The 57671-nt window shown below is 63.3% G+C and carries 53 protein-coding genes (1 of these 53 running past the window's edge); 33 read left to right on the forward strand and 20 right to left on the reverse strand.

The features are described 5' to 3' along the window. Positions 1-50 precede the first annotated feature (50 nt). Entirely contained in the window at positions 51-1259 is a 1209-nt protein-coding gene (gene cbiE, locus IH615_RS12260) for a precorrin-6y C5,15-methyltransferase (decarboxylating) subunit CbiE (protein ID WP_291362156.1), read from the forward strand. Beyond that, positions 1256-2014: a precorrin-4 C(11)-methyltransferase gene (gene cobM, locus IH615_RS12265; RefSeq protein ID WP_291362157.1), complete on the forward strand. Its 759-nt coding sequence runs from the start codon at positions 1256-1258 to the stop codon at positions 2012-2014. Before cbiE ends, cobM begins: the two co-directional genes overlap by 4 nt. On the opposite strand, the gene IH615_RS12270 is transcribed toward cobM, so the two are convergent. Further along, the gene (locus IH615_RS12270; RefSeq protein ID WP_291362158.1) at positions 2011-3024 is read right to left on the reverse strand and encodes a LacI family DNA-binding transcriptional regulator; all 1014 of its coding nucleotides are present in this window, start codon (positions 3022-3024) and stop codon (positions 2011-2013) included. The two genes, cobM and IH615_RS12270, sit on opposite strands and share 4 nt — an antisense overlap. A 68-nt stretch (positions 3025-3092) precedes the next feature. On the opposite strand from IH615_RS12270, the gene IH615_RS12275 reads away from it, so the two are divergent. Further along, complete coding sequence (locus IH615_RS12275; protein ID WP_291362159.1) at positions 3093-3866, forward strand: SDR family NAD(P)-dependent oxidoreductase; 774 nt, start codon at positions 3093-3095, stop codon at positions 3864-3866. An 8-nt stretch (positions 3867-3874) separates the two neighbouring features. On the opposite strand, the gene IH615_RS12280 is transcribed toward IH615_RS12275, so the two are convergent. The 7 genes from IH615_RS12280 to phnG form a co-directional block, all read right to left on the reverse strand. Next, positions 3875-4486 (reverse strand): DapH/DapD/GlmU-related protein, encoded by a 612-nt coding sequence (locus IH615_RS12280; RefSeq protein WP_291362160.1) that lies wholly within the window; start codon positions 4484-4486, stop codon positions 3875-3877. Continuing rightward, the gene (gene phnL, locus IH615_RS12285) at positions 4483-5184 is read right to left on the reverse strand and encodes a phosphonate C-P lyase system protein PhnL (protein ID WP_291362161.1); all 702 of its coding nucleotides are present in this window, start codon (positions 5182-5184) and stop codon (positions 4483-4485) included. Before phnL ends, IH615_RS12280 begins: the two co-directional genes overlap by 4 nt. A gap of 2 nt (positions 5185-5186) precedes the next feature. Continuing rightward, positions 5187-5960 carry a phosphonate C-P lyase system protein PhnK gene (gene phnK / locus IH615_RS12290; protein ID WP_291362162.1) on the reverse strand — a complete coding sequence of 258 codons (774 nt, stop codon included), beginning with the start codon at positions 5958-5960 and terminating at the stop codon, positions 5187-5189. 162 nt (positions 5961-6122) lie between these two features. Beyond that, on the reverse strand, positions 6123-6998 hold the full coding sequence (locus IH615_RS12295) for an alpha-D-ribose 1-methylphosphonate 5-phosphate C-P-lyase PhnJ (protein ID WP_291362163.1): 876 nt from the start codon (positions 6996-6998) through the stop codon (positions 6123-6125). A gap of 97 nt (positions 6999-7095) precedes the next feature. After that, complete coding sequence (locus IH615_RS12300; protein ID WP_291362164.1) at positions 7096-8184, reverse strand: carbon-phosphorus lyase complex subunit PhnI; 1089 nt, start codon at positions 8182-8184, stop codon at positions 7096-7098. 1 nt (position 8185) lies between these two features. Then, positions 8186-8785 carry a phosphonate C-P lyase system protein PhnH gene (gene phnH, locus IH615_RS12305; RefSeq protein ID WP_291362165.1) on the reverse strand — a complete coding sequence of 200 codons (600 nt, stop codon included), beginning with the start codon at positions 8783-8785 and terminating at the stop codon, positions 8186-8188. A 1-nt stretch (position 8786) separates the two neighbouring features. Beyond that, positions 8787-9242: a phosphonate C-P lyase system protein PhnG gene (gene phnG / locus IH615_RS12310; protein WP_291362166.1), complete on the reverse strand. Its 456-nt coding sequence runs from the start codon at positions 9240-9242 to the stop codon at positions 8787-8789. 76 nt (positions 9243-9318) lie between these two features. On the opposite strand from phnG, the gene phnF reads away from it, so the two are divergent. Then, on the forward strand, positions 9319-10044 hold the full coding sequence (gene phnF, locus IH615_RS12315) for a phosphonate metabolism transcriptional regulator PhnF (RefSeq protein ID WP_291362167.1): 726 nt from the start codon (positions 9319-9321) through the stop codon (positions 10042-10044). Here phnF and phnN read toward each other — a convergent pair. The 5 genes from phnN to IH615_RS12335 form a co-directional block, all read right to left on the reverse strand. Further along, positions 10041-10604, reverse strand: a complete 564-nt coding sequence (gene phnN, locus IH615_RS12320) for a phosphonate metabolism protein/1,5-bisphosphokinase (PRPP-forming) PhnN (protein WP_291362168.1) — start codon at positions 10602-10604, stop codon at positions 10041-10043. The genes phnF and phnN overlap by 4 nt on opposite strands. Further along, the gene (locus IH615_RS12325) at positions 10601-11749 is read right to left on the reverse strand and encodes an alpha-D-ribose 1-methylphosphonate 5-triphosphate diphosphatase (RefSeq protein ID WP_291362169.1); all 1149 of its coding nucleotides are present in this window, start codon (positions 11747-11749) and stop codon (positions 10601-10603) included. The genes phnN and IH615_RS12325 overlap by 4 nt, the downstream gene beginning before the upstream one ends. A 182-nt stretch (positions 11750-11931) precedes the next feature. After that, positions 11932-12678, reverse strand: a complete 747-nt coding sequence (locus tag IH615_RS12330; protein ID WP_291362170.1) for an SDR family NAD(P)-dependent oxidoreductase — start codon at positions 12676-12678, stop codon at positions 11932-11934. A gap of 142 nt (positions 12679-12820) precedes the next feature. Beyond that, positions 12821-13045 (reverse strand): hypothetical protein, encoded by a 225-nt coding sequence (locus IH615_RS22260; protein ID WP_316359348.1) that lies wholly within the window; start codon positions 13043-13045, stop codon positions 12821-12823. 91 nt (positions 13046-13136) lie between these two features. Next, the gene (locus IH615_RS12335; protein ID WP_366485058.1) at positions 13137-15122 is read right to left on the reverse strand and encodes a M10 family metallopeptidase; all 1986 of its coding nucleotides are present in this window, start codon (positions 15120-15122) and stop codon (positions 13137-13139) included. Positions 15123-15431: 309 nt separating this feature from the next. On the opposite strand from IH615_RS12335, the gene IH615_RS12340 reads away from it, so the two are divergent. The 15 genes from IH615_RS12340 to IH615_RS12410 all read left to right on the forward strand — a co-directional run bounded on the left by IH615_RS12340 (position 15432) and on the right by IH615_RS12410 (position 33534). Next, a complete protein-coding gene (locus IH615_RS12340; RefSeq protein ID WP_291362172.1) occupies positions 15432-16493 on the forward strand; it encodes a Gfo/Idh/MocA family oxidoreductase in 1062 nt (353 codons plus the stop codon). Further along, positions 16493-16957 carry an acyltransferase gene (locus IH615_RS12345; protein WP_291362173.1) on the forward strand — a complete coding sequence of 155 codons (465 nt, stop codon included), beginning with the start codon at positions 16493-16495 and terminating at the stop codon, positions 16955-16957. Before IH615_RS12340 ends, IH615_RS12345 begins: the two co-directional genes overlap by 1 nt. After that, the gene (locus IH615_RS12350; protein WP_291362174.1) at positions 16954-18054 is read left to right on the forward strand and encodes a DegT/DnrJ/EryC1/StrS family aminotransferase; all 1101 of its coding nucleotides are present in this window, start codon (positions 16954-16956) and stop codon (positions 18052-18054) included. Before IH615_RS12345 ends, IH615_RS12350 begins: the two co-directional genes overlap by 4 nt. Further along, on the forward strand, positions 18051-19322 hold the full coding sequence (locus IH615_RS12355) for a lipopolysaccharide biosynthesis protein (protein WP_291362175.1): 1272 nt from the start codon (positions 18051-18053) through the stop codon (positions 19320-19322). Before IH615_RS12350 ends, IH615_RS12355 begins: the two co-directional genes overlap by 4 nt. Before the next feature lie 93 nt (positions 19323-19415). Continuing rightward, entirely contained in the window at positions 19416-20366 is a 951-nt protein-coding gene (locus IH615_RS12360) for a Gfo/Idh/MocA family oxidoreductase (RefSeq protein WP_291362176.1), read from the forward strand. Beyond that, the gene (locus IH615_RS12365; RefSeq protein ID WP_291362177.1) at positions 20363-21802 is read left to right on the forward strand and encodes a hypothetical protein; all 1440 of its coding nucleotides are present in this window, start codon (positions 20363-20365) and stop codon (positions 21800-21802) included. The genes IH615_RS12360 and IH615_RS12365 overlap by 4 nt, the downstream gene beginning before the upstream one ends. Continuing rightward, on the forward strand, positions 21799-22416 hold the full coding sequence (hisH, locus tag IH615_RS12370) for an imidazole glycerol phosphate synthase subunit HisH (protein WP_291362178.1): 618 nt from the start codon (positions 21799-21801) through the stop codon (positions 22414-22416). The genes IH615_RS12365 and hisH (IH615_RS12370) overlap by 4 nt, the downstream gene beginning before the upstream one ends. Next, positions 22416-23171 (forward strand): AglZ/HisF2 family acetamidino modification protein, encoded by a 756-nt coding sequence (locus IH615_RS12375; RefSeq protein WP_291362179.1) that lies wholly within the window; start codon positions 22416-22418, stop codon positions 23169-23171. The genes hisH (IH615_RS12370) and IH615_RS12375 overlap by 1 nt, the downstream gene beginning before the upstream one ends. Then, positions 23171-24406, forward strand: coding sequence for a hypothetical protein (locus IH615_RS12380; RefSeq protein WP_291362180.1), 1236 nt, complete (start codon positions 23171-23173; stop codon positions 24404-24406). The genes IH615_RS12375 and IH615_RS12380 overlap by 1 nt, the downstream gene beginning before the upstream one ends. Further along, on the forward strand, positions 24396-25508 hold the full coding sequence (locus IH615_RS12385; protein ID WP_291362181.1) for an N-acetyl sugar amidotransferase: 1113 nt from the start codon (positions 24396-24398) through the stop codon (positions 25506-25508). Before IH615_RS12380 ends, IH615_RS12385 begins: the two co-directional genes overlap by 11 nt. A 6-nt stretch (positions 25509-25514) precedes the next feature. Next, a complete protein-coding gene (locus IH615_RS12390) occupies positions 25515-27506 on the forward strand; it encodes an acyltransferase family protein (protein WP_291362182.1) in 1992 nt (663 codons plus the stop codon). Then, positions 27503-28723, forward strand: a complete 1221-nt coding sequence (locus IH615_RS12395; protein ID WP_291362183.1) for a glycosyltransferase family 4 protein — start codon at positions 27503-27505, stop codon at positions 28721-28723. Before IH615_RS12390 ends, IH615_RS12395 begins: the two co-directional genes overlap by 4 nt. Before the next feature lie 51 nt (positions 28724-28774). Continuing rightward, complete coding sequence (locus IH615_RS12400) at positions 28775-29869, forward strand: Gfo/Idh/MocA family oxidoreductase (RefSeq protein ID WP_291362184.1); 1095 nt, start codon at positions 28775-28777, stop codon at positions 29867-29869. Between the two features lie 19 nt (positions 29870-29888). Continuing rightward, positions 29889-31733: an ABC transporter ATP-binding protein gene (locus tag IH615_RS12405; protein ID WP_291362185.1), complete on the forward strand. Its 1845-nt coding sequence runs from the start codon at positions 29889-29891 to the stop codon at positions 31731-31733. A gap of 22 nt (positions 31734-31755) precedes the next feature. After that, positions 31756-33534: a hypothetical protein gene (locus IH615_RS12410; RefSeq protein ID WP_291362186.1), complete on the forward strand. Its 1779-nt coding sequence runs from the start codon at positions 31756-31758 to the stop codon at positions 33532-33534. An 8-nt stretch (positions 33535-33542) separates the two neighbouring features. On the opposite strand, the gene IH615_RS12415 is transcribed toward IH615_RS12410, so the two are convergent. Continuing rightward, positions 33543-34370, reverse strand: coding sequence for a hypothetical protein (locus IH615_RS12415; RefSeq protein WP_291362187.1), 828 nt, complete (start codon positions 34368-34370; stop codon positions 33543-33545). A 216-nt stretch (positions 34371-34586) separates the two neighbouring features. Between IH615_RS12415 and IH615_RS12420 the strand changes: the two genes are divergently transcribed. The 12 genes from IH615_RS12420 to IH615_RS12475 all read left to right on the forward strand — a co-directional run bounded on the left by IH615_RS12420 (position 34587) and on the right by IH615_RS12475 (position 47016). Next, positions 34587-35615, forward strand: a complete 1029-nt coding sequence (locus tag IH615_RS12420; protein ID WP_291362237.1) for a polysaccharide biosynthesis protein — start codon at positions 34587-34589, stop codon at positions 35613-35615. Next, positions 35612-36727: an NAD-dependent epimerase/dehydratase family protein gene (locus IH615_RS12425; protein ID WP_291362188.1), complete on the forward strand. Its 1116-nt coding sequence runs from the start codon at positions 35612-35614 to the stop codon at positions 36725-36727. Before IH615_RS12420 ends, IH615_RS12425 begins: the two co-directional genes overlap by 4 nt. After that, a complete protein-coding gene (wecB, locus tag IH615_RS12430; RefSeq protein WP_291362189.1) occupies positions 36724-37857 on the forward strand; it encodes a UDP-N-acetylglucosamine 2-epimerase (non-hydrolyzing) in 1134 nt (377 codons plus the stop codon). The genes IH615_RS12425 and wecB overlap by 4 nt, the downstream gene beginning before the upstream one ends. Before the next feature lie 3 nt (positions 37858-37860). After that, positions 37861-39108 carry a glycosyltransferase family 4 protein gene (locus tag IH615_RS12435; RefSeq protein ID WP_291362190.1) on the forward strand — a complete coding sequence of 416 codons (1248 nt, stop codon included), beginning with the start codon at positions 37861-37863 and terminating at the stop codon, positions 39106-39108. A 170-nt stretch (positions 39109-39278) separates the two neighbouring features. Then, positions 39279-40595, forward strand: coding sequence for an N-acetyl sugar amidotransferase (locus IH615_RS12440; RefSeq protein ID WP_291362191.1), 1317 nt, complete (start codon positions 39279-39281; stop codon positions 40593-40595). Positions 40596-40653: 58 nt separating this feature from the next. Beyond that, positions 40654-41415 (forward strand): imidazole glycerol phosphate synthase subunit HisF, encoded by a 762-nt coding sequence (gene hisF / locus IH615_RS12445; protein WP_291362192.1) that lies wholly within the window; start codon positions 40654-40656, stop codon positions 41413-41415. Beyond that, entirely contained in the window at positions 41412-42065 is a 654-nt protein-coding gene (gene hisH / locus IH615_RS12450; protein WP_291362193.1) for an imidazole glycerol phosphate synthase subunit HisH, read from the forward strand. The genes hisF and hisH (IH615_RS12450) overlap by 4 nt, the downstream gene beginning before the upstream one ends. 3 nt (positions 42066-42068) lie before the next feature. Continuing rightward, positions 42069-42770 (forward strand): acylneuraminate cytidylyltransferase family protein, encoded by a 702-nt coding sequence (locus IH615_RS12455; protein ID WP_291362194.1) that lies wholly within the window; start codon positions 42069-42071, stop codon positions 42768-42770. Continuing rightward, on the forward strand, positions 42767-43798 hold the full coding sequence (gene neuB / locus IH615_RS12460) for an N-acetylneuraminate synthase (RefSeq protein WP_291362195.1): 1032 nt from the start codon (positions 42767-42769) through the stop codon (positions 43796-43798). Before IH615_RS12455 ends, neuB begins: the two co-directional genes overlap by 4 nt. Continuing rightward, the gene (neuC, locus tag IH615_RS12465) at positions 43780-44934 is read left to right on the forward strand and encodes a UDP-N-acetylglucosamine 2-epimerase (RefSeq protein ID WP_291362196.1); all 1155 of its coding nucleotides are present in this window, start codon (positions 43780-43782) and stop codon (positions 44932-44934) included. The genes neuB and neuC overlap by 19 nt, the downstream gene beginning before the upstream one ends. A gap of 1 nt (position 44935) precedes the next feature. Beyond that, positions 44936-45553: a NeuD/PglB/VioB family sugar acetyltransferase gene (locus IH615_RS12470; protein WP_291362197.1), complete on the forward strand. Its 618-nt coding sequence runs from the start codon at positions 44936-44938 to the stop codon at positions 45551-45553. Further along, positions 45550-47016 carry an aminotransferase class I/II-fold pyridoxal phosphate-dependent enzyme gene (locus IH615_RS12475; RefSeq protein WP_291362198.1) on the forward strand — a complete coding sequence of 489 codons (1467 nt, stop codon included), beginning with the start codon at positions 45550-45552 and terminating at the stop codon, positions 47014-47016. Before IH615_RS12470 ends, IH615_RS12475 begins: the two co-directional genes overlap by 4 nt. 1 nt (position 47017) lies before the next feature. Here IH615_RS12475 and IH615_RS12480 read toward each other — a convergent pair whose 3' ends face one another. Continuing rightward, the gene (locus IH615_RS12480; RefSeq protein ID WP_291362238.1) at positions 47018-48880 is read right to left on the reverse strand and encodes a nucleoside-diphosphate sugar epimerase/dehydratase; all 1863 of its coding nucleotides are present in this window, start codon (positions 48878-48880) and stop codon (positions 47018-47020) included. A 248-nt stretch (positions 48881-49128) separates the two neighbouring features. Here IH615_RS12480 and IH615_RS12485 point away from each other — a divergent pair, with 248 nt between their 5' ends. Together IH615_RS12485 and IH615_RS12490 are read left to right on the forward strand one after the other, a co-directional pair. Continuing rightward, positions 49129-50160 (forward strand): glycosyltransferase family 4 protein, encoded by a 1032-nt coding sequence (locus tag IH615_RS12485; RefSeq protein ID WP_291362199.1) that lies wholly within the window; start codon positions 49129-49131, stop codon positions 50158-50160. After that, positions 50157-51395, forward strand: coding sequence for an O-antigen ligase family protein (locus IH615_RS12490; RefSeq protein ID WP_291362200.1), 1239 nt, complete (start codon positions 50157-50159; stop codon positions 51393-51395). The genes IH615_RS12485 and IH615_RS12490 overlap by 4 nt, the downstream gene beginning before the upstream one ends. 223 nt (positions 51396-51618) lie before the next feature. On the opposite strand, the gene IH615_RS12495 is transcribed toward IH615_RS12490, so the two are convergent. The 5 genes in view from IH615_RS12495 to IH615_RS12515 are tightly spaced (at most 25 nt apart) and all read right to left on the reverse strand, a layout consistent with a single transcriptional unit that may run on beyond the window. Next, positions 51619-52437, reverse strand: a complete 819-nt coding sequence (locus IH615_RS12495) for a CoA ester lyase (RefSeq protein WP_291362239.1) — start codon at positions 52435-52437, stop codon at positions 51619-51621. Next, positions 52437-53639, reverse strand: coding sequence for a CoA transferase (locus IH615_RS12500; RefSeq protein WP_291362201.1), 1203 nt, complete (start codon positions 53637-53639; stop codon positions 52437-52439). Before IH615_RS12500 ends, IH615_RS12495 begins: the two co-directional genes overlap by 1 nt. Then, positions 53636-54694, reverse strand: coding sequence for a sn-glycerol-3-phosphate ABC transporter ATP-binding protein UgpC (gene ugpC / locus IH615_RS12505; protein WP_291362202.1), 1059 nt, complete (start codon positions 54692-54694; stop codon positions 53636-53638). The genes IH615_RS12500 and ugpC overlap by 4 nt, the downstream gene beginning before the upstream one ends. Positions 54695-54712: 18 nt before the next feature. Beyond that, complete coding sequence (locus IH615_RS12510; protein ID WP_291362203.1) at positions 54713-56812, reverse strand: ADP-ribosylglycohydrolase family protein; 2100 nt, start codon at positions 56810-56812, stop codon at positions 54713-54715. 25 nt (positions 56813-56837) lie between these two features. Next, positions 56838-57671, reverse strand: partial view of an ADP-ribosylglycohydrolase family protein gene (locus IH615_RS12515; RefSeq protein WP_291362204.1) — the 3' portion only. The gene runs 354 nt beyond the window's last position; 834 of the gene's 1188 nt are visible here — the last part of the coding sequence; its start codon lies beyond the right edge, outside the window; the stop codon is at positions 56838-56840.

Below are 57671 nucleotides of genomic sequence, written 5' to 3' on the forward strand. Positions count from 1 at the left end.
CCCCAACCCTCCCCCTCAAGGGGGGAGGGAGCTAGGTCTCGCGGAGTCCGATGATGAGCTGGCTCTCCATTGTCGGCATCGGCGAAGACGGCCTCGCAGCACTCGGCGAAGCGGCCAAGGCCGCCATTGCCAGGGCAGACCATGTCTTCGGCGGCACGCGCCATCTCGACTTGGCCGCGCCGCTCATCAACGGCTCGGCCCATCCTTGGCTCTCGCCCTTTTCCGCCTCCATCGACGCGATCCTCGCCCTCAAGGGCCAGGCCGTCTGCGTCCTCGCCTCGGGCGATCCGTTCCACCACGGCGTCGGCGCGACGCTGACCCGCCATATCGACGCCGCCCAGATGCAGGTCTATCCGCATCCATCCTCGTTCAGCCTCGCCGCCGCCCGGCTCGGCTGGCCGCTGCAGGATGTATTGACGCTCTCGCTGCATGGCCGTCCGCTCGACCTTATCCGGCCGCACCTCCATCCCGGCGCCCGCATCCTGGCACTGACTTCGGATGAGCATGGGCCGGGTATGTTAGCCAAGCTGCTCACCGAGGCCGGCTTCGGCATTTCCATCGTCACCGTCCTCGAAGCCCTGGGCGGTCCCAGCGAAATCATCCGCTCTCACGTCGCGATGAGCTTTGCGCTTGCCGATATCAATCCGCTGAACATCTGCGCCATCAGCGTCGTCGCCCTGCCCGGCGCCCGCATATTGCCGCTGACGCCGGGGCTCGACGATGGCTTGTTCGAGCATGACGGGCAGATCACCAAGCGCGAAATCCGGGCGCTCACCCTCTCGGCGCTAGCGCCACGGCGCGGCGAGACGCTGTGGGATATCGGCGCCGGCTCTGGCTCGGTCGCCATTGAGTGGATGCTGGCCGATCCGAGCCTCAAGGCCGTTTCCATCGAGGCCAATGCCGAGCGCGCCGCTCGCATTGCCCGCAACGCCACCCGCTTCGGCGTTCCCGACCTGACGGTTGTTGTTGGCTCCGCTCCGCAAGCCCTCGAAGGCCTCGAGCCGCCCCATGCCATCTTCGTCGGCGGCGGCGGCTCCGATGCCGGCGTGCTCGATGCCGCCATCGCCGCCCTGCGCCCGGGCGGGCGGCTAGTTGCCAATGCGGTGACGCTGGAGTTCGAGGCCCTCCTTCTCGCCAAACACGCCGAACGCGGCGGCAGCCTCACCCGCCTTTCAGTGGACCGTGCCGACGCTGTCGGCAGCATGACCGCCTGGCGGCCCGCCATGCCGATCGTGCAATGGGTGTGGAGCAAGCCATGACCGTCCACTTCATCGGCGCCGGCCCCGGCGCGGCCGATCTCATCACTGTGCGGGGCATGAAACTGCTGCAGTCGTGCCCAGTCTGCCTCTATGCCGGCTCCATCGTGCCGCCGGAGATGCTGGCATGGTGTAGTCAAGATACGCGTCGTGTCGATACTGCGCCGATGTCGCTCGACGAAATCGAGGCCGAATATGTGCGCGCCCATGCCGCCGGGCAGGATGTGGCACGGCTGCATTCCGGCGACCTCTCGGTCTGGAGCGCGGTCGCCGAGCAGATGCGCCGGCTCGACCGTCTCGGCATCCCCTATTCGCTCACCCCCGGCGTCCCCGCCTTCGCCGCCGCCGCCGCCGCTTTGGGCCGCGAGCTGACCATTCCAGCGGAAGCGCAAAGCCTGGTGCTGACCCGCATCTCCGGCCGCGCCTCGCCCATGCCATCAGGCGAAACGCTGGCCGCCTTCGGGGCCACCCGGGCCACGCTGGCCATTCACCTGGCCATCCATGCGCTCGATCGCGTCGTTGCCGAACTCACCCCGCTCTACGGCGCCGACTGCCCGGTCACCATCGTCTTCCATGCCAGCTGGCCGGACGAAAAGATCATCCGCGGCACGCTTGGCGACATCGAGGCACGCTTTGCCGCCGACCCAGTCGAGCGCACCGCGATCATCTTCGTCGGCAAGGGCCTTGGCGCAGACGATTTCCGCGAAAGCTCGCTCTACGATCCGGACTATCAGCGGCGGTTCCGGGATCGGACCTAACGTCCCCCACTACTCGCCCGCACTACCAGTTCCGGCTCGATCAACGTAATCTCCACTTCCGGCAGGCCATCGGCCCGGATCAGTGCGATCAGCCGGTCCACCGCCAGCTCGGTCACCCGATCCACAGCATAGTCGATGCTGCTGATCGGGGTCGCCGCATGCTCGGCGAATTCGATATTGTCGAATCCGACAATGGCCATATCCTGGGGCACGCGCAAACCATGCTGCTGGGTCCAGCGCAGGGCGCCGAGCGCCATGGAATCGGTGGCGGCCAGCACGGCGGTCATGCCGTTGTCACGCGCCATCAGTTCGGCCATGGCCTCGTATCCCGCCATCACCGAATGCGCCGCCGGCACGGCATGCAGCGCCGCGTCCCAGGCAATCCCGGCATCGGCCAGGGCCCTGATATAACCATCCTGCTTTTCCAGATTGCCGCGCTGCTGCCCGCCATCGATCAGGCCGATGCGGCTATGGCCGCGCTCGATCAGGTGCCGCACCGCCTTGTAGCCGCCCAGCCTCGCATCCATGCTCACCACGTCGACTTCAGCATCGGTATCACCCACCAGCAGCACGACCGGGTAACCGGCGAGGCGCAGCCGGCGGATATGGTCCAGCTCGCGATGGCCGCGCGGATAGATCAGCATGCCGTCCACCTGGCGCGAGCGGAACATCTCGATGACCTTCTTTTCGTCCTGATGATCACCATTGGAGGTCGCAAAGAGGGTCAGGTAGCCGCGTTCGGCCAGCCGCAATTCGATGGCCTGGGCCACCCGCGTCAGGATGGGATTGGTGATCGAGGTCAGCACCAGGCCGATGGTCCTCGTCTCGCGGCTCACCAGCGATTTGGCGATGTGGTTGGGCAGGTAGTTCAGCGCTTCTGCCGCCTGCTGGATCATCAGCCGGGTATCCTGGGGGATGCGCGGGCTGTCGCGCAAAGCCAGCGACACGGTGTTCACCGAAAACCCGGTCTTGTCCGCGATATCCTTCAGCCGAACGATCGGTCTGCCCATGCCGGTCCCTTGTATTAGCGCTAACAGCCTCCTATCACTTCGCAGGTCCATCACCAAGCGAGGCCAACATGACCCAGCTCACCATCCCCGATCTCGCCGGCAAGGCTGTGCTGGTCACCGGCGCCTCCACCGGCATCGGCGCGGCTCTAGCCAAGGCGCTGGGCGCCCAGGGCGCCATGGTCGGCGTGCATTACAATTCCAGCAAGGACGCCGCCGAGGCTGTAGCGAGCGCCGTCAAGGATGCGGGCGGCCAGGCCTTCCTCGTCCGCGCCGATGCCTCGCGCTCGGGCGAAATTGCCCGCGCCGTGGAAGATACCGCCGCTGCCTTCGGCCGGCTGGACGGGCTGGTCAACAATGCGGGAGGCATGGTCGGCCGCATGGCCTATGCCGATATGGACGACGCCTATTACGACAAGGTCATGGACCTCAACGGCCGCTCGGTGATTGCCGCGTCACGCGCCGCCATCCCCCATCTCAAGCGCCAGGGCGGGTTTATCATCAACACCAGCTCGATCGCCGCCCGCAATGGCGCCAGCAATGGCGCGGGGCTCTATGGCTCGTCCAAGGCGCTGGTCAGCAACATCACCCGCGGCATGGCCAAGGAACTGGTCGGCTTCGGCATCCGCGTCAACGCCGTCGCACCCGGCGTCATCGACACGCCCTTTCACGAGCGCTATTCCACCGAGGCGCAGCTCAAGGCCAATGTCGCCACCGTGCCGATGGGCCGCGTGGGTACGCCGGAGGAATGCGTGGGCGCCTACCTGTTCCTCGCCTCCGAGAGCCTCTCCAGCTACATCATCGGCCAGGTCATCGAGGTCAATGGCGGCCAACTGATGCCGTAGGCGGCAGCCTACTCGTACTTCTCAAGGAACGCCTCGATCCCCAGCTTGCGGAAATCGGGCAGCGCCTGGTGCAGCCTGTCGTGGCTCCAGTCCCACCAGGCCAGGGCGTCGAGGCGGCTCGCCACATCGTCGCTGAAGCGCTGGCGGATCGTCCTGGCCGGCACGCCGACAGCAATGGCGAAGTCGGCCACATCCTTGGTCACCACGGCGTTCGACCCGATGATGGCGCCATTGCCGATCGTCACGCCGGGCATGATGACCGCGCCGTGCCCGATCCAGGTATCGTGGCCGATGCTGATGGGCGTGCTTTCACGCCAATCGAAAAAGCTTTGATCGTCCTCTTCACCCTCGAAATACTGGGCGGAGCGGTATGTGAAATGGTGCAACGAGGCGCGGCCCATCGGATGCATGCTGGCATAGATGCGAACATGGGCGGCGATGTTGGCGAACTTGCCGATGGTGGAATAGGCGATCTGGGTATTGCTGACGCAGTAGGAATAGTCGCCCAGCGTGGAATGCGACACCGCGCAGCCGGCGCCGACCTCGGTATAGCGGCCGAGGATCGATTCCCGGACCTTGGCGGTGGGATGGATGGAGGGCTCGGGGCCAAGGGATTTCATGCGGCGATCCTCGGGGCAAAGGCCGTGACATCGACGATGCGATCGGCGACCTGCGCCCGCACCTCCTCGTCGTGGAAGATACCCAGCAGGGCCACGCCGGACGCCTTCTTCTCTGATATCATGGCGACGACGACAGCACGGTTTGTGGCGTCGAGCGAGGCGGTGGGCTCATCGAGCAGCAGCACCGGATGCTCGGTGATGAAGCCGCGGGCGATGTTTACGCGCTGCTGTTCGCCGCCCGAAAAGGTCGCCGGCGGCAGGCTCCACAGCCGCTCGGGCAGGTTCAGGCGTGCCAGGAGATTTCTTGCGGTTTGCTGGCTTTCAGCCCGGTCCTTGCCGCGGATCAGCAGCGGTTCAGCCACCACGTCGAGTGCCGAGACGCGCGGCACGGTGCGGAGGAACTGGCTGACATAGCCGATAGAGTCGCGCCGCAAGGTGAGTACCGTACGCGGATCGGCGGTGGCCAGATCGACTGCCTCGCCGTGATGCTGCAGGGTGATGGAACCCGCATCGACGCCATAATTGCCATAGACCATCTTGAGGATGGAAGACTTGCCCGCCCCCGATGGTCCGCCGAGCACGACGCATTCGCCCGAGTGGACCTCGAAATTCACATTCTCCACCACGGGGAGGATTACGCCGTCACGCAGATGCATGGTGAAGGTCTTGGCGAGGTTTTGGACGGAGAGTGCCGCCATGGTCACACCTGCAAAAACGAGGAAACGAGGAGCTGCGTATAGGGCTCGCGCGGATCATCCAGCACGCGGTCGGTCAGACCGGCCTCGATGACATAGCCATCCTTCATCACCATCATCCGGTGGCTCAGGAGCCGGGCTACGGCGAGGTCGTGGGTCACCACGATGGCCGCCAGCCCGAGTTCGCCCACCAGCCCGCGCAACAGGTCGAGCAGGCGGGCTTGCACGGACACATCGAGGCCGCCAGTCGGCTCATCCATGAAGACGAGGCGCGGGCCGGTGACGAGGTTGCGGGCAATCTGCAGGCGCTGGCGCATGCCGCCGGAGAAGGCGCGCGGCTGGTCGTCGATGCGGTCCGCCGCGATTTCCACGCGCCCCAGCCAGTCGAGCGCGGTCTCGCGGATGCGGCCATAATGCCGGTCGCCCACCGCCATCAGCCGCTCGCCGACATTGGCGCCGGCCGATACGGTCATGCGCAGCCCATCGGCCGGGTTCTGGTGCACGAAGCCCCAGTCGGTGCGGACGAGGAAGCGGCGTTCCGCCTCACTCAGCTCATAGATGTTGCGCCATTGCCCATCGCGCATGCGGTAGAGGGTCCGGCCCGAGCTCGGCTCCAGCGTGGCTGACAGGGAGTTCAGCAACGTGGTCTTGCCCGAGCCGGATTCCCCCACAATGGCCAGCACTTCGCCGGGCCAAAGCTCGAAACTTACATCGGCACAGCCGAGGCGGCTGCCGTAATATTTGGTCAGGTTGTCGACGCGGAGAAGGGGTTCAGACATGGCGCTGCTCCATGGATTCGCGTGTTCGAGTGCCAGCGTCGACCCAAGCTCGATCGTCACCCTCGGGCTTGACCCGAGGGCTCTTCACTTGCTGAGCGTCCGTTAAGTACAGAGCCCTTGGGTCAGGCCCGAGGGTGACGCGCGGTGATTGGGACGAGAGCATCATTCCGCCGCCTCTTTCACGCCCAGGTCGCCGACATGCCCGGCCGCGCGCCGTTCCTCGCAATGGTCGGTGTCCGAGCAGACATACATATGCCCGCCCCGGTCATCGAGGATGACCTCGTCGAGATAGACCTGTTCGGCACCGCAGAGGGCGCAGGGCTGCTCGAAATGCTGGATAGCAAAGGGGTGGTCCTCGAAGTCGAGGCTCACCACTTCGGTATGGGGCGGCACGGCATAGATGCGGTGCTCGCGCCCGGCGCCGAACAATTGCAGCGCCTCGCTCATATGCATCTTGGGATTGTCGAATTTCGGCGTCGGGCTGGGGTCCATCACATAGCGGCCCTCGACCTTGACCGGATAGGCATAGGTGGTGGCGATGCGGCCGTGGCGGGCGATGTCCTCGTAGAGCTTGACATGCATCAGCCCGTATTCCTCGAGCGCGTGCATCTTGCGCGTCTCGGTCTCGCGCGGTTCGAGAAAGCGAAGCGGCTCGGGAATCGGCACCTGATAGACCAGGACCTGCCCCTTGCTCAGCGCCTTTTCGGGAATGCGATGGCGAGTCTGGATGATGGTGGCGTCTGACGTGTGCGTGGTCGTTTCCACCTGCGCCACCTTGGCGAAGAAGGCGCGGATCGACACCGCATTGGTGGTGTCGTCGGCCCCCTGGTCGATGACCTTGAGCACGTCGTCCGGGCCGATGATCGAGGCCGTCACCTGCACCCCACCCGTGCCCCAGCCATAGGGCATGGGCATTTCGCGGGAGCTGAACGGCACCTGATAGCCGGGAATGGCGATGGCCTTGAGAATGGCCCGCCGGATCATCCGCTTGGTCTGCTCGTCGAGATAGGCAAAGTTGTATTGCGGCAGGGTGGTCATGGTGTCTGCTCCCAGCGGATGAAGAGGTGCACGATCTCACCCGCCCCCAGATCGTCACGCGGCGGGTGGAAGGACGATGAAGGGGAATCCAGCCGCATCATTCCGCCGCCTCCTTCATCTCACTCGCCTCGTGCTCGGCCCGCATGCGCCGGATCAGGTCGAGCTCGGCCTGGAAATCCACGTAGTGGGGCAGCTTCAGGTGCTCCACAAACCCTGTCGCCTGCACGTTGTCGGAGTGCGAAATGACGAATTCCTCGTCCTGCGCTGGCGCCACGATGTCCTCGCCGAATTCGCGCGCGCGCAGCGCCCGGTCGACCAGCGACATGGCCATGGCCTTGCGCTCGGCCTGGCCGAAGACCAGGCCATAGCCGCGGGTGAACTGCGGCGGCACCTTGGCCGAGCCCTTGAACTGGTTGACCATCTGGCACTCGGTGACGCGGATGCGACCGAGGCTGACCGCGAAGCCGAGTTCGGGGACGTCGAATTCCACCTCAACTTCGCCGATGCGGATTTCGCCGACAAACGGGTGGCTTCGCCCATAGCCGCGCTGGGTGGAATAGCCGAGTGCGAGCAGGAAGCCTTCGTCCCCGCGCGCTAGGGCCTGGAGACGCAGGTCACGGTCGAGCGGGAAATCCAGCGGTTCGCGGGTCAGGTCGCCGACCTCGCGCTCCGGATCGGTCTCGCCATCGGGCTCCATCAGGCCCTGCCGGCCCAGCAGGTCGGTGACGCGCGGCGCCGGTTCGGCGTCGGCCTCGCGCAGCAGCGGCGCCGCAACGTCGCCGGTGACGATGCCCGGGTCGAGCAGGCGGTGCGTGTAGTCGAAAGTCGGCCCCAGCATCTGGCCGCCGGGAAGGTCCTTGAACGTCGCCGAAATGCGTCGCTCGATCAGCATGGCGCCGGTATCGACCGGGCTGGAATAGCCGAAGCGCGGCAGTGTCGTGCGATAGGCGCGCACCAGGAAGATCGCCTCGATCAGGTCGCCGCGGGCCTGCAGCAGCGCAAGGGCCGCCAGTTCCTTGTCATAGAGCGAGCCTTCGCCCATGGTGCGATCGACCGCCAGGCCGAGTTGTTCGACGATCTGGTCGAGGCGCAAGGCCGGCACCGTGCGGTCGCCACGGCGACGGTCGGCGAGGAGGGCATGGGCATTGGCAATGGCGGCCTCACCGCCTTTGACGGCTACATACATATCAGTGTCCTTCCGCTATGCGCGTCGAGCGCGGCAGGCCCAGCACGGCCCCTTCGGCCACCAGCAGGAGGTCAATGCCGCGCGGGAACAGTTCGCGATTGGCCGACCACTGGCCGATGAAATCCTCGGGCAAGCCAACCGGGCTGATACGGCCATGGTCCTTGATGCCGGGACCGCGGATGATCAGGTCCGGGCCGCCGGTCAGTGCGGGCACCGCCAGGACGATGGTGGTCGAGCGATCGGGGTATTCCTGGGTGCCGAGATTGAACTGGTCGAAGCGCGGCAGGTGTTCGGCACCGGCTGCAAAGGCGAAGGCCGCCCTGCCCGGCTCGCGCACCACGGGGGCGCCGGTGTGAAAGCTGACGAATTGGAGGACCGCGCTGTCAGCCCGCAGTGAATCGTCCAGCCAGATGCTGGTGTCGTGATCGCTCAAGGTTAGCAATGTGCTCACCAATTCGGGGGGGATGCTGCTGGTCGGCGAACCCGGCGCGACCAGCCTTTGCACCGCGCCGGGATTGGCCAGCGCATCCATGATGGCGCGAAAGGCCGTCTGCGACTGCAGTACGGGATCGGCGAATCCGCCGTCGAGACCAAGGTCCATCTTAGTTGTCTCCCCGTACCATGGTGAAGAAGTCGACCCTGGTCGCCGCCGACTCGTCGCGGCGTTTCTGGTCGGCAGCTGCGGCAAGTGCCTGGAGTGGCTGGATGATTTCGGCCTCGACCCGATCAGGATCGCGCTGCCACATGGCATCGATGATGGCGATGACCTCGGCTTTGGCCATGTCGCGGCCCAGACTATACCCGTGCCCCACTTCGCCGGTTACAATGCGGACGCTGGCCCGGCTGACCGTGGCCTCGCCCAGATTGAACGGAGCGCCACCGCCGCCGGCGCGACCACGGATCATCACGAGCCCAATTTCGGGACCGCGCACCCTGGTGTGGCCGGGCTTGTCGGCCCAGCGGTCCCAGAGTTCGGCGAGGGCCTTGGCCGGGGCCGCCGCCAGAGTGTCCAGTACGGCCTTTCGCGCCCTGACGTCGATGGAGGATGCAGTCTGCATGCTTGCCTCTATTTGTCTAATACACTAGACAACTTATGTCCTGAGTCCGCTCCTACGCCCCCTATGTGAAAAAGCAATGACAATCACACGAGATGTGGCCCGGGGCATAGCCCTCTGGCGCCAGATTGCCGATGCCATCCGCCTCGATATCGTTGGCGGCAAGCTTGCGGAAGGCGACCGGCTGCCGACGGAAGCCCTTCTGGCAGAACGGTTTTCCGCCAACCGCCACACCGTGCGACGGGCGCTCGCCGTGCTGGCCGATGAGGGCGTTGTCGGTGCGGAACAGGGTCGCGGCACCTTCGTCCGAAGCGCCCGCAGGCTCAGCTATCCTATCGGCAAACGCACGCGCTTTTCGGAGGGCCTCGCGGGCCAGGCGCGCGCGCTCGCCACCCAGCATCTGGGCGATCGCATCGAGAATGCGAGCGCTACGGTTGCTGCGGCCCTGGGTATCAAGCCTGGCACCAAGGTGGTCCGCATCGAGGGCGTCTCCTCGGCCGATGGCCGGCCGCTGTCACGCGCCACGACCTGGCTGCCCTATCGCCGCTTTGCCGATTTTGCCCAGAGAGTCATCGAACGGCGCTCGTTCACTGCAGTCTTTGCCAGCTACGGCATTGCCGACTATGTCCGTTCGAGCACCCGCATTTCGGCGCGCCACGCCGATGTGGAGGAAACCAAGCTGCTGGACCTGGCGCCCGGGGCGATCCTGCTGGTGTCGGAGGCTATCGACGTGGATGCCGAGGGAACCCCGATCTCCTATGCCCTCAGCCGCTTCCCGGCGGAGCGGATGGAGCTGGTGGTCTAGGCTCGCTCGGTCAATCCGGCGGCATCCTGCAGCAGTCGGGTGAACTGCGACCCCGCCACGTCCAATGCGCCGGAATTGTCGATCTGCACCTTGCTGGCGGGCAGACGTTCGCTCACGCTGCGATCGAGTCGCCGCTGGATGGATTCCGCGGTTTCCCGCCCGCGGCCGGCCAGCCGCCTGGCGATGATGTCCCGATCCGCCGTCACCGAAACCACCAGCGCCTCCGGATAGCGCGCCATCAGGGCGGGGATCACGGCGCGCGACAGGTTTGCCACCACCACCCGTCCGGCCCCCAGATCGGCCTCCAGCGCAATCGGCAGGCCATAGCGCAGGCCATGCGCCGCCCAGCTCAGCGCAAACTGTCCGGATGCCTCAGCCTGGGCAAAGGCTGCTTCGTCCAAGCTGTCATGATCTTCGCTGCCGGCATCGGCGGACCGGGTCACCACCCGGCGAACGAAGACAACGCGTCCGCTTGCCGCCAGCCGAGCGCGGGCAAAGCCGATCAGGCTGTCCTTGCCGACGCCGCTTGCGCCGACGACCGCGACGAAGGTTCCGCTCATATCACCCGCCGGCCCTGGCGCCACACCGTGAGCACGATGGGAATGCCGTCCTCGACCCGAACATGCACGAAATCGGCGCGCTTGCCGACGGCGATCTCGCCGCGGTCCGCAAGGCCCGCCGCCTCGGCGGGGCGCTTGGTGACCAGCTGGATCGCCCTGGACAGGCTGATCCCCTCCACATTGTCGGCCAGCGAGAACGCCGATTGCAGCATGGAGAAGGGAATGTAGTCCGAGGACAGGATGTCGAGCAGGTCGGCCTCGGCCAGCGCCCGCGCCGACACATTGCCGGAATGGGATCCGCCGCGCACCACATTGGGGCCGCCCATCAGGATGGCCATGCCGGCCTGGCGGGAAGCCCTGGCGGCCTCCATGGTGGTGGGGAACTCGGCGACTTCGGTGCCCAGGGCCACGGCTTCCTCGACATGGTCGCGGGTCGCGTCGTCATGGCTGGCCAGCACAATGCCGAGATCGTGGCAGGCCGCCGCAATGGCGCGACGGTGCGGGCCGGCATAGGCCACCGATTCGGCGTTGCGACGCTGGGTGAAATCCTCCAGCGCGGCGTCGCTCATCTTGAGCTTGCCCTGATAATAGGTCTTGTAGGCGTCCATGCTGGCGAACTGCCGCTGGCCGGGTGCGTGGTCCATCAGCGATGCCAGGCGCACCTGCGGATCGTCCTTGAGCATGAGAAAGCTCTCAAGACAATCGGGCGCCGAGACCTCGCAACGCAGATGGATATGGTGCTCGGCGCGCAGCCGCCCCGCCTTGGTGCCGGCGGCGATGGCATTGGCGAGGGTCTGCATCTCGGTGGCACCCATGTCGGAATGCTCGTCGAGGCCGACGCGGATGGCGTCGAAGACGGTGGTTATGCCCGAGGCCGCGATCTGGGCGTCATGCGCCTGCACGGCCGCGACGGGGTTCCAGCGCACCCGGGGGCGCGGCGCATAGTGGGTCTCGAGATGATCGGTATGCAGCTCGACCAGGCCCGGGATCAGATAGTCCCCGTCCAGATCGGTGCCCATGCGGCTGGGGGCGCCGATATCGGTGATGATGCCCCCATCCACGCGCAAGGAGCCTTCCACTACCTCATTGGCCAGGACCATCCGGGCATTGGTCAGGACGAGTTCCCCAAGGGCGATGGTGTTCATGGAAGGGCCGTTTCTAAGTTCGTGAGGCTGCGCGATCGCCCTGCGCTAGCCGAATTTGATGACAGTTTGGCGACCGGGGCCGGGTCATTCAAGCGTCAGCGAACTGTCGGGCAATCGTCATCAACCTGCAAGGGAACCGTCGGTGTTGCCCCACAGAAGCCGCCTCGGCGTCACTACGGGGGTCAGTAGGTTGTGCGACCGCCCGACAGGTCGAAGACGCTGGCGGTGGTGAAGCTGTTTTCCTTGCTAACCAACCAGGCGACCATCGCCGCCGCCTCATCCACCTCGAGGAAGCGGCCGCGCGGAATGCGCACCAGCATGTAGTCGATGAATTCCTTGGTCAGCGTATCGAGAATGCGCGTCTTGGCAGTCGCCGGCGTGATGGCATTGACCGCGATGTCGAACTTGGCCAGTTCCTTGCCCAGGGACTTGGTCAGGCCAATGACGCCCGCCTTGGCCGCCGAATAGGCCGAGAGGTTGGGATTGCCCTCCTTCCCCGCCACCGAGGAGATGTTGACGATGCGCCCGTAGTTGCGCGCCTTCATCGACGGGATCACCACCTTGTTGACGTAGAACGTGCCGTTGAGATTGATCTCGACCACCCGCCGCCATTCATCCGGATCATAATCCTCCAGCGAGGCATTTTGCCCGGCCACGCCGGCCGAATTAACCAGGATCGACACCGGGCCCACTTCGGCCTCGACCTCGCCATGCACACGCTGCAGTCCGGCCAGATCAGTTATATCCACCAGCTTGCTGGAGGCCGCGGGCCCCAGATTGTCCAGCGCCAACGCCAATGCCTCGGCATTCGTGTCCCAAAGGCTCACCCGCGCACCCGAGGCAATCAACCGCCGGGCAATGGCAAACCCGATCCCCTGCGCCCCGCCGGTGATGACGGCGATCTGGTCGTGAAGGTCGATGGCGTTCATGGGGTGGACTCTGGGTGCAGTGGGGACACTGCGCCAAGCTAACAGCATCCGCTGATCGAGAGCCATGGGTTATGCATATGGGGGCGACAGGTCCGCCCACCCGCGCTTGCCATCTCGGGCGATCAACAGGAGCGCGGCACGCTCAGGATTGCCCGGCGGGCGGCATTGGTGTCGAGTGCCGAGGCGCCAGCTCCGGCACCAGACGAAATTTCGCGGGGGGCGACGACCAGTCAAAAGGTATGGGCAGAACGAGGGTGCACGTTGTTAGCAGACTTTGCGCCTCAGAATTGACCACCTCAAACACGTAACCGGGACGCTGCATGGTGGTGCATTCCTCCCAGCGCGAAAAGTCGATCCATTCTGACACTTCGGACTCCTAGGCGCTGACGAACTGTGCTTTGCGCACCGACCGGCCCTCAACGGAAGTCCGGGCTTCGCACCGGCCGCTCCGTCACCACTCACACGAAAAAGAAGTCGGACCCAGTGAGGTGGTTGACGCCGGTGAGCGTGGCAATCGTGACTGCCTCTCCCGCCCCCGCGCCATCGGCGTCAAATGACAAGACGGAGGTAAGCGTATCGAACAGCATCGCGCCTAGATAGGCGTGTACTGCGGCGCCGGTAATTCCGACGCCCTGGAAGAACCTCACTTCTCCGCCGCCCGCGTCGGCGCCGCCAAAGAAGTAATGGGCCAAGCCGAGACTATCGTATCCCGAGACGAAATCGCCGATCACGTCGGAATTGGCTGCATTGATCTGGGTGTCGAAGATGAAGCGGTCCCTGCCGGCCTCACCGAACAGGGTGTCATGGCCTTCCATGCCGTAGAGCGTGTCGTTGCCGCCGCGCCCATAGATGTAATTGTCCCCGGTATTGCCATAAGCGACATCGCTGCCTGAGCCGAGCACAAAGCTCTCGATACCGATAAACGTATCGCCCGCAGCAGCACCCGTATTGGCCACCTGACCGCCCAGGGCGATTATGAAATCGGCATAGTTGGCATCGTCGTAGCGCACGTAGTCAAAGCCACTGCCACCCTGGAGCAGGTCGGCGCCCAACCCGCCAAACAGATGATCATGGCCGTCGTCGCCCATCAGGTTGTCGTCGCCATCCTGGCCAAACAGAAAGTCCTGTTCGCCAAAGCCAAAGACGGTGTCGTGTCCGCTGCCGCTGTAGATGTAGTTGCTGGCGGCATCGCCATAGGCCACGTCGCTGGCCGATCCCAGGAGCAGGCCTTCGATGCCGGCATAGCTGTCGCCAGCCGCGACGCCAGTATTCCAGCCGGCATAGTGCAGCGAAACCGTCATGGCCGTGGCTACGCCGCTGTAATCCACATAGTCGAGGCCGGAGCCGCCGTCCATATGATCGCTTCCGTCCTCGCTGAAGAAGAAATCATTTCCCTCCATGCCAAAGAGGCTGTCGTTGCCGCTATTTCCGCGTAGCAAGTTGGCAGCGGCATTGCCGATGATCGTGTCGTGCCCGCTGCCACCGATCGCGTTTTCAATCAGCGAACTTGGATCACCATTGTATTGGAGCGCGTTGGCGATGTTGCCCTCGGCGACCTGGCTGCCAGTGTAGTGGAGGTTTGCCAGTTGCGCGCTCGAGGTCGTGGTCCACGCGCCAGGCCGCAGGTCGACAGTCAGATTGGTGGTGTAGTTGGAAAAGTCATAGGTGTCGTTCCCACCACCATCCCAGACCGTCTGGAATATCTTGTTGCCGCCCGCAGGCCCCTGGCCGACGCCGTTGACCGACAACTCGCCGGTGGTCGGGCTCCAGGAATAGGTCGTGTTGCCGTTGTTGGTGGAGAAATTGGCGCCGTACATCTGCTGCACTGCAGCGATGTCATACATCATCAGCGACTGCGCATATCCCCACGTCTCGTTGGTATAGCCGCTGGTCGTCGATGCTCCGATATAGGACCGGTAGGTCATCACGGAGTATTCCATGGAATCGCGGTCGTAGGGCATGCCGTTCTGGTGGGGATGATCGAGCCCCAGCGCGTGGCCGATTTCGTGGATGAAGGTGGCGTAGGCGTAGTTGCCCTTGATGGGATTGTTGTAGTCCGACTTGTTGAACCAGGCGTCACCACCCTCGGCTATCGTATTGGGAAAGTAGGCCCACGCCGTGCCTGGAGCATTCGACATGGCAAGCCGCAAGGTGGCGTTGGCGACGTCGCCGCCCGTCAGTTCAGTGAAGGTGACGTTGGCGACAGCCGCGTAGTTGGCGAATGCCGCCTCAGCAGCATTCTGCTGCGTCGCATTCAGCGCCAAGATGCTATTTGGCTCGTTCTGGTAGTAGGGCGAGTTGTAAGCCGCGGAGCTTGTCGGGAAGCTATAAGTCAGGTTCCCCGATGCCCATTTGTAATCACCCAGCAGGGCGTTCGTGTACGGATCGGATGGACGGACAACAGAAGCAATGGCGGCCAACGAAAACTCCCAGGTCGCAAACACCCTCGGCCCGGCCGATTAACACCTCGTTAATCCGGACTCGCAGCGTGACCATAACGGGGGCGGCGGCGGTCAACAAGTCGTGTGGAGACGTAGGCATCCTACGTATCATGTTGCTGGCGCCCACTTTGTGTCCCAAGGACACCTCGACAGGCCCCAAAGAGACCGGCTCCAGGCTCCCGCTTGCCGCCACGCCCGAGGGGGCCGAGCCGGCCAGGAGCCCCGCCTCTCGGCGGATTTGGACACGCAATGGTTGACCTTGGCAACTCATCCGACAATAAGGAGGCGTTCCCAAAGGTTCAGAAGCTGATCATGTTACGATTCTCGTTGGTGGGCTGCGGTCGCATCGCAAAACGCCATTCCGAATTGCTGGGCAATGGCGCCATTGAGGGCGCGAAGCTCGTCGCCGTGTGCGACATCAACCTCGCCAAGGCCGAGGCGATCTCGTCCCAGTTTGGCGTACCGGCGTTTGCCGACTTCCACGACATGATGCGGACCGTCGACTGCGATGTCGTGGTCGTGCTTACCGAGAGCGGGCACCACGCGGAACATGTCGTGGCGCTGGCCCCTTATGGCCGGCACATTGTGGTCGAGAAGCCGATGGCGCTCACGCTGGAGAGCGCCGACGCCATGATCGCCGCATGCACCGATGCCGGGATCCAGTTGTTCGTGGTCAAGCAGAACCGCTTCAACGTACCCGTGGTCAAGCTGCGCGAGGCTGTGGACCAGAACCGCTTTGGCAAGCTGACGATGGGGACCGTCAGGGTGCGCTGGAGCAGGGACCAGCGCTACTACGACCAGGATCCCTGGCGGGGAACCTGGGCTCTCGACGGCGGCGTACTGACCAACCAGGCCAGTCACCACGTCGATCTGCTTGAATGGATGATGGGGCCGGTGGAGAGCGTGTTCGCGCATTCAACCAGGGCGCTGGCCAAGATAGAGACTGAGGACACCGCCGTTGTCGTGCTGCGGTTCAAGAACGGGGCCCTTGGCGTCATCGAGGCCACGACCGCTATTCGTCCGAAGGATCTCGAGGGATCGATTTCCATCCTGGGCGAGACTGGATCGGTCGAGATCGGCGGCTTTGCAGTCAATCAGATGAAGGTGTGGAACTTTGTCGACCCGCAGCCAGACGACGAGGAGGTGATGACCCGTTTTTCGGTCAATCCCCCAAACGTCTACGGTTTTGGTCACCAAGCCTATTACGACCACATCGTATCCTGCCTGCGGCATGGCGTGCCGCCTTCGGTGGACGGCCATGAGGGCCGAAAGAGCCTCGAACTCATCAACGCCATCTACGAATCGATCGAGACCGGCAAAGAGGTGCGTGTCGGCGCCGTGCGCCACTCAACGCGCCTGGGCCGTCGCGACTGATGACCGGTACCTTGCGCCAGGTCGGCATCGTCGACGTCACAATGGGCACGGGTGTCACGATCACCGAGCCTGCCAATCTTTATGGCTGCGTGCTCGGAGACGATGTTTTCGTGGGCCCCTTCGTCGAAATACAGAAGCAGGTGAGCATTGGGGCCCGCACCCGCGTCCAGTCGCACAGCTTCATTTGCGAGTTCGTGACGATCGGCACCGATTGCTTTGTTGGCCATGGCGTCATGTTCATCAACGACACCTTTGCATCGGGCGGACCCGCTCGGGGCGACCGGTCCAAGTGGCGATCGACAAATATCGGCGACGGCGTGTCCATCGGCAGTAACGCAACCATCATGCCGGTATCCATCTGCAGCGGCGTCGTTATCGGTGCGGGCGCCGTCGTCACGCGCGACATCAAAGAACCCGGAATCTATGCGGGCAACCCCGCGCGAAAGCTGAGGGCGCTAACTTGATCAAATTCCTCGACCTGCATGCCCAATACCTTTCAATCAAGGACGAGATGGACGCCGCCATCGCCGAGGTGATTGCCACTTCGGCCTTTATCGGTGGCCCGGCCGTGCGGAATTTCGAAGCCAGCTTCGGAGCCTGGGTGGGATCACCTTACTGTATCGGCGTGGGCAATGGCACCGATGCCCTCGAAATCGCCCTTGAAGCCCTGGCGCTGCCAGCGGGATCAGAGGTCATCCTGCCCGCCAACAGCTTCATCGCGACATCGGAGGCTGTGGGACGCTCTGGCCTGAAGGTCGTGTTCGCCGATGTGGACCAGGATACCTACGTGCTGGACCCCGAATCCGTGCGCCAGCTTATTACGGACAGGACCAGCGCCATCATACCGGTGCATCTCTATGGCCATCCCTGCGACATGCCGGCGCTGATGACGATTGCGCGCGAGCACAACCTCAAGGTCATCGAGGATAGCGCACAGGCCCATGGCGCTGTTATCGACGGGCAAACCGTCGGTACGATCGGCGATTTTGGCACCTTCAGCTTCTATCCGGGTAAAAATCTCGGCGCATATGGCGACGCCGGCGCCATCACCTGCGGGGATGAGGCGCTTGCCAGGCGCGCACGCATGATTGCCAATCACGGTCGGGTGGCCAAGTACGACCATGAGTTTGAAGGCCGCAACTCGCGCCTCGACGGATTGCAGGCCGCCATATTGTCCACAAAGCTGCCCCACCTCGACGGCTGGATCGAGCGGCGCATCGCCGTGGCCGACCGCTATGCAGACCGCCTCTCTGGCATTCCCGGCCTGACGCTGCCGCACCGCGGCAACCGGGCCAGGCATGCCTATCACCTCTATGTGGTGCGAACCGCACAGCGGGATGCCCTGGCAAATCACCTCAAGGCGAGAGGGATCGAGACGGGCGTGCATTATCCGGTCGCGCTGCCCCGGCTGGCTGCCTATGCCAGCCACCCCCAGGCGCAGGTAGACTTCTTTGCGGCCCGCATGGGTGCCGAGGTGCTCAGCCTGCCCATCGGCGAGCATCTCGACATGGACCAGGTCGATGAGGTCTGCTCGGCCGTCCGGGATTTCTTCGCCTCATGAGCGGCGCGCGGACCATTCTTGGTCCCGCACTGATCTATGTGGTCGCCAACATGCTGACGGCGGCAATACCCCTGTTGTTGCTGCCGCTCTTCACGCGCGTCCTGTCGCCCGAGGACTATGGCCGCATAGCCATGTTCGGCGTCGTGGTGCAACTCCTTGGCGCCTTGGCCGGGCTGAGTGTGCATGGCGCAATTGGCGTGCGCTTCTTCGACCGGGAAACCATAGATTTTCCGCGTTTCGTGGGCTCCTGCCTGGCGGTGCTGGCAGGCAGCCTGCTGTTGGTGCTGGCCGTCGTACTCATCACATTGCCCCTCCTTGAGACCTTCACCAAGCTGCCTGGGCCATGGCTGCTTATCGCGGTGGCCGTGTCGGGCGCCAACTTCGTCGTCCAGTCACAACTGGCCATCTTTCAGTCGGCGGGGCAGCCGATCCGCTTCGGCGCCCTGCGGCTGACGCAGGCGACGTTGGACCTAGGGCTGTCGCTGGTCCTGGTGCTGAGCTTGGGTCTGGCGTGGCAGGGGCGGGCGGCCGGCGTGACCCTAGCCGCGGCCGCAGCGGCGTTGCTGGCCCTGGCGATGATGCGATCCGGGGGGTGGCTGCGGTTGCCAGGAACGCGGGACTATGCCCGGCAGGCACTCAGGTTCGGACTGCCCTTGGTGCCCCATGCAATAGGCGGGTTGCTTATTGCCTCCGTCGACCGCTTCATGATCAGCAATATCCTCGATGTCGGCAGTGCCGGCATATACCTGGTCGCCATCCAGATCGGCCTGGTGCTGAACCTGGTCACCGATGCCGGCAATCGCGCCTTTGCCCCCTGGCTGATGCGATCGCTCAAGCAAAATGATCCCAACCTGGACCTGGCGGTCGTTCGCCTGACCTATCTCGGCTTTGGCATGCTCTTGTTGTTGGGCGTGGCTATGGGGCTGGCGGCACCCGCCCTGCTGTCCGTCCTGGTTGGCGAGGAGTTTCGCTCGGCGGGGCCGGTCATCATCTATGTCACTATCGGGCAAGCCTTTGGGGGCATGTACCTTCTGGTCACGAACTATGTCTTCTTCGCCGGTAAGACCGGCAGGCTTGCGGCGGTGTCACTGACCTGCGGGCTGCTCAATGTCGGCCTGTCCTATATCCTGCTGACGACGCGAGGTCTGGAGGGGGCAGCGCAAGCCTTCATGTGTGCACAGCTGCTGCAGTTTCTGGGTACATGGTGGCTGGCCTCCCGCGCTCATCCAATGCCCTGGGGCCTGCAACCGAGCGCGCATGCCAGGTGATCGTCACCAGCCCGTTGCAGGACACCGCACAATCAAGGTAAACCGCGCACGCATCCCTACCCCTGCCCGCGTTCTAGCGTCTTGGAGCAAACAGTGACCAATATCAAAGTGGCGTTCGTCGGTGCGGGCTATATGACCACCGAGCACATCAAGGCCTTTGCCAGCCTGCCGGACGTGACGATAGCCGGTATCTTCAGCCGTTCGGCCGATCGCGCAGCGCCGCTTGCTGCGCCGCATCGCGCCATTGTGGCCTCGTCGGTGGACGACCTGTATGAAAAGACCAAGGCCGACCTGGTCGTGGTGAGCGTGCCGGAACTGGCAATGGCAGAGATTGCCGGACAGTGCTTCGCGCATCCCTGGCAGGTCCTGCTGGAAAAGCCGGCCGGGTACAACCTTCCCGATGCTCAGCGCATCCGGGACGCGGCGCGATCGGGGGGCGCGACGGTCCATGTCGCATTCAACCGGCGCGCCTATTCCAGTACGCGTTCCGCCCTTGCGCAGCTTTCGGACGCCGACGGCAAGCGATTCATCAAGGTGCTGGACCAGCAGGACCAGGTTGCGGCCCGCATTCATCACGGACAGCCGGAGCTGGTGGCGCAGAACTACATGTTCGCAAACTCCATCCACGTGATCGATTATTTCCGGGTGTTCGGCCGCGGCAGCATTGTTGCGGTAACCCCCGTAGTGGCATGGAACCCGGATGCGCCGGGACTGGTCGTCGCGAAGGTGGAGTTTTCAAGCGGCGACATCGGGATCTACGAAGGCATCTGGGACGGCCCCGGCCCTTGGGCCGTGTCCGTCTCGACGCCGGCAAAGCGCATAGAAATGCGCCCCCTGGAGCAGGGCGCGGTTCAATTGCGCGATACCCGCGCGCAGATTCCCCTGGAGCTGAGCGACGACGACAAGACCTACAAGCCCGGTCTACGTTACCAGGCGGAACAGGCCCTGCTGTCGGTGCGCGGGGAGCCGGCTCAGCTGGCCGATATCGACGACTCCCTGCAGTCGATGAAGCTGGTCGCCGATATTTTCGGCTTGGCGGGATGACGGCCGGCAAGGCCATCCTGGCCGAACCGGAGATCTCAGCCAGGATCCAGGAGTTTGAACAGCGCTACGACGCGTTCTCCATCGTCGAGGGTGGCGTGTCGTTGTGGCGGCTGATGCGATTTGAGACATCGGTGCAGTTGCAGAATCTGGAGCTCAAGCGCGCACCGATCCCCCGCTCGCGGCTTCTGCTGTCGCTGCCTCGGGCCGCCTGGCAGTTTGCGACGGCCCAACAGGGCTATCGCTACATCTGCAAGACGTCCAATTCAGGCCTGCGCGATCGGCGGAACGGCACCTATCGCGATGTGTATTTCGACGACCTGATCGACGCGGTGCCTGGCGGCGCTCTGTTTTCTTCGATCGATGCTGCTGGATTCGAAAATCCGAGCCGCCGGGCACACCGCCAACCAGTCTTTGACGATACCGCCCTTGTCGTGGCCAGCGCCGTCATGGGGCGTTTTCTGGGACAGCGGCCGCCCTCGTCCTCCAGCACGCGCCTGTCCCAGGCGATCACCGAAGGCCTGGGCCTGCCTGATTTCACGCCGCGCCGGGTGCAGCGGAAATACGATGTGTTTCGATACCGCGCGGCCCTGTATCGAAGCGTGCTCCGGCGCTTCAAGCCCGAAAGTGTACTGGCGGCAAATACAGGTCTGCACTCGCTGATCGCCGCGTCACGTGCCCTTGGCATTCCCTATGTGGAGATCCAGCACGGCGATTTTGGCGTGCATCATCCGGAATCCATTCCGGCATCGGCGCTTGCAGCGGATCCGTCCAGCCTGTTGCTGCCGGACCGATTGGCGGTGTTTGGCCAACGTGACGTCGACCGCCTGTCTGCCACCGCCCTGGGTCGGTTGGGACGGTTACGGGTAACCGGCGCTCCGGCAATTGCCGCCGGACGAGCCCTGCGGGAGACCCGCTTTCGGCCAGACCACGCGCTACCTGTGGTCACCTTCACCTCACAGGGTTTTGCCCGTGAACTGGTGGACCGGTTCATCACCGATTTCCTGTCCGCCTATCGGGAACCGGTGCGCTTCGTGGTCCGCCTCCATCCAGGATATGATGGCGATGGTGCCAATTACCAAGCCATCGCCGCGCATGATCCGCGACTGGTCGTGATGGCCGGTGACGCGATACCCCCCACGCACGAGATCATCGCCCTTTCCGACCTGCACCTGAGCATATCGTCGACCTGTCACTATGACGCGCTGGGCATCGGAACGCCGACGGCGGTTCTTGGTCTGCCGGGGCACGCAAGCATGGCCGAACTGGTGGACACGGGGGTCGCGCCGCTCGTAGGGTCACCCGAACAACTGGCCATCATGTTGAGGGAGCGCCGCTGGGGCGTGGTCACGCCGGAGCAATCAAGCTACTTCTTCGGACCCGGATATATACAGAACATGCTTGAATTGCTGCAGGAGCGGGATATCGAAACGCCATGATCACGATCATTGATTACGGCACCAGCAACCTGGGCTCGATGACCAATATGCTGCGCAAGATCGGCCAGGTCTCGCGCATCGCTTCGGCGCCGCGGGACCTCGAGGATGCCACCAAGATCATCGTTCCCGGCGTGGGCTCCTTTGACGCCGGGATGCGAAAGCTGACGGAGTCCGGCATGATTCCGCTGCTCACCCGCAAGGTGCTCGAGGAACGCGTGCCCACGCTGGGCGTTTGCCTGGGCATGCACCTTATGACGCGCGGCAGCGAGGAAGGTGACCTTCCCGGCCTTGGATGGCTTGCGGCCCAAACCGTGCGCTTCGATCAGAAGGCGGACCCGACCCTGCGGGTGCCGCATATGGGTTGGAATGAGGTGACGGCCGTCAAGGAGAGTGCAGTCACTGCCGACATGGCAGAAGAGACCCGCTTCTACTTCGCGCATTCCTACTTCGTGCAGCCAGACAGTGTATCCGATGTGCTGCTGGAAGCCCGCTACGGGGCCACGAGCTTTGCGGCAGCCGTGGCACGGGACAATATCGTGGCCGGTCAGTTTCACCCCGAAAAGAGCCATAGGTTCGGGATGTGGCTGCTCAAGAACTTTGCGGAGCGTTTCTAATGCTCAAGACGCGAGTCATCCCCACCTTGCTGCTGCGCGAAGGGGGCCTGGTCAAGACCACGGCATTCCGGGCACCCAAGTATGTCGGCGACCCCATAAACGCGATCAAGATATTCAACGACAAGGAAGTCGATGAACTCATCCTGCTCGATATCACCGCCACGACAGCTTCCAAGGGGCCTGCCTTCGACACGATTGCCGATATTGCCGGTGAGTGCTTCATGCCCGTGGCCTATGGCGGCGGCATCAGCACCATCGAGCAAATGCGCCGTATCCTGGGCATCGGCATCGAGAAGGTGGTGATCAACTCGGCCGCCATTGCGAGCCCTGACCTGATTGCCGCGGCGGCGCGTGAGTTCGGCAGCCAGGCGGTGGTGGTGTCGATCGACGTCAAGAAGACACTGTTCGGGCGCTATGAAGTGCGCAGTCATTCGGGAACCAGGGGCACCGGGCTGGATCCCGCGACATGGGCGCGCAAGGTGCAGGACATGGGCGCTGGCGAGATCATGCTGACCAGCATCGAACGCGACGGCACGATGGCCGGGTATGACCTTGACCTGATCCGGAGCGTCGCGGCGGTGGCCAACGTTCCCCTCATCGCTGCCGGCGGCGCGGGCAAGATCGCCGACTTCGGCGCGGCGGTCGCCAGCGGCGCCGATTCAGTAGCGGCCGGCGCCATGTTCGTATTTCACGGCCCGCACCGCGCCGTACTGATCACCTACCCGTCACGCGGCGACCTCAAGGCGGTGATCTGATGCCGTTTCGGTATATCGTCGCCTTCTGCTTCGTAGCGCCGCTGATCGGCGTCATGGCGATGGAAGGTGGTACCTACGGCGCCTCGGTCATGCAGAAGGGCTACGCTAATCACGCCACCATCGCCTTCTGCGCCGGGATTGTCGCTTTCCTGGCCACGTTGCTCCTGACACGGGAGTTCAGCGTCTTTCGGTTCGACTGGCTTCGCGCGCGCGCTGCCCAGCTGCCCAGTGATCGCGTCTGGATCCTGGCCACGGCATCCCTGGTGGCCATGGCCCTGTTCACCCTGTTCGTTTCGGGTGGAATCAACGTGGTCCTGCGCACCGTCGGGCGGGGTGACTTTCGCAGCGCGCTGGGCGACACAGGCGCCCTCAGTTACCTCATTCTCAAATACTACTCCCCGGCCATACTCGCCTATCTGGCGCTGATCTATTCGCGGCGGCCATGGTACGACGCCATGATTCCGCTGGCCGTTCCCGCGATTGTCGTCGCGCTCATTGCGCTGTCGTTCGGCTTCAAATCCGGGGTTGTGCTGGCATTTCTGCCGGCAGTTGTGGTCTATTTCTGGCGCGTTTCGGGCTGGCTTCTGGTTCCCCTGTCTGGGGCTGCCCTGGGGGGGATCGCCCTCGGCTACCGTTTCTTTGACGGCTTGTCCGACCCGATGGTCATACTGGGCCGGTTGTTCTACCGGCTGACGGTGCTGCAAGGCGACGTCGCCTGGAAGATATGGGACCTGCATCTGCGCGGCGAAGACCTGCCCGGCTATCTCTCGCAGCTGCCCGCGATCTTCGGGGACCGCGTATTCACGCTGGTGACCGGCATCGATCGCAGCATGCAGTTGGACTGGGTCCTCACCCATTTCGGCCTGCTGACCACCTACTTGTCCGGCTATCCGATCAATATCATCATGGCGGGGCACAATAATACCGCCACAATCTTCTCTGAAGGCGTGCTGCTGGGCGGATTGAGCGGGGTGCTCGCGATCTCGGTGCTGGCTGGGCTGCTCACGGCGGCCCTTTATCGGTTCATCGACGTGTGCCTGTCGCGCCATCGCTATGTCGAAGCCTCGCTGGCGTCGAGCTACTTCGTGTTCGCGCTCATGGCATGGTTGCTGGGCGGCGGGATCACGGCGATCCTGCACATTTCCATTCTTGTCGGGCTCGTGACGGGTTACTTCCTGCTCAAATTCATCGAAGGGCGGCGTCTGGATGCCAGCGCCGAAATCTATGCAACATAAGACCTGTACGCGCTGCATCATGGATACCACGGACCCGGACATCACCTTCGATGCCGACGGGGTCTGCAGCCACTGCCACCGTTACGACCGTGTTGCCGGGCAGCGCCTCGTGCCGCTGGAGCAGCGCAAGGAAAAGCTGGCGGAGCTGGTGGCCGAGATCAAGGCGGCCGGCAAGGGCAAGAAATACGACTGCGTCATCGGCGTCAGCGGGGGCGTCGACAGCACCTATGTCGCCTATATCGTCAAGGAACTCGGCCTTCGGCCGCTGGCGATCCATCTGGACAATGGATGGAATTCCGAGCTGGCCGTGGCCAACATCCAGAAAACGCTGGAGACGCTGGGCATCGACCTGCACACCCACGTCATTGACTGGATGGAGTTCCGCGACCTGCAGCTTTCCTTCCTCAAGGCGGCTACCCCTGACGGAGAGGTGCCGACCGACCATGCGATCTTCGCCCTGCTCTATGAAATGGCGGCCAAGCACAATCTCAAGCACGTCATTACAGGGACCAATGTGGTGTCGGAGGCGATTCTGCCGGAGAAGTGGGGCTACGGCTACTTCGACTGGACCTATATCAAGGATGTCCACAAGCGCTTTGGCACCTCCCGACTGGCGAGCTACCCGCATTTCTCATTAGCGCGGCTGGGCTACTACGTGTTCCTGCGCAAGATACGGCTCGTTTCCATCCTGAACTTCGTCGACTACGACAAGAAAGTGGCGATGGACGTGCTGCAGAACGAGCTGGGCTGGGTCTATTACGGCGGCAAGCACTACGAGTCGATCTACACGCGCTTCTACCAAGCCTACCTGCTGCCGCGAAAATTCGACATCGACAAGCGGAAGGCCCATTATTCGAACCTGGTGCTTTCGGGCCAGATGACACGTGAGCAGGCCCTGGCTGCCATGCAGGAGCCGGTCTATCCGGAAAACCTGCTGGTTGAGGACCGCGATTACGTGACCAAGAAGCTGGGCTTGAAGGCTGACGATCTTGCAGCCATCGTGGCTTCTCCCAACAAGACCTTCGAGGACTACAAGACCAGCCATAGCCTGTTCGAGACCGCCAAGCGGCTGGTCAATGCGACCCGCCGGTATATTGGCTGACCCTTCATGCGTTATCGCGCAGACATCGATGGTCTGCGGGCGGTTGCAGTTGGCGGCGTGCTCGCATTTCATTTCGGCTTGTCATTCGGTGATGCGCGGGCCTTGCCGAGCGGCCTGCTCGGTGTCGACGTCTTCTTTGTTATCTCGGGCTACCTGATCACCCGGCACCTGCTCGAGCAGGACATCAGCGCCGGTGTGGTACTTGATTTCTATCGCCGCAGGGCGCGGCGTCTGCTGCCAGCCCTCTATCTAGTATGCGCGGCCACGTTGCTTGGCGGCTTCCTTATCCTCCCGCCGGAGGCGCTGCTGGCCCTGGCGCACAGTGCGCTGGCGGGTCTGCTCTTTGTCTCCAATCTCTACTTCTACTGGACGACCAACTACTGGTCCGAGGCCGCGGACCTCACGCCCCTCATTCATCTCTGGTCGCTGTCCGTCGAGGAGCAGTTTTACCTGCTCTACCCGCTAGCACTGTTTCTCCTCGGCAGGAGCAGGCGCCTACTGCTTATCGGCCTGGCGCTTGGCCTGGCCGTTTCGCTCACGGCGGCGCTGGTTATGGGAGCTGAGTCACCAGCGGTCTTCTATTTGGTTGTTTTTCGCATGTGGCAGCTTCTGGCCGGCGCGCTCGTCGCCTTGCTGCATGTGCGGCTCTCCGCACCGATGACCTTCAGGGGCCAGGGTGCCCTGCCAGCTCTGGGCCTTGCGCTGATCGTCGGAGCCTTTGCGCTGGGCGGAAATTATGGCGCCAATGTCGCCGCTGTGTCTGGATCGGTCCTGGTGATAGCTTTTCGCCGTAGCGGCGGGCTCGCCACGCGCATCCTGTCCTCGCAGCCGTTCGTGGCTGTCGGCCTTATCTCTTATCCGCTTTACCTTTGGCATCAACCGGTGCTGGCCCTTGCGCGCCAATACTCCCTCATCGATCTCGATGGCTTCAGCCGAACGGGCCTTTTGGCCCTGTGTCTGGTGCTTGCCGGCCTCACCTGGCGATTCATCGAAATGCCCGTTCGCCGCGGCAGGACATTGTCGCCGAAAGCCTGGATTGATGTGGCCCTGGCCAGCAGCGCGCTCATCATTGTGTGTCTGGGGATTGTTGCCTTCCGTGGTTTGCCACAGCGTTACAATGAGGAGCAACAACTGTTGCTGCAGGCAGCAGCAGAGCGCGGCACGACCGTGCTGGCTAACCAGGATTGCCAGAACCGCTCGATCGAAAAGCCATGCCTGATCGGCGCAACCGGGGCCCCCGTGACATGGGCGGTGCTTGGTGACAGCCATGCAGAAACCTTGGCAGACGCTTTGTCAGCCCTGCTGTCCGACAACGGGATTGCTGCACAATTCCTGACCTATCCCGGCTGCCCCTTCGTCATTGGCGTGGAGCCCGTCTTCGGCACCGACGAATGCGCGGACTTTGCCGCCGCTGTGCTTGCCAGGTTGCGTGCGGAGCAGGTCAAAACCGTTATCATCCATGATCGTGGCACAGCCTATTTCGTCGGCACGCGGTTCGATAATGGCGAAGGCGGTGTCGAACCAGGTGAACCGTTTGCAATGCAGCCAGCGGGCATGCCTGGCCTGGACGACGCGACGCGCATCGCCCGCGTCAACGCGCTCTGGGACAAGACGATCACCACGCTGCTCGAGAACGACATAGCCGTCATCTACGTCGCGCCAGTACCCGAGGTGGGGTGGCATGTTCCGCGCATAGCGGCACGCTTGGCTGCTCGAGGCGGTGTTCCACTCACCACGAGCCGGGCGCGCTATCTCGAACGTCATCACGACCTTCTGGCCATGGTGCGGGAACATGATAGCCAGGGAGGTTTCATCGCAATCTATCCCGAAGCGGTATTTTGTGACGCAGGCGATGGGCGTTGTCAGACGCAGCAAAATGGCCAACTGCTCTACACCGATACCGATCACCTGAGCCGGGCGGGCGGGAAGAAGCTTGTCGATGCCATCGGCAATGACATGAAAGTGCGCAACCTGATGAACGCGAGCCGCCAGCAATGAAGGTCCTCTATATCCACATGATCGGTGCCTTCGGTGGTGCCTCAAGGAGTCTCTCCGAAGCCATAGGCGCCTTCCCACCCGGCACGGTCGAGCCCCGGTTCGTGACCGCAAGAGGCAGTGTGGAGCGCTTTTTTGGCGCTCTTGGACCGGTCATCAGCGCACGCGGCATCACGCAGTTCGACAACACGCGCTACAGTTACTACCGCGGCCTGCGCTGGCTGGTCATGCTCAGGGAACTGGCCTATCTGCCATCAACTATTGTCGCATTATATCGAGCCCGATCGCAGTGGCCGGATATAGATCTCATCCACGTCAACGAATTCACGGGGCTCGTTCCCTGGCTCATTGCGCGGCGCTTGTTCAAGGTGCCGACCATCGTGCATGTGCGCTCGGTGGCGCGAGGCGGCCAGTCCTGGCGCACACGCATGATCTCGGCCCTGCTGTCGCGGCAGGCCGAGGCGGTGGTGGCCATCGACGAAACCGTGCGCGAGAGCCTGCCGGCCGACCTGCCCGTCACAGTCATCCACAACGCCTTCTCGCCGAAGAACGTGCCGATCGATGCGCCCCCGCTCGTCATGCCTCAGGCCTTGCGCCCCGACACATTCAAGGTTGGCTTCGTGGGCAACTTGCTCAAGGTCAAGGGCATAGGCGAACTGATCGAGGCGGCGGGCATGCTAGCCCGACGCGGCCACGACCTGGAGTTTCTGATTGTCGGTGACGATGCTGCGCCGTCCAGAGGTCTCAAGGCCCGCCTGCTGAACTCCCTGGGTCTGGGGCAAAACATGAAGGCCGAGGTGCTCGCGGAGATTGACCGGCTGGGCATAAAGGAAAATATTCACATGCTCGGCTTCAGTCCGCGCATCGCAGAAGCCTATGAACAGATGGACGCCCTGTGCTTTCCCTCGCATTTCGACGCTCCCGGCAGGCCCATATTCGAGGCCGCGTTCGCTGGTGTGCCTTCCATCGTCGCCCTGCGCGCACCCAAGCCTGATACTCTGGTGAATGGCGTCACCGGCCTTGCGGTGCCGCCACGAGACGCTGCTGCGCTCGCCGACGCCATTGCGCGTCTGGCGGAGGACCCACAACTCGCCAAGACCATGGGCGCTGCCGCTCGAGCGATGGCGCATCGGAATTTTGACCCTCGCACCAATGCGGCGCTGCTGCTCAATGTCTACAGGTCCGTGCTGACTGTGGCCGCGGGCCAATCAAGGCAGTAAACGCGCTCGCCTTGGCCGCGAAACCGCGTCTCTGCCCTTTGCCCGAGCGGCTTGCATACGCCCGGCAATGCAGATACCTCCTCCCGACAAATACGTTGTCGTTTCGAGGCGAGTTTTCGGATGTCCCAGGCTAGGGTAGCAATCATCGGCGTCGGCCGCATGGGTATGCGGCATGCATCGGTAGTGGGGGATCTCGGGCTGTCGCTGGAAGCGGTAAGCGATATCCTCCCCGATGCGCTGAGCGCGGCGGGAACGAAGCTCGGGCTTGGCGCCGACCGGCAGTATACCGACCCCTTCAGACTTATCGATGAGGTCAGGCCGGAGGTGTTGATTGTCAGCACCACGGCCCCGACGCATCGCGACCTGGTGGTGCATGCGGCACGGTCGGGCGTGCGGGCCGTGCTGTGCGAAAAGCCAGCGGCAACGTCCATCGCTGCCTGCGACGCGATGATCGAGGCCTGTCTCGACAGCGGTACTAGGCTGGCCATCAATCACCAGATGCGCTTCATGGAGCAGTATCAGAAGCCAAGGGATCTGGTGAACAGCCCGGCCTATGGCGGCCTGGGCAGCGTGATCGTCAGCGCCGGAAATTTCGGCATGGCCATGAATGGAACGCATTACTTCGAGATGTTCAGGTACCTGACCGACGAAGCCCCAGTGAGTGTCAATGCCTGGTTCTCACCCGAGGCGCTGCCGAACCCGCGCGGTCCGCAATTCATCGATGCCGCGGGGTCGGTGCGAATGACCACCGCCTCGGGCAAACGCTTCTATCTGGATTGTTCGCCCGACCAGGGTCATGGCATGTTCGTCACATACAACTGCCGCAATGGTCGGATCGATATCGATGAACTGAGTGGGCAGATGACAATGACGGTGCGCGATCAGGAACATCGAGATCAACCAACGACGCGCTATGGCATGCCCTACTCCGTCACGGTTGCGGCAATCACCCCCGCCGACGCCGTAGCTCCCACCCGCTCCGTGCTGGAAGCGTTGCTGGCTGGTGCAAACTACCCCACGGGCGAGGACGGTCGGCTGGCCATGCAGGCACTGGTAGCGGCGCATATTTCCAACAAACGAGGCGGTTCGACAGTCCGACTGGACGATCCGGAAATCGCCTCCTACGGCGACCTTCCCATTGCCTAATTCAGATCGCGCACCAGCAATGCCATTCCTCGGTCACCTGCGCAGGCTGGCTTTCGGCTGGATCGACGGCCTCTTGCAGACCATCCACAATGCGCGCCTGACCTTCCGGCTGTCGCGCAGCAACTGGTCGATGATGGCAGGGTTCATCGTCCTGGCGCTGCTCAATGCGCTCACCGACAGCTTCTCGGTCATGCTGATCGTGCCCTTGCTGCAGTCGTTCTCCGTCGACTCCGTATTTGGCGGTGTGCCGTTTCTCGAGCAGATCGGGGCGCTGCTCCAGCCACTAGATCCAACCAGCAGGCTTCGATGGGTTGCCCTGCTCATCCTGTTCATCCTGGTGGCCAAGGGTATCCTGCAATACCTGCTCGACGTCATTGTCTACATCATGCCCCTGCGGGTCGAGCGGGACCTGCGCATCCGCGCTTTCATGGCGATCATGGAGAGCCGGCTGTCGTTTGCCGAGTCGCTGACTTCGGGCGAAACCGGTAACTTCACCGCCTCGTTCCCCGCACGAGCCGGCATCGCTGCACGTTTCCTGATGCAGTTGATTGCCGCGGTCATGACGATTGTCCTTATCCTGGGGCTGTTGCTGGCCATCACACCGACCGCACTGATGGGACTGGCTGCATTTGCCATCGTTGCCTCCGCATTGTTCCGCGCCATTACCGGGCCATTGTCGCGCCGGCTCGATACCCAGCTCACGGAAAGCCAGGAGCGCTTTACCCAGGCGTATTTCGAGGCGGTGAATAACAAGCGCACCATCCGCATCTTCAATGCGACCGAGATATTTTTGGGTCGCATCCGCAAGCTTCTCGAGACCCTGCGCACGGTGCAGGCACAAACCATCGCCGTGCAGAACGCCACCTATCCGTTCTTTTCGGTCCTTGCCGGGTTGCTGGTCTGCCTGGCTGTTTTGGTCGCATCTTTCTACCAGCCGGAAACCTCGCAATCGCTTCTGGGCATCCTGCTGGTCTTTCTGGTTGCCGCCACGCGGTTGCTCGGGCCGTTCAGCATCCTGCACATTGCCAACATGCACTTTGCCATTCACTCCGAGGCCGTGGTTCAGATGACCCGCTTCCTGGATCAGGCCGCGGCCAATGTGGACACAGACGGCGTGCTGCCGCTGCCATCGGATCGTCCGCGGATCGAGTTCCGCGATGTCAGCTTTGCCTATCCGGGGTCGGAGACGGGTGTCCGCGATCTGTCCCTCACGATCAATCCATCCGAGTTCGTCGCCATCGTCGGGCCCTCCGGCGCTGGCAAGTCGACCATTTTCCATCTGATATCGCGCCTGCATCGCCCGTCATCGGGGCAGATACTGATCGACGACGTTCCGCTGGACGATCTGGCGGTGCGCAACTGGTGGGACTGTATCTCGATCGTGAGCCAGGACGTCCCGATCTTCAACGCGACCGTGCGCGACAACATCCAGTTTGGTGTCGATGAGGAGCCCGACGACCGGCGAATCATGGAGGCGCTGGCGCTGGCTTCGGCCGACGAGTTCGTCAGCCGGATGCCAGATGGTCTTGAGACCCGGCTTGGCGAATTCGGCTCGGTCCTGTCTGGCGGTGAGCGCCAGCGCCTGGCGCTCGCCCGCGCTTTCTACCATCGCAAACCAATCGTCATGCTGGACGAGGTGACAAGCCAGCTCGATGCTATCACCGAGCAGCGGGTGGCCGAAAGCATCAGGCGACTGCATGCCGACGGCTGCACTATCATCGCGATCGCCCACCGTTATTCGACGGTTCGACAGGCAGATCGTCTCCTCGTCCTGGACAAGGGGCAGTTGGTGGATGCCGGCACGCCTGGGGATTTGACTCAGCGGAACGAATTCGTGCAGGCCATGGCGCACGGCACCGCCTAGCCGCACCGGGATGGATCATCCGATGCGAATACTGGTCTATCTCGATACCCCCCGCCAGCGCTCCTACGTCGCAAGTGTCAAGGTTGCGGTCTCCGGCCTGGAGAACGCCCGGGTATTGGCGGGCGGCCCCGGCGCGACAGAAGGCTACTTCGAGCTTGCCGACGACGCCGACCTCTCCCTGGTCGCCAAAGGGCCACACGTGTCCTTGGCTACCCGGATTCGGCGCGCCTTGCGAGATGGATGGATCGGGCGGCACGTCGGCTATACCCAGCTCCTGGAGGCGACACGAGCCACACGGCGACGCCTGCGAGCTGCGGCAAAGGGGCGAGGCACGACCATCAAGTCCCTTCGGCGGCGGCTGGTGATGGCGTTGCGCCCGGTCTGGGAAGCCTTGATGGTGGCTGCCCCTGTGATCAAACGGCCAGGCCAAGCCATTCAGACCGCCCTGCGGCGTTATGCGCGTGCCGTCCGGGGCATCAGCCCCATCCGACTGTTGCAGAAGCAGCATCAGCGGCTCCGGGCCCTGCCATCACCAATGCGGCAGATCGCCATGTTTTGGTCCCGTGCGACGTTCGCAATCGCCGCCGTCGGCACCATCGCCCTGAATTCGTTCGGTATTTCCCGGCAGGTACTGCAGCGCCGTATCCATATCCACGAAGCGACACAGCTGATCGAGCGCGCGCGTCCGCACGTAATCGTGGTGATGGAGGATAATGCGGAGGGTCTGACCGGGGTGATGACCTTCGCGGCGAGGCGAGCCGGCATCCCCTTTGTCGTGCTGCCCGACTACATTCCCAACCCCATCGAGCCGGCAACCTACTACTGGGACTCGCGGGCTCATCAGGTTCGTACCGTGCTCGACTGGCTGGTGGCGACTGCCTATCCCAAATGGGCCTACACCCATAGCGGCCGCAGGATGATCCGGCTGCCCTCCCCCACGATACTGGCCTACCACCTGTTGGGATGCGATCCCCCCGCCCCATGGATACTCAACTCCGGCTATGCAAACGCCATTGGCCTCGACAGCACGGCCATGTGGACGCACTATCACAGTCTCGGCTTCCGCGAGGACAAGCTCAGGATCATCGGCACGGCGCAGGATGATCGACTTCACGCCCGTTTCAGCCAGCGGGCTGAATTGCGAGCGGCGCTGATGCGCGATCTGGGCCTGCCGGCGGATCGTCCTGTCCTATTGTGTGCATTTCCGCCGGACCAGTATGCCAGTTCCGACACCGGCAGCTTCGAGTATCGAAGTTACGCCGACCTGGTGGCGGCATGGTTCGCCGAACTCGCGGCGATTTCTGACCGCGCGAATGTGATAGTGCGGCCGCATCCGCGCACCGAACCCGGTTTCCTGGAACAAGCCTGCCCCCCCGGGGTCCGCGTCATATGGACACCGACCGAGGACCTGATCCCAATCTGCGACCTTTATGTCGCCTCGGTTTCGACCACCATACGCTGGGCGCTGGGGCTGGGCCTGCCGGTGCTGAACTATGATTGCTACCGCTACTCCTATGGCGACTTTTCCGCGGCCAAGGGCGTTCGGGAATGCACCGACAGGTCAGCCTTTTCGAGGAATCTGCAGGACTTGGCCCACGACACCACTGAGTTGGCAGCGCGATCGCTGTCCGATCGTCATGCCTGGGGACAGGTCGATGGCCAATTCGCCAGTCGCCTGAGACACCTGCTGGAGGAAGCGTCCGAGGACGTCTCCAAGCCCGAACCTACGCACACGGTGCCGCAGGTGTCGGGCGCGACGCATATACGCGCCGTCCTCGCCCGGCTGCGATCACAACGCTGACCCGTTCGTCAGGCCCGGCGGCCAAAGCTGAAGGCGCGGCTGAGTCTCCGGAGCTTTTCCGCCCCTGAAGTGGTGCGGGCGGCGCGGCGAACAGCTTCGCGCCCGAATGCAAAGCAGAGCACCAGGAAGATGGCCCCTCCCACGCTGGCCACCATGACGGCCCTCAGGCTCTGGGGGATTGGCGCTGTCGGCAGGCTCGGCGCGGAAACGACAATTCCGCCGCTCCCCGCCAACTTGGATTCGACGTCCAGCAGTTCAGCCTCACGCTTTGCCTGCTCATCGAGCAGCAAGACGACAGACCGCGCGTAGAGCTCGCTTTCGGCACCTGGAAGGGTGCCATCCGCCTCCTGCGCCAGCTTGGTGCTGATCAGCTCGAGGTTTTCCAGAGCCTTGATGATGCGCTCCCTTGAGCGCTGGAGAATTTCGGTTCCGGTGGCATCGGGTGCAACCTCGGCCATGAAGGCCTTGATCACGGCATCGAGGCCAGCCTGGGCCGCCGGCGGCGACTCGGCCCGGAACGAGACAGAGTATGGCTGCGTGGGCTCCAGCGCAGGTTCGGCATGGGTCAGGTCAAGGTTCCACATCGCGCTGTCGACCCCCGTTCGCTCCAGGAAATCGGGAGCCGAGAAAAGGGCCAATTGCGCGGCATCCAGCGATACGATGGCATTGGATTGATAGATCTTTGGCTGCAGCTGAAAATAGCCAAAGCCCGCCAGCACCGCGAGGATGCAGGCGATGGCAAGCATTTTCCAGGCCTCGGCAACGACGACGATGGCGTCCAGCAAGCCAAAGTACGCATCGGACGGGGCCGGCTGTGTCTCACTGTCGTTGTTCAATGCAAACCTCCCAGGCGAGCCATCAGCGATCTCGCCAGCCAAAAACGTCGATCGCACCGTTAGCGTGATCCTTCGCGGGGGTACAGACCCGTTCGGCATTTGTGCCTTTTTTCGATCCCGAGTGGCCAAAAACCGTTTTCATGGTAATGGGAACCGCGCCCATTCAAGCGGGCTAAACGATTTGAACTCCGACCAGGACACAGCATAGTGGCGGACATCTTCCAGGACTCGTGCCTGATGGTTACGGGCGGTACGGGCTCATTTGGCGATGCAGTTCTCCGTCGCTTCCTTGATTCGTCCGTACGCGAAATTCGCATCTTCAGCCGCGACGAGAAGAAGCAGGATGACCTGCGCAAGCTCTACGCCAGCGACAAGCTCAAGTTCTATCTCGGCGACGTGCGTGACCCGCAAAGCCTGCTTGCAGCAACAAGGGGCGTCGACTTCATCTTTCACGCCGCGGCGCTCAAGCAGGTTCCGTCCTGCGAATTCCACCCGATGGAAGCGGTCAAGACCAACGTCCTGGGCACCGAAAACGTGCTGGAGGCCGCCATCGCCAATGGCGTCAAGCGCGTTGTGTGCCTCTCGACCGACAAGGCAGTCTATCCCATCAATGCCATGGGCATTTCCAAGGCGCTGATGGAAAAGGTGATGGTGGCGAAGTCGCGGGAGCTTGGCCAAGGCCAGACCGTGCTCTGCGGAACACGCTACGGCAATGTCATGGCGTCGCGCGGGTCCGTCATCCCCCTGTTTGCCGAACAGATCAGCAGTGGGCGGCCCATCACCATTACCGACCCGCAGATGACTCGCTTCATGATGAGCCTGGATGAGGCGGTCGAACTGGTCATCTATGCCTTCATCAACGGGCAGAACGGCGACATTTTCGTACAGAAGGCGCCGGCGGCAACCATCGGAACTCTTGCCACGGCCATGGTTCAGATGCTGGGTGTGCCCGAGCACCCGATCGACGTGATCGGCACCCGCCACGGCGAGAAGCTGTTCGAGACCCTGCTTAGCCGCGAAGAAATGGCCGGCGCCATGGACCTGGGGGAGTATTATCGGATCCTCCCTGACCTGCGGGATCTCAACTACGCCAAATATGTCGATGTGGGGGAGGCCCGTATCGCCGAAGCTGCCGAGTACAACTCGCACAATACGCGCCGTCTCGACCTGCCCGCCATGAAGAGCCTTCTGGGGAGCCTCGACTATATGCAGGAGCTACTCGCGCAGCGCGGAGCGTCCACATGACTGTTGTGGCCGTCACAGGCGCCAGCGGCTTCATTGGACGCAACCTGGTCCTGCGGCTGCGCGAGCTGAACCACAAGGTGGTGAGCATTCCGCACCAGGCCGATGATGCCGCCCTGCTCGCCGCACTGGGCGGCGCGGAAGTCGTGTTCCACCTGGCTGGGGTCAATCGGCCGGAGACCACGGGAGAATACGAAACCGGCAATGTGGGCATGACGGACCGTTTGGTCGCTGCCATGCGCCAACTGCCCACGCCGCCTCCCGTCGTCTACGCATCCTCGATCCAGGCCGCAGCAGACAATCCCTATGGTCGCTCCAAAAGGGAGGCCGAGGCGCTGATCACGGGCTATGCGCAGCAGACCTCGGTCCCCGGCTGGATCTTTCGGCTGCCCAACGTCTTCGGCAAGTGGTGCCGACCGAACTACAACTCGGTCGTGGCGACCTTCTGCCACAATGTATCGCGCGGCCTGCCGCTGACCATCATCGATCCGGCCGCAATTCTGAAGCTGGTCTATATCGACGATGTCGTCGAGCATTTCGCCGCCATAGCGGCGGCGCCGCTGGACAGTACGATCGCGTCGGAAATTGCCCCGATATACGAAACGACAGTGGGCGATCTGGCACAGCAGCTCCAGATCTTCCGCGACAGCCGGACGACCCTGCTGACCGGGGCGGTCGGGACCGGTTTCCTGCGGGCCCTGCACGCCACCTATGTCAGTTATCTCGAGCCGGCCAATTTCGCCTATCCGCTCAAGGCCCATAGCGACCCGCGCGGCATGTTCGTCGAGATGCTGCGGACCCCCGACAGTGGCCAGTTCTCCTTCTTCACGGCACATCCCGGCATTACGCGCGGGGGCCATTACCATCACAGCAAGACGGAAAAGTTCCTGGTCGTACAAGGACATGCCCGATTTGGCTTCCGCCATGTGCTGACCGACGAGGTCTTTACGCTCGAGACTTCAGGCGAAACCCCCACCGTCGTCGAAACCGTGCCGGGCTGGTCCCACGACATCACCAATATTGGGCAGGAAACGCTGCTGGTGATGCTGTGGGCGAATGAACTCTTCGACCCGCAGCGCCCGGATACCGTTCCCGCGAAAGTCCTGCCCGAATGAAGAAGCTCAAGGTCATTACCGTCGTTGGCACACGCCCGGAAATCATCCGGCTGTCCCGGGTCATTGCCCGCCTCGACAGCGCCTGCGAACATGTTCTCGTCCATACCGGACAGAACTATGACTACGAACTCAATGGCATATTCTTTGCCGATCTGGGCATCAGGCAACCCGACATATTCCTTGAGGCAGCTGGCGGCGGCGCCGCCGAAACCATTGGCAAGATCATCATCGCCTTCGACAAGGTGCTGGCCGAGCAGCAGCCTGACGCGGTGTTGATCCTGGGGGACACCAACAGCTGCCTGGCGGCCATACCGGCCAAGCGTCGCAAGGTCCCCATCTTCCACATGGAAGCAGGCAATCGCTGCTTCGACCAGCGGGTGCCCGAGGAGACCAATCGGCGCATCGTCGACCACACCGCCGACATCAACATGCCCTATTCCGACATTGCGCGCGAATACCTGCTGCGCGAAGGCCTGCCGCCCGACAGGATCATCAAGACGGGCTCGCCGATGTTCGAGGTGATCAACCACTATCGGGCGGCCATCGAGGCCTCGACAGCGCGCGAGGACCTGGGTCTCGCGCCTGGTGGCTACGTCGTGGTGAGCGCGCACCGCGAAGAGAACATCGATTCCGAGATCAACTTCGCCAAGCTGGCCGCGGTCCTCAATGGCGTGGCGGCGCAATGGGACCTGCCCGTGATCGTCTCAACGCATCCGCGGACGCAGAAGCGGATCGACGCCGCCGGGACCACCTTCCACCCCAATGTCCGGCTGCTCAAGCCAATGGGGTTCACCGACTATGTGCATCTGCAGATGCATGCGCAGGTCGTGCTGTCCGATAGCGGTACGATCACCGAGGAGTCGTCCATCCTGAACTTCCCGGCGGTCAACATCCGCGAAGCCCATGAGCGGCCGGAAGGCATGGAGGAGGGAGCGGTCATGATGACAGGCCTGGACCTCGAGCGTATCCTGCAGGCGATGAGCATTCTCAAGAGCCAAGGGCGCGGCGAGCAGCGCACGCTGCGCCAGGTGGCCGACTATTCCATGCCGCAGGTGTCCGAGAAGGTCGTTCGGATCATTCACAGCTACCGCGACTACGTGATGCGGACCGTTTGGCGGCAGACGGTCTGATCCATGCGATTGCTCGTCGTCAGCCAGTATTTCTGGCCTGAGAATTTTCGCATCAACGATCTGGTGGCCGAGCTTGTCCGACGCGGACACCAGGTCACGGTGCTGACGGGCGAGCCGAATTATCCGGCCGGCGAGATTTTCTCAGAGTATCGCAGCGACAAGGGCGCCTTCGCGAGCTTTGCGGGTGCCGAGGTGATTCGCGTGCCGCTTCGCCCCCGGCACAAAGGCAATTTCAACCTGGCACTGAACTATCTCAGCTTCGTGGTATCAGCGAGCCTGTGGGGGCCCTTGAAGCTGCGCGGGCGCCGTTTCGATGCCATGTTCGTCTATCAGCCGTCGCCCGTCACCGTCGGCATCCCGGCCATGTTGATCAAGGCGATCAAACGGGTGCCCGTGGCCATGTGGGTGCTCGACCTGTGGCCACAATCGCTGTCCGCGGTTGGCGTCACGCAGTCGAGCGTCATTCTGGGCTTGGTGGACGCACTGGTGCGCGTGATCTATCGCAGCGTCGACCTGATCCTGGTCCAGTCCCGCAGCTTTGTCGCGGAAATCTCGCGACAGGCGGGCGGCGCGGAGAAGATCGCCTATTTTCCCAGTTGGTCCGACGACCCGGGATCGGAAGCACCTGTCGAGCCAGCGACCGAGGTTCCAGCTTCGGAGGGCCGGTTCTCAATCATGTTCACCGGCAATGTTGGTGACGCCCAGGACTTCCCGGCAATCCTCGATGCTGCGGAACTGCTGCGCGACGAGCCCGTGCGTTGGCTGATCGTGGGAGATGGCCGCCGGTCCGAGTGGCTTGCCGACGAAATCGCTCGCCGCAACATGGAGGACCGGATCCTGCTGCTCGGCCGTCACCCGCTCGATCGCATGCCATCCTTCCTGCTGCATGCCGATGCCGCGCTCGTGGCCCTGCGCCAGGAGCCAGCCTTTGCCATGACGATACCGGGCAAGGTGCAGACGTATCTGGCAGCCGGCAAGCCCATCCTGGCGATGATCGATGGTGAAGGGGCCGAGGTGGTTCGCATGGCCGGTGCTGGGTTTGCCGCACCGGCCGGCGATGCTGCGGCCCTCGCCAGGGCGGTTCGGCAGATGATGGCAATGCCCGCCGAGCAGCGCATCAGCATGGGCCGTAGCGGCCGGGATTTTGCGCGCCGCGAGTTCGATCGCGATACTCTGGTCGACCGTCTGGAAAGCCAGCTCAAGCAACTGGTGGACAGCAGCGGAAGGCGCGATGGCGTTGCAGGAACGTGAGGGCTGGCACGATTGCCACTCTGCGCAGAATTCGCCTTCCAGCCCCGGGCAAATTATGATTAACGGTGGCACGGTTCATTGCGGCCTGCCCGAATTCGAGGTAGCGCCAACCAGATGTTTCGCTGGCACCCGGGCCGGCCATGCTTTTGTGACTGAAGAAGGAACCTTGAATGGAACGGATCCCATCGCCGCGCGGAGTTGACAAGAGTCAGTTTTCGGCCGACCTCACCGACCCCGGCACGATGTACGGACTCCCGCAGGAAGTCGTGTTCTGCAAGCGCTGCGTTATTTCCAACCAGCGCCCCAATTCGGCGGTTGAGTATCAGCACACCAAGGCCTCCAAGAAGAAGACGATCCATTTTGACGAAGAGGGCATTTGCGACGCCTGCCGCTTCGCCGAGCGGAAGAACCAGGTCATCGACTGGCAGGAGCGCGAGCGCGCTTTGGTCGAAGTCTGCAACCAGCATCGCAGCAAGGACGGCAGCTATGACTGCATCGTCCCGGGCTCCGGCGGCAAGGACAGCTTCTACGCGTCCCACATCCTGCGCACCAAGTATGGCATGCACCCGCTGACCGTTACCTGGGCGCCCCATATCTATACCGATTGGGGCTGGAAGAACTTCCAGAGCTGGATTCACGCTGGCCACGACAACATGCTGATGACGCCCAATGGCCGCGTGCATCGCCTGCTGACCCGCCTGGCCGTGGATCTGCTGTTCCACCCGTTCCAGGCCTTCATGTTCGGCCAGAAGTCGCTAGCGCCCAAGATGGCGCTGCTGCACAAGATTCCGCTGGTCTTTTATGGCGAGAACGAAGCCGAATACGGCAATCCGATTGCCGACACCGAGACCGCCAAGCGCGACTGGTCCTATTTCACGGCGGCCGACCAATCCAAGGTGCATCTGGGCGGCGTATCAGTGACCGACCTCAAGAGCCAGTTTGGCGTCGTCCATCAGGACCTGCTGCCCTATCTGCCGGCCGATCCCAACCAGATCGAGGAGCAGAAGGTCGAGGTGCATTACCTCGGTTACTATCTCAAGTGGCACCCGCAAAGCGCTTACTACTACGCCGTGGAACATGGCGGCTTCATTCCCTCGCCGGAGCGCACGCCGGGTACATATTCGAAGTATAACAGCATCGATGACCGCATCGATGACTTCCACTACTACACCACCGGCACCAAGTTCGGCCTGGGCCGCGCCAGCTATGATGCGGCGCAGGAAATCCGCTCGGGCGACATCGACCGGGACGAAGGCGTGGCGCTGGTGAAGCGCTTCGACCACGAGTTCCCCGAACGTTTCGCTGACGAGATCTTCCGCTATCTCAGCATTCCGGAAAACGAGTTCCCCGAAGCGAGCAAGATGTTCGAGGAACCCATCATGGACCGCGACTACTTCACCCGGCTGACCGACACCTTCCGCTCGCCGCATCTGTGGAAGTGGCAGGACGACAAGTGGCAGCTTCGCCACGCCGTCTGGCACCAGTAAGCGGCCCCGGAATTGCCTGCCGCCTCCACCGGAGCGGCAGGCATGGAAGTGAGATCGAATGAGCAATCTGCGCATAATTCCCCGCCTGGACATCAAGGGAAAGAACCTGATCAAGGGTGTCCAGCTCGAGGGCCTGCGCGTCATGGGCGACCCCAACGAGTTCGCGCTGCGCTACTACGAGGCTGGTGCGGACGAGTTGGTCTTCATGGACATCGTGGCCAGCCTCTATGGCCGCAACAACCTGTCCGACATCATCTCGCGCGCCGCCGACCAGGTTTTTATCCCGATCACTGTTGGCGGGGGCATCCGCTCGACCGACGACGCGCGCCATATCCTGCGCTCGGGCGCGGACAAGGTGGCGATCAACACCGCCGCGGTCGCCCGCCCTGCCCTGATCTCCGAAATTGCCCACCATTTCGGCTCCCAGGCCATGGTCCTCTCCATCGAGGCCAAGCAGGTTGCGCCTGGCCGGTGGGAGGTTTTCACGGATAATGGCCGAGAACGCACAGGCCTGGACGTGCTCGAATGGGCGGTCCAGGGCGTTTCGCTGGGCGCCGGTGAAATCCTGCTGACCTCTGTCGATCGCGAGGGCACCCGGAAGGGTTTCGACGTGGACCTCATTCGCAAGGTCAGCGATGCGGTGACGGTTCCCGTGATTGCCAGCGGCGGAATGGGAACGCTGGACCACTTCGTGGCGGCTGCGACAACGGGGCGCGCCGACGCTGTCTCGATGGCCCATGTGCTCCACTACAAGACCCTGGCCTTGGGTGAAATTCGCGCGCGCGCGTTATCCGAAGGCCTGGGAGTAAGGCAGATATGACCACCTCCCGCAGCGTTACCCTGCTCGACTACGGCATGTGCAACATGCTCAACGTTGCTCGCGCCTTCGAACGGGCCGGCGCGGACCTCAAGGTCACAGACGACCCGCGCGACGCGGCAGTGGCCGACCGGCTGGTCGTCCCCGGTGTCGGCGCCTTCGCCGACAGCATGGTTGAAGTGACGCGTCGGGGCCATGGCGACGCGATCAGGGCTTTTGCCGAAACCGGTCGGCCGCTCTTTGGCATCTGCGTCGGCATGCAGATCCTGTTCGAGGGCAGCGAAGAGTTTGGCGACAGCCCCGGCCTGGGCGTCATCGCGGGCCGCGTCATGGCGGTGCCCGCGCAGACGACAGCTGGTGTCCCGCAGCGCGTGCCGCATATCGGCTGGAACGAGTTGCTCATTCCGCCGTCCCGCAACACCTGGGACGGTACCATCATGCAATCCCACGTGTCGAAGGCCCCGGCGGTCTACTTCGTCCACTCCTTTGTCCCGCACCCGGCGGACCCCAGGGACAGGCTGGCCGATTTCGACTATGGCGGGCATCGCCTGTGCGCGGCGATCAAGCGGGACAATATCACCGCGACGCAGTTCCACCCGGAACGCAGCGGCGATGTGGGGCTCGCCTTGCTGGGCAGCTTCATTGGCTCCTGAGATATGAGAACGCTGGCAATCATACCTGCCCGGGGCGGTTCTAAGCGATTGCCCGGCAAGAACATCAAGCCCTTCGGCGGTGTCCCCCTGATCGGCTGGTCGATCCGTTTCGCGGTCGGCTACCCGGGTTTCGACCACGTTGTGGTGTCGACGGACTCTGCCGAGATCGCGGCGGTGTCGAGAGCCGAAGGGATCGAGGTTCCGCGGCTGCGACCGGCCCATCTTGCCACGGATACGGCGGCCACCATCGACGCGATCCTTGACGTCATCGACGCCGAGGCGGCCAGTGGCCGCCAGTTCGATGCCGTTGCCTTGTTGCAGCCGACCTCCCCCATGCGCCTCTCCGAGCGGTGGGACGCGGCGCGAGCGCTGCTGGATGATAGCGCGATAGACGCCGTAGTTGGGGTTGCGCCTGCCCGCACCCACCCGTTCCACACCTTTTCGCTGGGTGACCGGGGCGAGCTGGCGCCGATGCATGACCCTGCAAAGCTGAAGCTGCGCGGTCAGGATCTTCCGCCGGCAGTTGCAGTGGCCGGCAACCTTTATCTGGCTCGTACGGCTGCCTTGCAGCAGTATCGCACCTTCTTTCCCGAACGGATCGCCGGTGTATTGTGCGACCAGCCGTTCGAAGCCACCGACATAGACGACGAACTCGATTGGCTCATCGCCGAAACCATCGCCACCAAATATGGGATCACACCGTGAGCACGTTCATAATCGCCGAAGCTGGTGTCAATCACGATGGAGACCCCGAGCGGGCCATCCAACTCGTCGAGGTGGCGGCACAGAGCGGTGCCGATGCCGTGAAGTTCCAGACATTCTCGGCGGACAAGCTCACGCGCAAGGGCGCCGAGAAGGCCGAGTACCAGAAGAAGATGACCGGCGACGGCGATCAGCACGCCATGCTGGCCAGGCTGGAAATGTCCGACGAGCTGCACCACGCGCTGGTGAAACGCAGCGCCGAACTCGGTATCGAATTCATGTCGACAGCATTTGATGCCGACGCGCTCGATTTCCTGGTGTCGGTCGGCATCCGCCGGATCAAGGTGCCATCAGGCGAAATCACCAACCTGCCATTCCTGGCACATATGGCGTCCAAGGACCTGCCGATCATCGTCTCTACCGGCATGGCCGACATGGCTGAAGTCAAGGGCGCCGTGGACGCGATACGCGCCGAGCGGAACCGCTTGGGCTTTACCGAGCCGCTGGAAGACATCGTCACCATCCTTCACTGCACTTCCAACTACCCCGCCGCGGCTAGCGATGTGAACCTGCGGGCCATGCTGAGCATGGCCGATGAGATCGGCCTGCCCGTGGGTTACTCGGATCACACGCTGGGTATCGCGATCTCCACGGCTGCCGTTGCCATGGGCGCCACGGTCATCGAGAAGCACTTCACGCTGGACAAGACGTTGCCCGGCCCCGACCACTCTGCTTCGCTGGAGCCGCATGAGCTCAATGCCCTGGTCCGCAGTATTCGTGACGTAGAGGCCGCGAGGGGCGACGGTATCAAGGCGCCGACGGCATCCGAGCTTCCGGTGCGCGCGCTAGTCAGGCGCAGCGTGACCACAGTGCGTGACATTGCGGCTGGCGCGGCGCTGACAGCCGATGACGTCGCGCTGCTGCGGCCGGGAACCGGCATCCCTCCGGCTGAGTTCCAATCGGTGCTGGGCAAGCGCACCAGGCAAGCCATACCGGCGGGCCAGACGATACAGTGGACCGATCTGCAGTGAAGCCGCGGCGCCGCATCCTCTATGTGACCGGCACCCGCGCAGATTTCGGCCTCATGCGATCGACGCTGGAGCGCATTGACCGGGATGCGCGACTGTCGCTCGACGTCGTCGTCACCGGGATGCACCTCGACAGTGCCTACGGCCTCACCGTGAGCGAAATCGAACAAAGCGGGCTGGCGATAAGCGCGCGCGTGTCGGTGGAACCGGGCGTACCCAGCGGCGCCCTCATGGCGGCAAATGTGGGGCGCATGATCACTGGCTTCGTGCCGGCCATCGAGGCCTCGGCGCCCGACATCGTTATGTTGCTGGGGGACCGGGGCGAGATGCTTGCCGGCGCCATTGCGGCCCTGCATCTCAATGTGCCAATAGCCCATATTCACGGCGGCGAGAGATCCGGCACCGTGGACGAGCCCGTCCGGCATGCCATCTCCAAGCTTTCAAATCTGCACCTGGTGGCCACGCAGGAGAGCCGCACCCGTTTGATCGCCATGGGTGAAGCGCCCTCGGGCATCCACGTGGTCGGTGCCCCCGGGCTGGATGGGCTTCGGGAACTGCCTCAGCGCGACCGGACCCAACTGGCGACCGATTACGGGCTGGATGCGGACCGGCCAATGGCCCTGCTGGTCTATCATCCGGTGGTGCAGGAAGCGGCCGCCGCCGGCGAGCACATCACGGCCATCGTCGAGAGCCTTTTGGCGGCGCAGGTGCAGATCGTTGCCCTCAAGCCGAACTCGGACGCCGGCAGCGCCGAGGTTCGCACCGTTCTGGAGGAGCGCGAAGCGGCCGGCCAGATTCATCTGTTTACTCACTTGCCCCGCGTAGCATTCGCAGAATTCATGGCCGTTGCCGATCTGATGGTGGGCAATTCCAGCAGCGGCATCATCGAGGCGGCAAGCTTCGGCACGCCGGTGGTGAACATCGGCTCACGCCAGAACCTGCGGGAACGAAATGCCAATGTGGTCGATGTCGGCGTCATTGGCGACGATATCAAGAAGGCCCTGGTTTCGGTACTCAGCAGCCCCCGATACGCGCGCGCCAACGTATATGGCGACGGCCATGCCGGCGAGCGTATCGTGAACATCCTGGCGGAGGTGGACTTGGGGCCACTATCATCCGGCAAGACCAATGCCTACTGAAATGATCCACCTCATCGGGTCGGGCGGACACGCCCGCGTAGTGCTGGACAGTCTGGCCGCGCTCGGCTTGCCTGCACAATCCATCGCCGTTTTCGACCAGAACCCCGACCGGATCGGCGGCAAGATCGGCAGTCACACGATACAGGGCTTCGACGCGGTCCAACTGTCCCACAGCAGCGTCCATATCTGCATTGGCGACAACCGGGCCAGGGCAAACGTGGCTGCGGCACTCGAGGAGGTCGGCTGCACCCTGCGGACCATCGTGGATCCGCGCGCGATAGTATCGGCGAGCGCAACTATCGGGGCGGGCACCTTTGTGGCGGCTGGCGCAATCGTCGCTACCGGCGCAACGACGGGCAGAGGCTGCATCATAAATCACGGGGCGATCGTTGATCATGAGTGCGTGCTGGCCGATTTTGTGCATATTGCGCCTGGAGCAACGCTGGCAGGGTCCGTCGCCATAGGGCAAGGAACGCTTGTCGGGGCTGGCGCCAATGTCCTGCCGGGCATTTCGGTGGCATCAAACGCAATTGTGGGCGCCGGGGCGGTCGTCATTGACGACGCAGCCGACCCGTCGGTCTACGTTGGCGTGCCTGCAAGGAAAGTTGAGAGACGATGACGGTAAACCTCGACACAATCAGCTTGCAGCGTAGTTCGACGATCCGCGACGCTCTTGCAGCGCTCGATAGGTCGGCCATGGGCATCTTGTTGCTGGTGGACGCCCAGGGGCGCTTCGAGCGTACCGTCACGGACGGGGACCTGCGCAGGATGCTGCTGGACGGCAAGACCCTGAACGACGATCTCACCACCCTGCCGGCGCGCACGTCGGTGGTGCTGCAGAGCGGCTACACGCGGCGCCAGGCCCTAGCGTTGATGCAGGAAGCGGTGATCAACCATATTCCCATCCTCGACGAAGACGGGCGGGCGATCGACCTCATCGAACGCGCCAAGATCGACCAGCAGGTGCTGCTCTCGACGCCCCATATGGGTGAGGCCGAGCTCGAATATGTTGCCGAGGCCTTTCGCACGAACTGGATTGCCCCGCTCGGACCGAACGTTGACGCCTTCGAGACCGAGATCGCGGCCATGGTCGGCGTCAAGCACGCAGTCGCCCTCAGCTCGGGCACGGCGGCCATACACATCGCATTGCGCTTGCTCGACGTTGGCGTGGGCGACGTTGTCTTCTGCTCCACCCTGACCTTCATCGCCAGCATCAATCCGGCCATCTATCAGGGTGCCCGGCCGGTCTTCATCGACTCTGAGCCGGAGAGCTGGAACATGTCGCCCCGGGCCCTGGAACAGGCCCTGCTCGCCGCGAAAGCGGCCGGCCAGTTGCCGAAGGCCGTGATCGTCGTGTGCCTTTACGGGCAGAGCGCCGACATGGACCCCATTGTCGCCTTGTGTGACCGGTTCGGCGTGCCCCTGGTGGAAGATGCAGCCGAGTCGCTGGGCGCGAAATATCGCGGGCGTGCCTCTGGCACTTTCGGCAAGCTTGGCATCTACTCGTTCAACGGGAACAAGATCATCACCACGTCCGGCGGGGGCATGCTGGTGACTGACTCAGCAGAGTTGGCCGAACGCGCCAGGTTCCTTGCTACTCAAGCGCGCGATCCGGCGCCGCATTACCAACACAGCGTGATCGGCTACAATTACCGCATGAGCAACGTGCTGGCAGGCGTCGGACGCGGCCAGCTCAAGGTGCTGGACGAACGCGTGGCCGCCCGCCGACGGGTCTTTGAAACCTACAAATCCGAGCTCGCGTCAATAGACTGGCTGGAGTGGATGCCCGAGCCGGAGTGGAGCTTCTCCACCCACTGGCTCGCGGCCTGTGTCATCAAGCCCGATGCCCCGATAACCGTCGACAAGCTCATCCGGGCGCTCTCGGACGAGTTCATCGAGGCGCGGCCCATGTGGAAGCCGATGCATCTGCAGCCCATTTTTGCCGATGCCGAATACTATCGACACGGCAATGAATCGGTGTCGGACGGCCTGTTTGAACGGGGTATCTGCCTGCCCTCGGGGTCCAATCTGACCGATGGCCAGATTGGGCGCGTTATCGAGACGATCCAGAAGCTGCAGTAGGCTACTGGATAAAATCGAAGAGTATGCGGCGGACTTCGGGTTCGTTGCCTCGTTCCAGAGCCTCGCGCAGGTTGACCAGGGCCTGCTCGACCCGATCGCTTTCCACCACGCCGAGAGCCCGCATGATCTTGGGATGCTTGGTCTTTCTGGCGGTGGAGACGTCGTAGAACAGCTCTTCGTACATCTTCTCACCGGGCCGCTTGCCCGTGACGACCAGTTCGATGTCGCCGCGAGGATTGTTTTCGCTGCGAACGCTGAACCCAGCCAGGCGAATCATGTTTTCGGCCAGGGTCTTGATCAGGATCGGGTTGCCCATTTCCAAGAGGAATACGTCACCGCCCTTGGACAAGGCGCCCGCCTGGACGATCAGCTCGGCCGCCTCGTGGATGGACATGAAATAGCGCGTCATTTCCGGGTCGGTGAGCGTCACCGGTCCGCCGCGCGCAATCTGCTCCTTGAACAGCGGGACCACTGATCCGTTCGACCCGAGAACGTTGCCGAACCGAACCGCCGTGAAGCGCTGACCTGTCTGCTGCTTTGCCGCAGCGGCAGCCATGTGCCCCACGATGAACTCGGCCCACCGTTTGGTCGCACCCATGACGTTGGTGGGACGAACGGCCTTGTCGGATGAGATGAGCACGAAGGTCTCGACACCCAGTTCAAACGAGAGACTGGCTATCGAGAGCGTGCCCAGGACGTTGTTGCGCACTCCCTCGAGCACGTTTGCCTCAACCAGCGGCACATGCTTGTGCGCCGCGGCGTGGAAGACCACCTGGACGTTGTTGTCCTGCAGGGTCCGACGAACACAGGCGCCATCCGTTATCGAACCGAGGACAGGCACGATGATGATGTTCTTGAACTCGGAGAGTTCCCGCTCGATCGTATAGAGGGCGAATTCGTTGGCTTCGAACAGCACCAGGCGCTGTGGCAACGACTTCGCGACAAGCCGACAAAGTTCGGACCCAATGGAGCCGCCAGCGCCCGTGACCATGATCGACCGGCCCTCGATCATGTCGGCAATGAGCGCGGGATCGGCCGGCACCGAGGATCGACCCAGCAGGTCGTCGATGTCGATCTCCCTGATCTGGTTGATGGTGTACTTGCCACTCACCAGATCGGTTATCGACGGAAGGGTGCGGATCTTGAGGCCAAATCCGCCGATCTGATCGACAATCTCCTGGCGCCGTGTCGCGGTCAGCGAGGGGATCGAAAGGACCACTTCCTGCACCCCATACTTCTCCCTTAGCGTGGACAAGTAGCTGGGGGAAAAAACTCGAATGCCGGCGACATCCCTGCCCTGCACCCGCGGGCTGTCATCGAGAAAGCCAACGACGAACATCCCGCCCTGGCGAGCTATGGCCGCCGCAAGCTGAGCTCCCGCATTGCCGGCGCCGTAAATCAGGATTGGCCGGCGCGCTCCGGACGCCTCTTCCCTTGGCCAGAGCAGCTTCTTGGCGGCGAAGCGGCTACCACCGATGAGGATCGTGCCCAGTGCCCAATAGAGTATCGGCACGGAGCGCGGGACGACGCCACGTCCTGACATCTCGATCAGGAAAACCAGCACAACCCAGCAGACGGTGGCAATGGTCATGGCCTGGATGATCGTCCACATCGCCCTTTCGGGCAGATAGCGGACCACAGCCCGATAGAGCCCCAGCCGCACGAAGATCGGAATCGCCACGGCGGGGGCGGTCAGAACCGTTACGAACTGGTCGATCGTGTTGGGTGGGGTCCAGTTTCCGAAGCGCAAGGCGAAACTCGCCCATAGCGCAAACGAGAGCGCAACCGCATCAAAGGCGAGCAGAATGGCTCGTTTCCAAAACCGGGGTATGTTTCCGATGCGCCCAAGGAGCTGCTGGTACAATCCGATGGTAATCAATTTGTCTCTGTCATTTCGTTGCAACATGCCCCTGACGACAACAGCGCGATCATCTCGACCAACGGGACCGGTAGAGGGTTGGTTGTGGCCTTGCAAGTGATAATCAGATGCTGACCCCTGCAACAGAATGGCATGAAGCGGCTAAAGGCCCGGCGCCGCCTCGCCGGGCAAGTTCCATCTTTGCCGCCCGATAAATTTCGCGCTATTGGAAGCTGCCCAAGCGCGGATCGTCCATGACCATCTTCTATTATCTCTTTCTTGTTGCCGGCGCTTTCCTGGCTGGATGGGTTACGTCCTTTGCGGTTCGGCGGGCAGCCCTGCGCCTGGGATTGGTGCAGGTGCCAAATGCCCGATCGTCCCACTCCATACCCACCCCGCAAGGTGGCGGCATCGCCATCGCCGCCGTCTCACTTGCGGGTGCCTTGATTGCCTCCACCACCGACAGCGGTTTCCTGGCGATCGCTGCATTGACGGCAGTCGTCGCCGCATTCGGTCTCGCCGATGACATTCTTGACCTGCCCGCCCCCTTGCGCTTCCCCGTTCAAGGGCTGGTTCTGTGGGCACTGCTGGCATGGGTCGGGCCGCTGCCGGACATTTCCTTGCCGCTCGGCCTCACCATTGGCGGCTGGGGCCTGCCGGTGCTTGTCTGGTTCGGTGCTCTGTGGTGGCTCAACCTCTTCAATTTCATGGACGGCATCGACGGGATTGCGGCCAGCGAGACGGTTATTATCCTGCTGGGGGGCCTGATCATTGCGGTCTCTGTGCACCCCCCGATGCTGGCCACGCCTATGGCATTGCTGGCTCTGATCACAGCGGCCGGCACCGCAGGATTCCTGGTCATGAACTGGGCCCCCGCCCGCATCTTCATGGGCGACGCGGGATCCAACACGCTGGCCGTGCTGATACTCGCCATCGCCCTGAATACCGTTCAACACGGACTGGTCGGGTATCCGTCCTGGCTTATCCTGATGTCGCCCTTTGTCGCTGACGCAACCGTGGCGTTGCTCCGTCGAACGGCCCGTGGCGAACTGCCCTGGCGCGCGCATCGGCGCCATGCCTACCAGCAGCTCGCCCGCCAATGGAGCCACGCGCGCGTGACCTTGCTCTATGCGGGCTTCACCGGGTTGGTGGCGCTGCCCATGGCGGCCGTGGCGCAGTACAGGCCCATGGCGTCCTGGTGGCTGGTGGGGCTGATATACGCCTTGCTTGTTGTCTTCATGGTCTGGGCCGGATCCGGCTCCGCAGCTGAGCGCAGTCGAGAATGAGCACGGCAAGGTCGATACCGCGCGCCGGCTCGCTTGCCAGTGCGCTCCTGCTCATTGCCATCTGCTCGGCCATCCTGCCGCCGGGCTATGGCGCCTATATCGGCGCCTATCTAGCCCTGGTTGCGAGCATCGTGGCTTTGGCCATCTACGGGTGGTCCGAACGCACTGTCGTCAGGCATCCCACATCGCTGGCCATCCTGGTCGCCATTGCGCTTGTGGCGGTGACTTTGCCCTTCGTCTACCGCGGCAGTCAGGACCTTCTCGCGCCAGTGCTTGTCCTGCCGATGCTGGCGACGATCGCAATGGGACTGTTAGTGCGCCCGGCCCGCTGGGTCCCTGGCGTGCCCACCTTCGCGCTGGTCTGCTGCACGGCATCGGCGATAGCGCTTATCGGCGGCGCCTACCAGCATTTCGGCCTGGGCATCTATCGACCCGGGCTGGGGAACAATCCCATCCACTATGGATCGCTGGCAGTGATGGCTGGAGGCCTGGCACTGGTGGGCGTTGCCACCGGCACATCGTCCTGGCGGTATTTGTTTCTGCTCGGCCCGGTGTTTGGATTGGCTGCGGCCGTGATTTCGGATTCGCGCGGGCCGATGCTTGGAGCGTTGGCGATGGGTGGCGTTGGCATTGTCACGCTGTTCGTCTGGCTCCGCCACGACCGCTGGTTCCAAGTCGCTGCAGCTGCTGGCGTCGTCCTGGCAGTGACCATCGTCATCTATCTTGTCGGCAGTGGCAACGCGCGAATAGCCGGTATTCTGCACAGCGGCCTCGACATTTTTCGGTTTTCCGGCGGAACTGACGACATAAGGGCGGCGCTTTATGCCTCGGCTGTCGAGATGTTGCGGACCTCGCCCGTCGTCGGCGTGGGCCTCGGCCAGATCATGGTGACGGCCGAGACCTTGTTCCCGCAGCAGGTCGCGGGGACCGGCCTCGAGAACCTTCACGCCGATTGGGCCAACTTTGGCGCCATGGCCGGCGGACTGGGCCTGCTGGCGTGGCTGCTCCTGTTGGCCGCACCGTTACTACTATTGCTGGACGCCCGCATCCGATCTGATCGGCCGACACTATTGGGAGCGATCCTGCTCACCACTGGGCAATTCACCCTGGGGATAAGCAACGCCACCTTCGGCATTCTGCCGCAAACGACGATCTACGCGGTCGGGTTGGGTTACTTTCTGGCAAGAGCACGGCGCATCGCGCTGGAGGCCACGGAAACATCGCCACTATCGTGATCCACACCCCATTTTGGGTCTGGTTGCTTTACGCCGCATTGCTGAACCGCATCGTCCCTCGATCTGCCGCTAACAGAATGACTGCTATGAGCAATAGCTGTCTGTTCTTCAATGACTGCAATGGGGGTCGGAAGCGGCCGATTGAGTCCGTTTTCTCCTTTGGCCATTTCTGCTCGAGCTGCCTGTCTGGCCGTGGCTAGCCCGGCACTGTAGTGTCCCGGTCTCAGGTCTGGGACATAACGGCACGCGCTCGGGCAATAATGGGAGCGTCGATCATTTTACCGTCCAATTCAAAGGCTCCTTCGCCGGCAGCGGCACGTTCCAACACGCGCTTGGCCCAGGCCTGTTCCTCTGCGCTTGGTGCAAAGGCGGCGTTGAGCAGCGGCACGACGGCTGGATGAACGCAGGTGGCCCCATCGAAGCCATGCGCCCTTGCCTCGCGGGCTGCCGCGGTGATGGCAGCCACGTCGGAGTAGTCGGCCACGCTGCGCAGCAGGCCAAGCGAGAGCAGTCCCGCGGCCTTTGCCGCGTAGTGCACCAGCAGCTTGGGCAGGCGCAGCACGTCGGGGGTGGGCCGGGCACCGAGCGCCAGCGCAAGGTCTTCGCCGCCCAGCGAGAGCGCAATAAGGCGCGGTGCCTTCGCTATTGCGCTGGCACTGAGCACAGCTGCCGGGTCTTCGAGCAAGGCGACAAGACTCATTGGCGCCCTGCCCGCCTGTGCCTCCACACCTTCCAGCACTGACGCCAGCGCGCCGAGGTCTTCGGCACTCCGAACTTTAGGCACGTAGAGCGCATCGGCCCCGGCACGGCAGGCAGCGAGCGCATCCTCGGGCTGCCGTTCGCCGCTATTGACACGGACCATCACTGTCGCGCCGCCCCGGCGCACCATGGTCACAGCGTCGGCAAGGCTGAGGCGCGCCTGATCTTTGGCATCTTTGGGTACCGAGTCCTCAAGATCAAGGATAATGGCGTCGGCCCCGCGCTCATGCGCCTTGGCAACGAAGCGTTCGGAATGCGCCGGAACGTAGAGGAGAGAGCGCATCAAGTGGCCCCGATCCTGATGGACTGGGGATCGATCCCGGCTGCCAGCAGCACTTCGTCATTGTGCTGGCCAAGTTCGGGCGCCGGCAGCCGCCATGTTCCGGGCGTCGCGGAAAGGCGCGGCACGATATTGTGCATCGGCAAGGTGCCGAAGGTGGCGTCTTCGACATCGACGATGATCTGGCGCGCCTCGAAATGTGGATCGGCCATAGCGTCGGCAATGTTGAAGATGGGGCCCACCGTTGCGCCGGATTTGCGCATGGTTTCCAGAGCTTCTGCGCTGTTGTGTCTGGCAAACCAGGCACCCACCGCCTCGTCGACCAGCGCGCGATGCTTCACCCGGTCGGAATTGGTGGCAAAACGCGGGTTCTCGTTCATGTCCGAACGTCCGATGACCTCAAAGATACGGCGCGCCACGGCCGGCGTCGAACCGGATAGCGCCAGGAACTTGCCATCGGCGCATTTATAGACGTTGCGCGGTGAGGCCGTATTGGAAGCGCTGCCGACGCGCTGCTTGATCTTGCCGGTGATTGCGTGGATCGACGCTTCCGGTCCCAACACCGAAAACATCGGCTCAAGCAGCGACAGGTCGATCACCTGCCCGCGTGCCCTGCCCGTCTGGCGCGCGAACAGCGCCATCATCGTGGCCGAGGCGCCATAGATGCCCGCAATCATGTCGGCAAGCGCCAGGGGCGGCAGCACCGGCTCGCGATCGGGAAACCCAGTGCGATCGGCAAAGCCGCTCATCGCCTCGACAATGGTGCCGAATCCAGGAAACTGCGCATAGGGGCCCGTCTGTCCGAAGCCGGAAATCCGCACCACGATCAGGTCCGGATTGCGTTCGAGCAAACTTTCGGGCGCCAGCCCCATCGCCTCCAGCGTCCCGGGCCGGTAGTTCTCGATGAACACATCAGCCGTCTCGATCAGCGCCCACAGCGCCGCCATTGCCGGCGCCTGCCGCAGGTTCAACACCACCGAGCGCTTGTTCCGGCCATAGGTTTTCCAGAACAGGGAATGCCCGTCGTCCTTCCAGTCGCGCAGCGGATCGCCCTCGGGCGGCTCGATCTTGATGACATCGGCGCCGAAGTCGGCCAGTTGCAGGCTCAGCATGTTGCCCGCCATCAGACGCGACAGGTCGAGCACACGGATGCCCTCGAGCGGCCCGGTCCCGGCAGGGTCGAAGGACTTGCGGGCGTGGCTCATCGCAGTCGCAGACCAGTTGCCTTGTCGAACACGAAGAGCTTGGCTGGATCGATCACCAGATGGATGCTCTCATCCGGGCGCAGCGGCGCATGATCGCGCACGACCACGGAGATATCCTCTTCTCCAATGCGCGCCAGGACCTCCTGCGCATCGCCAGTCGGCTCCACCACCAGCACCCTGGCCGGCACGCCAACCTCGCCCAGCGTGATGTGCTGCGGCCGCACGCCATAGACGATCTCGGTGCCCGCCGGGATATCCAGGGCGGCCCCCAACGGCAGGGTCTGCCCGCCTTTCACCTGCACATCGGTGCCGCCTTGATAGCGCGCGTCGAACAGGTTCATCTCGGGTGAACCTATGAAGCTGGCGACAAAGAGGTTGGCCGGGTTGTTGTAGAGCTCGAGCGGGGCGCCAGCCTGCTCGATGCGGCCGCCATTGAGCACGACGATCTTGTCGGCCATGGCCATGGCCTCGGTCTGGTCATGCGTCACGTAGATCATGGTCTTGCCCAGTCGCTGGTGCAGCCGCTTGATCTCGCCGCGCATCTTGACCCGCAGCTTGGCGTCGAGATTGCTCAGCGGCTCGTCGAACAGGAAGGCCCGAGGGTTGCGCACGATCGCCCGCCCCATGGCGACGCGCTGGCGCTGGCCGCCCGAGAGCTCGCGGGGCAGCCGGTCGAGCAGGTCTTCCAACCCCAGGATATCCGCCGCCTCACCGACGCGTCGCTTGATTTCGGCCTTGGAGGTCCCCGCCAGCCGCAGCGAGAAGCTCATATTGTCGGCGACCTTCATGTGCGGATAGAGCGCATAGCTCTGGAACACCATGGCGATGTCCCGCTCCTTGGCGGGCATGTTGTTGACCACCTTGCCGCCGATGGTGATCTGGCCCGAGGTGATGTCCTCGAGACCGGCAATCATGCGCAGGAGGGTCGACTTGCCGCAGCCCGAGGGGCCGACCAGCACGACGAATTCTCCGTCTCCCATCTGCAGCGAGATATCGTTGAGTACGGTCACCGCGCCATAGCGCTTGCCGACATGGGCGAGTTCGATTTCCGACATGCTGGTCTCCTTGGTGGCCTAAACCGTTTCGACGATCTCGATACGCCCCACGCTCATGCGGCCCGCGGAGGCCAGGCGAATGCCGGCCATGCCATGGGCGTAGCTGGCATCGGTGGTGTTCAACAGGGGCACCCCGTCGACGGCCAGGCTGAGCGCTGTGCCCGTCAGGGTGAAGGCCAACTGATAGCTCTTCCCCGTCTCCACCCTGAACGGTGCCCGCGCCAGGACCGTGCTGCCGAAATCCTCCCTTGTTATCACGACCTCGTCGCCCTCGAAGCCCGCCGCATAGAACCGCCCGGTGCCCTGCACGCGGGCCGTGACCAGTTGCGACACCCCCGCCAGCCGCCGCATATCGGCCGTCACCACCACGTCCCGCGCATAGTAATGCCCGGTCCACATGTCGGCATCGCCCGCCGTATGGCCGTGGATGCGGCCATCCTGTTTCGTCCAGTGCCCGCGATTGTAGGTAAACCGCGTGATCGCGCCCCATTCCTGCGTCTCGGTCTTGGGCTCGATCACCGTGTGACCGGCGCCTTCGACCCTGAAGTCTGCCAGGAACAGCCGCCCGAGAAACTTCAGCCGCCCGAAATATTCGATCGAGATGCCGATCTCGTCGATCGCCTCGACCCCCTCGGGCACGACGAAGCTGTAATCCTGCCATCCCGCCGCCGAGGGCACATTCCACGCGCCAGTCTCCTCGATGGCCCCACTCATGGTTCGCCGCACATAGGGCGCGACGCGCAGGTTGCCGTCGCCATTCCAGGGGTCGAGCCACAGCTTGAAGCTGACCGTCTGCCCGCCATCCACCACCGGGGTGAACATGGGCCGGTAGCGTTCGTCGTCAAAATCGCTGCGGCGGTAGAACGGCTTCCAGAACACCCGTCCGCCCTGCCCGCGCTCCAACCGGTCGAGCTGGATTTCCAGCGACCCGCGCGAGCCCTCGACATGGCGCTCGGCGGAGTGGCGCAGTGAAATCTGGTTGAAGCCCTCGGTACGGAGACCATGGGTGGAGCCCGGCAGGTCAAAATCGAACCGCAGCCCACGACGGGTAAAATCCTCCAGCCAGAGCTGTGGCACGTCACGCCCCGCCAGCTGCAGCGCCAGTACCGTCAGCTCGCGGGCAAAGCTGGGAATGTCGACAATGTTGATCGACCCCACAATGCCCGAGGCCACCAGGAAGTCATTGATCGGCTTGCGATATTTTTCCCAACCTTCATGCAGCCCCTGGAACGTGGCAACGATCGCCGCCGCATTGCCCGCATTGCAGTCGGTATCCCAGCCCGCCATGGTGGCGATCTCGGCGGTGCGCGGCAGGTCGCCCTTGCCATAAAGGATAGCCATGATGGTCACCCCCGCATTGGGGATGATGTGGCAGACGCCCGGATAGCGGTCATAGCCCCACTCCGCTTCCAGCATGTCGCGGCAGGCGCGCCAGTCGTCCGGACTGGCCTTGTGGAAATCGATCACCGCCCGGCAGACCCGCGCATAGGTCGAACCGGCGTCGATCGTCCCCATCGCTGTCTCGATGATCTCGCCTATGCTCTTCGCTTCAAACGCAGCTGCAATCGCGGCGGCGCAGAAGCGCGCGCCGTTGAGGCCGTCACCATCGTGGGCGACGCTGGCGGCCATGGCCGACATGTCCGCGGCCCGCTGCGGATTGCCCGGGTTCACCCAGCCCCAGCTGTCGATGAAGATCTGCCCGCCGATCTGCTCGGCCACGGTGGTGCCGTTCTGGGCGATGGAGCCCGATTGCGGCGCGGGAATGCCGGCGCGCAGGTTGCGGTAGGCGGTGTGCTCGGTCGATACGCCGAAACCGCCCCACCAATACATGCCATGCTCTTCGGCGGCGTAGTTGAGCCACGTCCTGCCCACGTCTTCGGCGGTCGCATCCAGTCCGTAGTCGCGCAGCGCGCGGATGAAATAGACCGGCCCGTTGGTATCGTCATCGGCGGCAAAGTTCTTGAAATCCCGCAGGTACTGCGTCACCTCGCCATAGGTCTTCTGGATGCGTTCATAGCTCCAGATGGTCGGCTCGACGGGGGCGCCCAGGCGCACACCGATCGCCTTGCCGATAAAGCCGGCATAGATCTTTTCGAGGATTTGGATTTCGGAGAGCATAGTCCGTCTTTCTCGGCAATGGTGGTCAGGAAACCAGCGCCTGGGCTGGTGCGATAAGCGCAGCGCGGGCGGCGTCGCGCTTGGTGGCAATCGCGCGGTCGCTGGCGAAGATGTCGCTCACCGTGCGCGTAAAGGCATCGGCGGAAGCCAGCAGGTCGAGGCGGTTGGCAGCGTCGATCTGGGCACGATCAGCGGCATCGATGACACTCTCGCCATGCAGCGCACCCAGGATTGCGCCGGCCATCACCCCAATGGAATCGGTGTCACGGCCCGAATTGATGCCGTCCTCGATTGAACGCCGGAAATTGCCGTCATTGAGCAAGCAGAAGCCCAGCGCGAGAGGCAGTTCTTCGATGGCCTGCAAGCGGCTCGGGCGGTAGGCATCGGTGGGTCGCCCCACCTTTTCGGGCATGTGATTGACGTCGTCGCCCATCACAGAATAGCGGGCAATCACGCTGTGGAAGGCGTCGCAGGCGCTGGCGTGGTCGGTGCCGCTGGCGCGCAGGGCACGCGCCGTCTCGGCTATGGCAACGATGGCAGTGCGCGTACCGTCCTTGGCGAGCCCGATGACGGTGTCCACGATCGCGTCGATCGTTGCGCCAGGCACGAAAGCCGCGGCAACGGCAGCGGCCATTACCCCGGCAGCCTCGAGGCCATAGCTCTCCTGATGGCCGGCCGCAAAGGCGATGGCCTCGTCATAGGCCGCCTTCGGATCGGCGGCGTTCACCACGCCGACCGGGGCGATATACATCGCGGCCCCGCAGTTGACCATGTTGCCGATGCCGCCCTGGCGGGGGTCGCAACTGGAAAGCTGGTGGCGCTGGAAAATCCATTTTTCGGGATAGAACAGGCGGTCGAT

This window comes from Devosia sp., from assembly GCF_014860165.1.
Lineage (GTDB): Bacteria > Pseudomonadota > Alphaproteobacteria > Rhizobiales > Devosiaceae > Devosia.

Excerpts from the sequence above, each read along its gene's own strand:
- cbiE (WP_291362156.1), top strand. The coding sequence starts at position 51 with ATGATGAGCTGGCTCTCCATTGTCGGCATCGGCGAAGACGGCCTCGCA.
- cobM (WP_291362157.1), top strand. The coding sequence starts at position 1,256 with ATGACCGTCCACTTCATCGGCGCCGGCCCCGGCGCGGCCGATCTCATC.
- IH615_RS12270 (WP_291362158.1), bottom strand. The coding sequence starts at position 3,024 with ATGGGCAGACCGATCGTTCGGCTGAAGGATATCGCGGACAAGACCGGG.
- IH615_RS12275 (WP_291362159.1), top strand. The coding sequence starts at position 3,093 with ATGACCCAGCTCACCATCCCCGATCTCGCCGGCAAGGCTGTGCTGGTC.
- IH615_RS12280 (WP_291362160.1), bottom strand. The coding sequence starts at position 4,486 with ATGAAATCCCTTGGCCCCGAGCCCTCCATCCATCCCACCGCCAAGGTC.
- phnL (WP_291362161.1), bottom strand. The coding sequence starts at position 5,184 with ATGGCGGCACTCTCCGTCCAAAACCTCGCCAAGACCTTCACCATGCAT.
- phnK (WP_291362162.1), bottom strand. The coding sequence starts at position 5,960 with ATGTCTGAACCCCTTCTCCGCGTCGACAACCTGACCAAATATTACGGC.
- IH615_RS12295 (WP_291362163.1), bottom strand. The coding sequence starts at position 6,998 with ATGACCACCCTGCCGCAATACAACTTTGCCTATCTCGACGAGCAGACC.
- IH615_RS12300 (WP_291362164.1), bottom strand. The coding sequence starts at position 8,184 with ATGTATGTAGCCGTCAAAGGCGGTGAGGCCGCCATTGCCAATGCCCAT.
- phnH (WP_291362165.1), bottom strand. The coding sequence starts at position 8,785 with ATGGACCTTGGTCTCGACGGCGGATTCGCCGATCCCGTACTGCAGTCG.
- phnG (WP_291362166.1), bottom strand. The coding sequence starts at position 9,242 with ATGCAGACTGCATCCTCCATCGACGTCAGGGCGCGAAAGGCCGTACTG.
- phnF (WP_291362167.1), top strand. The coding sequence starts at position 9,319 with ATGACAATCACACGAGATGTGGCCCGGGGCATAGCCCTCTGGCGCCAG.
- phnN (WP_291362168.1), bottom strand. The coding sequence starts at position 10,604 with ATGAGCGGAACCTTCGTCGCGGTCGTCGGCGCAAGCGGCGTCGGCAAG.
- IH615_RS12325 (WP_291362169.1), bottom strand. The coding sequence starts at position 11,749 with ATGAACACCATCGCCCTTGGGGAACTCGTCCTGACCAATGCCCGGATG.
- IH615_RS12330 (WP_291362170.1), bottom strand. The coding sequence starts at position 12,678 with ATGAACGCCATCGACCTTCACGACCAGATCGCCGTCATCACCGGCGGG.
- IH615_RS12340 (WP_291362172.1), top strand. The coding sequence starts at position 15,432 with ATGTTACGATTCTCGTTGGTGGGCTGCGGTCGCATCGCAAAACGCCAT.
- IH615_RS12345 (WP_291362173.1), top strand. The coding sequence starts at position 16,493 with ATGACCGGTACCTTGCGCCAGGTCGGCATCGTCGACGTCACAATGGGC.
- IH615_RS12355 (WP_291362175.1), top strand. The coding sequence starts at position 18,051 with ATGAGCGGCGCGCGGACCATTCTTGGTCCCGCACTGATCTATGTGGTC.
- IH615_RS12365 (WP_291362177.1), top strand. The coding sequence starts at position 20,363 with ATGACGGCCGGCAAGGCCATCCTGGCCGAACCGGAGATCTCAGCCAGG.
- hisH (WP_291362178.1), top strand. The coding sequence starts at position 21,799 with ATGATCACGATCATTGATTACGGCACCAGCAACCTGGGCTCGATGACC.
- IH615_RS12375 (WP_291362179.1), top strand. The coding sequence starts at position 22,416 with ATGCTCAAGACGCGAGTCATCCCCACCTTGCTGCTGCGCGAAGGGGGC.
- IH615_RS12380 (WP_291362180.1), top strand. The coding sequence starts at position 23,171 with ATGCCGTTTCGGTATATCGTCGCCTTCTGCTTCGTAGCGCCGCTGATC.
- IH615_RS12385 (WP_291362181.1), top strand. The coding sequence starts at position 24,396 with ATGCAACATAAGACCTGTACGCGCTGCATCATGGATACCACGGACCCG.
- IH615_RS12390 (WP_291362182.1), top strand. The coding sequence starts at position 25,515 with ATGCGTTATCGCGCAGACATCGATGGTCTGCGGGCGGTTGCAGTTGGC.
- IH615_RS12395 (WP_291362183.1), top strand. The coding sequence starts at position 27,503 with ATGAAGGTCCTCTATATCCACATGATCGGTGCCTTCGGTGGTGCCTCA.
- IH615_RS12405 (WP_291362185.1), top strand. The coding sequence starts at position 29,889 with ATGCCATTCCTCGGTCACCTGCGCAGGCTGGCTTTCGGCTGGATCGAC.
- IH615_RS12410 (WP_291362186.1), top strand. The coding sequence starts at position 31,756 with ATGCGAATACTGGTCTATCTCGATACCCCCCGCCAGCGCTCCTACGTC.
- IH615_RS12425 (WP_291362188.1), top strand. The coding sequence starts at position 35,612 with ATGACTGTTGTGGCCGTCACAGGCGCCAGCGGCTTCATTGGACGCAAC.
- wecB (WP_291362189.1), top strand. The coding sequence starts at position 36,724 with ATGAAGAAGCTCAAGGTCATTACCGTCGTTGGCACACGCCCGGAAATC.
- IH615_RS12435 (WP_291362190.1), top strand. The coding sequence starts at position 37,861 with ATGCGATTGCTCGTCGTCAGCCAGTATTTCTGGCCTGAGAATTTTCGC.
- IH615_RS12440 (WP_291362191.1), top strand. The coding sequence starts at position 39,279 with ATGGAACGGATCCCATCGCCGCGCGGAGTTGACAAGAGTCAGTTTTCG.
- hisF (WP_291362192.1), top strand. The coding sequence starts at position 40,654 with ATGAGCAATCTGCGCATAATTCCCCGCCTGGACATCAAGGGAAAGAAC.
- hisH (WP_291362193.1), top strand. The coding sequence starts at position 41,412 with ATGACCACCTCCCGCAGCGTTACCCTGCTCGACTACGGCATGTGCAAC.
- IH615_RS12455 (WP_291362194.1), top strand. The coding sequence starts at position 42,069 with ATGAGAACGCTGGCAATCATACCTGCCCGGGGCGGTTCTAAGCGATTG.
- IH615_RS12470 (WP_291362197.1), top strand. The coding sequence starts at position 44,936 with ATGATCCACCTCATCGGGTCGGGCGGACACGCCCGCGTAGTGCTGGAC.
- IH615_RS12475 (WP_291362198.1), top strand. The coding sequence starts at position 45,550 with ATGACGGTAAACCTCGACACAATCAGCTTGCAGCGTAGTTCGACGATC.
- IH615_RS12485 (WP_291362199.1), top strand. The coding sequence starts at position 49,129 with ATGACCATCTTCTATTATCTCTTTCTTGTTGCCGGCGCTTTCCTGGCT.
- IH615_RS12490 (WP_291362200.1), top strand. The coding sequence starts at position 50,157 with ATGAGCACGGCAAGGTCGATACCGCGCGCCGGCTCGCTTGCCAGTGCG.
- IH615_RS12495 (WP_291362239.1), bottom strand. The coding sequence starts at position 52,437 with ATGCGCTCTCTCCTCTACGTTCCGGCGCATTCCGAACGCTTCGTTGCC.
- IH615_RS12500 (WP_291362201.1), bottom strand. The coding sequence starts at position 53,639 with ATGAGCCACGCCCGCAAGTCCTTCGACCCTGCCGGGACCGGGCCGCTC.
- ugpC (WP_291362202.1), bottom strand. The coding sequence starts at position 54,694 with ATGTCGGAAATCGAACTCGCCCATGTCGGCAAGCGCTATGGCGCGGTG.
- IH615_RS12510 (WP_291362203.1), bottom strand. The coding sequence starts at position 56,812 with ATGCTCTCCGAAATCCAAATCCTCGAAAAGATCTATGCCGGCTTTATC.